The 55,206-nt window shown below is 67.3% G+C and carries 55 protein-coding genes (1 of these 55 only partly in view); 38 read left to right on the top strand and 17 right to left on the bottom strand.

What is annotated here, in order from left to right; genetic code table 11:
- A protein-coding gene (locus tag Q8S38_RS24160) for a hypothetical protein (RefSeq protein ID WP_305682866.1) crosses the window boundary here: on the bottom strand, positions 1-388 show its 5' portion. The gene continues 266 nt to the left of window position 1, outside the view; 388 of the gene's 654 nt are visible here — the first part of the coding sequence; its start codon is at positions 386-388; its stop codon lies beyond the left edge, outside the window.
- Positions 389-525: 137 nt separating this feature from the next.
- Here Q8S38_RS24160 and Q8S38_RS24155 point away from each other — a divergent pair, with 137 nt between their 5' ends.
- The gene (locus tag Q8S38_RS24155) at positions 526-663 is read left to right on the top strand and encodes a hypothetical protein (protein ID WP_305682865.1); all 138 of its coding nucleotides are present in this window, start codon (positions 526-528) and stop codon (positions 661-663) included.
- An 89-nt stretch (positions 664-752) separates the two neighbouring features.
- On the opposite strand, the gene Q8S38_RS24150 is transcribed toward Q8S38_RS24155, so the two are convergent.
- Positions 753-1,379, bottom strand: coding sequence for a biotin transporter BioY (locus tag Q8S38_RS24150; protein WP_305682864.1), 627 nt, complete (start codon positions 1,377-1,379; stop codon positions 753-755).
- Between the two features lie 140 nt (positions 1,380-1,519).
- Here Q8S38_RS24150 and Q8S38_RS24145 point away from each other — a divergent pair, with 140 nt between their 5' ends.
- Complete coding sequence (locus Q8S38_RS24145; RefSeq protein WP_305682863.1) at positions 1,520-2,434, top strand: MBL fold metallo-hydrolase; 915 nt, start codon at positions 1,520-1,522, stop codon at positions 2,432-2,434.
- Positions 2,435-2,437: 3 nt separating this feature from the next.
- On the opposite strand, the gene Q8S38_RS24140 is transcribed toward Q8S38_RS24145, so the two are convergent.
- On the bottom strand, positions 2,438-3,214 hold the full coding sequence (locus Q8S38_RS24140; protein ID WP_305682862.1) for a DUF1499 domain-containing protein: 777 nt from the start codon (positions 3,212-3,214) through the stop codon (positions 2,438-2,440).
- A 187-nt stretch (positions 3,215-3,401) separates the two neighbouring features.
- Between Q8S38_RS24140 and Q8S38_RS24135 the strand changes: the two genes are divergently transcribed.
- Complete coding sequence (locus Q8S38_RS24135) at positions 3,402-3,803, top strand: MarR family winged helix-turn-helix transcriptional regulator (protein ID WP_305682871.1); 402 nt, start codon at positions 3,402-3,404, stop codon at positions 3,801-3,803.
- A gap of 27 nt (positions 3,804-3,830) precedes the next feature.
- On the opposite strand, the gene Q8S38_RS24130 is transcribed toward Q8S38_RS24135, so the two are convergent.
- Positions 3,831-4,352 (bottom strand): YkgJ family cysteine cluster protein, encoded by a 522-nt coding sequence (locus Q8S38_RS24130; protein ID WP_305682861.1) that lies wholly within the window; start codon positions 4,350-4,352, stop codon positions 3,831-3,833.
- A gap of 222 nt (positions 4,353-4,574) precedes the next feature.
- On the opposite strand from Q8S38_RS24130, the gene Q8S38_RS24125 reads away from it, so the two are divergent.
- Both Q8S38_RS24125 and Q8S38_RS24120 read left to right on the top strand, forming a co-directional pair.
- Positions 4,575-5,954, top strand: a complete 1,380-nt coding sequence (locus Q8S38_RS24125; RefSeq protein ID WP_305682860.1) for an aspartate aminotransferase family protein — start codon at positions 4,575-4,577, stop codon at positions 5,952-5,954.
- Between the two features lie 467 nt (positions 5,955-6,421).
- A complete protein-coding gene (locus tag Q8S38_RS24120) occupies positions 6,422-7,315 on the top strand; it encodes a metallophosphoesterase (RefSeq protein WP_305682859.1) in 894 nt (297 codons plus the stop codon).
- Positions 7,316-7,339: 24 nt separating this feature from the next.
- Here Q8S38_RS24120 and Q8S38_RS24115 read toward each other — a convergent pair whose 3' ends face one another.
- The gene (locus Q8S38_RS24115) at positions 7,340-7,936 is read right to left on the bottom strand and encodes a L,D-transpeptidase (RefSeq protein ID WP_305682858.1); all 597 of its coding nucleotides are present in this window, start codon (positions 7,934-7,936) and stop codon (positions 7,340-7,342) included.
- 225 nt (positions 7,937-8,161) lie between these two features.
- On the opposite strand from Q8S38_RS24115, the gene Q8S38_RS24110 reads away from it, so the two are divergent.
- A complete protein-coding gene (locus Q8S38_RS24110; RefSeq protein WP_305682857.1) occupies positions 8,162-9,091 on the top strand; it encodes a histone deacetylase family protein in 930 nt (309 codons plus the stop codon).
- A 255-nt stretch (positions 9,092-9,346) separates the two neighbouring features.
- Positions 9,347-13,360: a Pls/PosA family non-ribosomal peptide synthetase gene (locus Q8S38_RS24105; protein ID WP_305682856.1), complete on the top strand. Its 4,014-nt coding sequence runs from the start codon at positions 9,347-9,349 to the stop codon at positions 13,358-13,360.
- A gap of 24 nt (positions 13,361-13,384) precedes the next feature.
- Here Q8S38_RS24105 and Q8S38_RS24100 read toward each other — a convergent pair whose 3' ends face one another.
- Both Q8S38_RS24100 and Q8S38_RS24095 read right to left on the bottom strand, forming a co-directional pair.
- Positions 13,385-13,813 (bottom strand): type II toxin-antitoxin system VapC family toxin, encoded by a 429-nt coding sequence (locus tag Q8S38_RS24100; protein ID WP_305682855.1) that lies wholly within the window; start codon positions 13,811-13,813, stop codon positions 13,385-13,387.
- Positions 13,810-14,052, bottom strand: a complete 243-nt coding sequence (locus Q8S38_RS24095; protein WP_305682854.1) for a type II toxin-antitoxin system Phd/YefM family antitoxin — start codon at positions 14,050-14,052, stop codon at positions 13,810-13,812. Before Q8S38_RS24095 ends, Q8S38_RS24100 begins: the two co-directional genes overlap by 4 nt.
- A 139-nt stretch (positions 14,053-14,191) precedes the next feature.
- Here Q8S38_RS24095 and aroC point away from each other — a divergent pair, with 139 nt between their 5' ends.
- The gene (gene aroC, locus Q8S38_RS24090) at positions 14,192-15,310 is read left to right on the top strand and encodes a chorismate synthase (protein ID WP_305682853.1); all 1,119 of its coding nucleotides are present in this window, start codon (positions 14,192-14,194) and stop codon (positions 15,308-15,310) included.
- A gap of 194 nt (positions 15,311-15,504) precedes the next feature.
- Positions 15,505-16,782, top strand: a complete 1,278-nt coding sequence (ribB, locus tag Q8S38_RS24085) for a 3,4-dihydroxy-2-butanone-4-phosphate synthase (RefSeq protein ID WP_305682852.1) — start codon at positions 15,505-15,507, stop codon at positions 16,780-16,782.
- Between the two features lie 55 nt (positions 16,783-16,837).
- On the opposite strand, the gene Q8S38_RS24080 is transcribed toward ribB, so the two are convergent.
- The gene (locus tag Q8S38_RS24080; protein WP_305682851.1) at positions 16,838-17,434 is read right to left on the bottom strand and encodes a histidine phosphatase family protein; all 597 of its coding nucleotides are present in this window, start codon (positions 17,432-17,434) and stop codon (positions 16,838-16,840) included.
- A gap of 153 nt (positions 17,435-17,587) precedes the next feature.
- Between Q8S38_RS24080 and folP the strand changes: the two genes are divergently transcribed.
- The 3 genes from folP to folK are packed head-to-tail and all read left to right on the top strand — an operon-like array spanning position 17,588 to position 19,318.
- Entirely contained in the window at positions 17,588-18,433 is an 846-nt protein-coding gene (gene folP / locus Q8S38_RS24075; RefSeq protein ID WP_305682850.1) for a dihydropteroate synthase, read from the top strand.
- Positions 18,430-18,804: a dihydroneopterin aldolase gene (gene folB, locus Q8S38_RS24070; RefSeq protein ID WP_305682849.1), complete on the top strand. Its 375-nt coding sequence runs from the start codon at positions 18,430-18,432 to the stop codon at positions 18,802-18,804. Before folP ends, folB begins: the two co-directional genes overlap by 4 nt.
- On the top strand, positions 18,794-19,318 hold the full coding sequence (gene folK / locus Q8S38_RS24065; protein ID WP_305682848.1) for a 2-amino-4-hydroxy-6-hydroxymethyldihydropteridine diphosphokinase: 525 nt from the start codon (positions 18,794-18,796) through the stop codon (positions 19,316-19,318). The genes folB and folK overlap by 11 nt, the downstream gene beginning before the upstream one ends.
- A 292-nt stretch (positions 19,319-19,610) precedes the next feature.
- On the opposite strand, the gene fabI is transcribed toward folK, so the two are convergent.
- The 3 genes from fabI to Q8S38_RS24050 form a co-directional block, all read right to left on the bottom strand.
- Positions 19,611-20,453 carry an enoyl-ACP reductase FabI gene (gene fabI, locus Q8S38_RS24060; RefSeq protein ID WP_305682847.1) on the bottom strand — a complete coding sequence of 281 codons (843 nt, stop codon included), beginning with the start codon at positions 20,451-20,453 and terminating at the stop codon, positions 19,611-19,613.
- Between the two features lie 117 nt (positions 20,454-20,570).
- Positions 20,571-21,497, bottom strand: coding sequence for a DnaJ C-terminal domain-containing protein (locus Q8S38_RS24055; RefSeq protein WP_305682846.1), 927 nt, complete (start codon positions 21,495-21,497; stop codon positions 20,571-20,573).
- A gap of 134 nt (positions 21,498-21,631) precedes the next feature.
- Positions 21,632-22,093: an RT0821/Lpp0805 family surface protein gene (locus tag Q8S38_RS24050; RefSeq protein ID WP_305682845.1), complete on the bottom strand. Its 462-nt coding sequence runs from the start codon at positions 22,091-22,093 to the stop codon at positions 21,632-21,634.
- A gap of 128 nt (positions 22,094-22,221) precedes the next feature.
- Here Q8S38_RS24050 and pdxH point away from each other — a divergent pair, with 128 nt between their 5' ends.
- The 8 genes from pdxH (at position 22,222) to Q8S38_RS24010 (ending at position 26,976) form a co-directional block, all read left to right on the top strand.
- Positions 22,222-22,836 (top strand): pyridoxamine 5'-phosphate oxidase, encoded by a 615-nt coding sequence (pdxH, locus tag Q8S38_RS24045; protein WP_305682844.1) that lies wholly within the window; start codon positions 22,222-22,224, stop codon positions 22,834-22,836.
- A gap of 14 nt (positions 22,837-22,850) precedes the next feature.
- Positions 22,851-23,627, top strand: a complete 777-nt coding sequence (locus tag Q8S38_RS24040; protein WP_371125961.1) for an SDR family NAD(P)-dependent oxidoreductase — start codon at positions 22,851-22,853, stop codon at positions 23,625-23,627.
- Between the two features lie 15 nt (positions 23,628-23,642).
- A complete protein-coding gene (locus Q8S38_RS24035) occupies positions 23,643-24,125 on the top strand; it encodes an NUDIX hydrolase (protein WP_305682843.1) in 483 nt (160 codons plus the stop codon).
- Positions 24,122-24,550, top strand: coding sequence for a TIGR02301 family protein (locus Q8S38_RS24030; protein WP_305682842.1), 429 nt, complete (start codon positions 24,122-24,124; stop codon positions 24,548-24,550). Before Q8S38_RS24035 ends, Q8S38_RS24030 begins: the two co-directional genes overlap by 4 nt.
- A 214-nt stretch (positions 24,551-24,764) precedes the next feature.
- Positions 24,765-25,034: a hypothetical protein gene (locus Q8S38_RS24025; protein ID WP_305682841.1), complete on the top strand. Its 270-nt coding sequence runs from the start codon at positions 24,765-24,767 to the stop codon at positions 25,032-25,034.
- A gap of 215 nt (positions 25,035-25,249) precedes the next feature.
- Positions 25,250-25,543 carry a GNAT family N-acetyltransferase gene (locus Q8S38_RS24020; RefSeq protein ID WP_305682840.1) on the top strand — a complete coding sequence of 98 codons (294 nt, stop codon included), beginning with the start codon at positions 25,250-25,252 and terminating at the stop codon, positions 25,541-25,543.
- Positions 25,544-25,586: 43 nt separating this feature from the next.
- A complete protein-coding gene (locus Q8S38_RS24015) occupies positions 25,587-25,907 on the top strand; it encodes a hypothetical protein (RefSeq protein ID WP_305682839.1) in 321 nt (106 codons plus the stop codon).
- 202 nt (positions 25,908-26,109) lie between these two features.
- Entirely contained in the window at positions 26,110-26,976 is an 867-nt protein-coding gene (locus Q8S38_RS24010) for a hypothetical protein (RefSeq protein WP_305682838.1), read from the top strand.
- A gap of 71 nt (positions 26,977-27,047) precedes the next feature.
- On the opposite strand, the gene Q8S38_RS24005 is transcribed toward Q8S38_RS24010, so the two are convergent.
- Both Q8S38_RS24005 and Q8S38_RS24000 read right to left on the bottom strand, forming a co-directional pair.
- Positions 27,048-27,863, bottom strand: a complete 816-nt coding sequence (locus Q8S38_RS24005) for a DUF1365 domain-containing protein (RefSeq protein ID WP_305682837.1) — start codon at positions 27,861-27,863, stop codon at positions 27,048-27,050.
- A complete protein-coding gene (locus tag Q8S38_RS24000) occupies positions 27,860-29,212 on the bottom strand; it encodes an NAD(P)/FAD-dependent oxidoreductase (RefSeq protein ID WP_305682836.1) in 1,353 nt (450 codons plus the stop codon). Before Q8S38_RS24000 ends, Q8S38_RS24005 begins: the two co-directional genes overlap by 4 nt.
- A gap of 293 nt (positions 29,213-29,505) precedes the next feature.
- Between Q8S38_RS24000 and Q8S38_RS23995 the strand changes: the two genes are divergently transcribed.
- The 4 genes from Q8S38_RS23995 to Q8S38_RS23980 are packed head-to-tail and all read left to right on the top strand — an operon-like array spanning position 29,506 to position 32,510.
- Positions 29,506-30,045, top strand: a complete 540-nt coding sequence (locus Q8S38_RS23995; protein ID WP_305682835.1) for a sigma-70 family RNA polymerase sigma factor — start codon at positions 29,506-29,508, stop codon at positions 30,043-30,045.
- Complete coding sequence (locus Q8S38_RS23990) at positions 30,042-30,671, top strand: ChrR family anti-sigma-E factor (protein ID WP_305682834.1); 630 nt, start codon at positions 30,042-30,044, stop codon at positions 30,669-30,671. The genes Q8S38_RS23995 and Q8S38_RS23990 overlap by 4 nt, the downstream gene beginning before the upstream one ends.
- Positions 30,668-31,480 carry a DUF1295 domain-containing protein gene (locus tag Q8S38_RS23985; protein ID WP_305682833.1) on the top strand — a complete coding sequence of 271 codons (813 nt, stop codon included), beginning with the start codon at positions 30,668-30,670 and terminating at the stop codon, positions 31,478-31,480. Before Q8S38_RS23990 ends, Q8S38_RS23985 begins: the two co-directional genes overlap by 4 nt.
- A 4-nt stretch (positions 31,481-31,484) precedes the next feature.
- Entirely contained in the window at positions 31,485-32,510 is a 1,026-nt protein-coding gene (locus Q8S38_RS23980) for an SAM-dependent methyltransferase (protein ID WP_305682832.1), read from the top strand.
- A gap of 10 nt (positions 32,511-32,520) precedes the next feature.
- On the opposite strand, the gene Q8S38_RS23975 is transcribed toward Q8S38_RS23980, so the two are convergent.
- Positions 32,521-32,934: a DUF2177 family protein gene (locus tag Q8S38_RS23975; protein ID WP_305682831.1), complete on the bottom strand. Its 414-nt coding sequence runs from the start codon at positions 32,932-32,934 to the stop codon at positions 32,521-32,523.
- Between the two features lie 226 nt (positions 32,935-33,160).
- Between Q8S38_RS23975 and Q8S38_RS23970 the strand changes: the two genes are divergently transcribed.
- On the top strand, positions 33,161-34,420 hold the full coding sequence (locus tag Q8S38_RS23970; protein WP_305682830.1) for an SAM-dependent methyltransferase: 1,260 nt from the start codon (positions 33,161-33,163) through the stop codon (positions 34,418-34,420).
- 52 nt (positions 34,421-34,472) lie between these two features.
- Here the strand turns inward: Q8S38_RS23970 and Q8S38_RS23965 are convergent, their stop codons facing one another.
- Positions 34,473-35,153 carry an N-acyl amino acid synthase FeeM domain-containing protein gene (locus tag Q8S38_RS23965; protein ID WP_305682829.1) on the bottom strand — a complete coding sequence of 227 codons (681 nt, stop codon included), beginning with the start codon at positions 35,151-35,153 and terminating at the stop codon, positions 34,473-34,475.
- A 202-nt stretch (positions 35,154-35,355) separates the two neighbouring features.
- Complete coding sequence (locus tag Q8S38_RS23960) at positions 35,356-37,695, bottom strand: putative bifunctional diguanylate cyclase/phosphodiesterase (protein ID WP_305682828.1); 2,340 nt, start codon at positions 37,693-37,695, stop codon at positions 35,356-35,358.
- A gap of 191 nt (positions 37,696-37,886) precedes the next feature.
- Here Q8S38_RS23960 and Q8S38_RS23955 point away from each other — a divergent pair, with 191 nt between their 5' ends.
- Positions 37,887-38,159, top strand: a complete 273-nt coding sequence (locus tag Q8S38_RS23955) for a hypothetical protein (protein WP_305682827.1) — start codon at positions 37,887-37,889, stop codon at positions 38,157-38,159.
- Here Q8S38_RS23955 and pepT read toward each other — a convergent pair.
- Positions 38,152-39,390, bottom strand: a complete 1,239-nt coding sequence (pepT, locus tag Q8S38_RS23950) for a peptidase T (RefSeq protein WP_305682826.1) — start codon at positions 39,388-39,390, stop codon at positions 38,152-38,154. The genes Q8S38_RS23955 and pepT overlap by 8 nt on opposite strands.
- A 331-nt stretch (positions 39,391-39,721) precedes the next feature.
- Between pepT and Q8S38_RS23945 the strand changes: the two genes are divergently transcribed.
- The 12 genes from Q8S38_RS23945 (at position 39,722) to Q8S38_RS23890 (ending at position 54,500) form a co-directional block, all read left to right on the top strand.
- The gene (locus Q8S38_RS23945; protein ID WP_305682825.1) at positions 39,722-40,495 is read left to right on the top strand and encodes a ferredoxin--NADP reductase; all 774 of its coding nucleotides are present in this window, start codon (positions 39,722-39,724) and stop codon (positions 40,493-40,495) included.
- Between the two features lie 121 nt (positions 40,496-40,616).
- A complete protein-coding gene (locus tag Q8S38_RS23940; RefSeq protein ID WP_305682824.1) occupies positions 40,617-42,116 on the top strand; it encodes a M81 family metallopeptidase in 1,500 nt (499 codons plus the stop codon).
- Positions 42,117-42,147: 31 nt separating this feature from the next.
- Positions 42,148-43,308 (top strand): M20 aminoacylase family protein, encoded by a 1,161-nt coding sequence (locus Q8S38_RS23935; protein WP_305682823.1) that lies wholly within the window; start codon positions 42,148-42,150, stop codon positions 43,306-43,308.
- Between the two features lie 11 nt (positions 43,309-43,319).
- On the top strand, positions 43,320-44,456 hold the full coding sequence (locus Q8S38_RS23930; RefSeq protein WP_305682822.1) for a M20/M25/M40 family metallo-hydrolase: 1,137 nt from the start codon (positions 43,320-43,322) through the stop codon (positions 44,454-44,456).
- A gap of 91 nt (positions 44,457-44,547) precedes the next feature.
- Positions 44,548-46,113: an ABC transporter substrate-binding protein gene (locus Q8S38_RS23925; protein ID WP_305682821.1), complete on the top strand. Its 1,566-nt coding sequence runs from the start codon at positions 44,548-44,550 to the stop codon at positions 46,111-46,113.
- Positions 46,114-46,306: 193 nt separating this feature from the next.
- Entirely contained in the window at positions 46,307-47,248 is a 942-nt protein-coding gene (locus Q8S38_RS23920) for an ABC transporter permease (protein WP_305682820.1), read from the top strand.
- Complete coding sequence (locus Q8S38_RS23915) at positions 47,245-48,171, top strand: ABC transporter permease (protein WP_371125960.1); 927 nt, start codon at positions 47,245-47,247, stop codon at positions 48,169-48,171. The genes Q8S38_RS23920 and Q8S38_RS23915 overlap by 4 nt, the downstream gene beginning before the upstream one ends.
- Positions 48,172-48,185: 14 nt before the next feature.
- Positions 48,186-49,823 carry an ABC transporter ATP-binding protein gene (locus tag Q8S38_RS23910; protein ID WP_305682819.1) on the top strand — a complete coding sequence of 546 codons (1,638 nt, stop codon included), beginning with the start codon at positions 48,186-48,188 and terminating at the stop codon, positions 49,821-49,823.
- Positions 49,824-49,865: 42 nt separating this feature from the next.
- A complete protein-coding gene (locus Q8S38_RS23905) occupies positions 49,866-50,648 on the top strand; it encodes an enoyl-CoA hydratase (RefSeq protein ID WP_305682818.1) in 783 nt (260 codons plus the stop codon).
- A gap of 184 nt (positions 50,649-50,832) precedes the next feature.
- Positions 50,833-51,090, top strand: coding sequence for a hypothetical protein (locus Q8S38_RS23900; protein ID WP_305682817.1), 258 nt, complete (start codon positions 50,833-50,835; stop codon positions 51,088-51,090).
- A gap of 533 nt (positions 51,091-51,623) precedes the next feature.
- The gene (locus Q8S38_RS23895) at positions 51,624-53,036 is read left to right on the top strand and encodes a mannose-1-phosphate guanylyltransferase/mannose-6-phosphate isomerase (protein ID WP_305682816.1); all 1,413 of its coding nucleotides are present in this window, start codon (positions 51,624-51,626) and stop codon (positions 53,034-53,036) included.
- Positions 53,037-53,153: 117 nt separating this feature from the next.
- Positions 53,154-54,500, top strand: coding sequence for a UDP-glucose dehydrogenase family protein (locus tag Q8S38_RS23890; protein ID WP_305682815.1), 1,347 nt, complete (start codon positions 53,154-53,156; stop codon positions 54,498-54,500).
- Positions 54,501-55,206: the final 706 nt, after the last annotated feature.

Below are 55,206 nucleotides of genomic sequence, written 5' to 3'. Positions count from 1 at the left end.
CGATCGAGAGCGTGTAGCGGCAGCGTTCGTTTCGCCGTGCGGCGTTCCTCATCAGATAGACTTGCGTCCGATAGGTTCCGGCCTGCGTTGTGCCTTGTCTGAATTCATGCCCCGCCGTTGAACCGATATGCACCGCCTCCTCGGCGCCCGGGGCGTAGACATTCATGTAGCAGGAGAGGTTCGAGGGGGAGAGCAGAAGCTGGAGCGTCTGCCCCGCGGCGGCCTCGACCGTGTAGTTGACGCCCCGGTCGCCGCGGATGGCGCCCTTGATCGTCGCCGCAGTCGCGCCAGGCTTGAAGCGGATCGGCACGGTCTTGTCCTGAGCGGCAACCTCGGTGACCGGTAGCACCATGAAGGCGGCAAGCCCGACGCGTATCAGCACGATCATAACGCAGCCTCCGTGGTCCTCTGATGCCGATACTGCTCGGCCTCTCGGCCCTGAGCAAGGTGGCGCCGGTGACGAGGATGTGGCCATCGGCGCGCCCAGCCTCTAGGATCGCCGGACACCCTCAGCAGGACCGATCCATGAAGCGCGTCATCCACCTCCTCGGCATTCTCAGCCTCGCGACCGTGCTCGCCGGCTGCGACAAATGCGGCAATTTCGGTCCGTTCTTCACCGGCCCGGAGCAGAAGACCTGCAGCAGTTCGACGCCCAGCGGCTGAGCTGCCGCTGTCCCCGGGCCGCGGAGGCCGATATGAAAAAGGCCGGGGCGTATGCCCCGGCCTTTCACGTTTTCGGGCGTCAGGGCGTTTCAGCCGCGGCGCTGCAGCAGCGACCAGCCGGCGCGGGCGAGGCAGGCGACCAGCGCGAGCTTCAGCAGATCGCCGAGGATGAAGGGCTGGACGCCGAAGGCGAAGGCCTTGGCGAAGCCGATACCGGTCGTGCCGGCGGCCATCTGCGCGCCCAGCGCCAGCCAGCCGAAACCGAGCGTCATCATCGCGATCTCGGCGGCGATCAGCCCGCCGACGAGGCGCGGCAGCGAAGCGTCGCGGGCGGCGGCCCAGCCGGCGATGGCGGCGGCCACGACGAAGCCGACGAGGAAGCCGCCGGTCGGGCCGACGAGATAGAGCGGGCCGGCAGCGACCGGCGGGGTGTTGGTGAAGACGGGGAAGCCGGCGAGACCATAGGCGATGTAGAGCGCGACCGTCGCGGCACCCAGACGCGAGCCGTAAGCCGCGCCGAGGCCGAGCACGACGAGGGTCTGCAGCGTCATCGGCACCGGCCAGAACGGCACCTTGATCTTGGCGGCGAGCACCAGCAGCAGGCTTCCGGCGACCGCGAGCGCGACATTGCGCAGCAGGGCGGCGCGGGGATCGGCGAGGGCGGGAAGGGCGGCGCCGGCCAGCGTCGGGGCCTGGAGGGGAAGCATCTGCGCCATGGGCATGTCGTCCTGTTCGGGAGGCCGCGCCGCGCGACCGTCTTTCCCGTCTATAGAAAATGCGGCAAAGCCGGACAAGCGGCGCCGTGCGCCCGAACAGGCCGAGCCGGGATGGGCAAAGCCGGACGGCAGGACAACCGATGAGCGACGAGATCGAATTCGACCGCAGCGCGACCGCCCCGCCCGGCGAACTCGCCCGGCTGTCGCCGCTGGTGCGCCGCCTCATCGCCGGCAATGGCGGGCCGATGACCTTCACCGGCACCTGCAGCTACATCGTCGGGCAGGGCAGGGTGGCGATCATCGATCCCGGCCCCGACGACGCCGTCCATGTCGAAAAGCTGCTGGCGGCCGTCTCGGGCGAGACCGTCAGCCATATCGTGGTGACGCACACCCATCGCGACCATTCGCCCGCCGTGTCGGCGCTGAAGGCGGCGACGGGGGCGATCGTGGTCGGCTGCGGGCCGCATCGCGCGTCCCGCGAACTCGCGCAGGGCGAGATCAACCGGCTGGATGCCGCCGCCGACCGCGACTACGCCCCCGACGAGGAGATGGCGCAGGGCGACACCATCACCGGGCCGGGCTGGAGCCTGGCGGCGGTCGCGACGCCCGGCCACACCGCCAACCACCTCGCCTTCACGCTGGCCGAGGAATCGACCCTGTTCTCCGGCGACCATGTTATGGCCTGGTCGACCTCGGTTGTCGCCCCGCCGGACGGCTCGATGGCGGCCTATATGGCGTCGATCGAGACGCTGCGCGGCATGGATCACGCCCTGTACCGGCCGGGCCATGGCGGCCCGGTGACAGAGCCGCAGCGCTTCCTGCGCGGGCTGGTGCAGCACCGCCGGCAGCGCGAGGCGGCGATCCTCGGGCGGCTGCGGGCGGGCGACGCGCGAATCGACGCGATGGTGCCGCCGATCTATCAGGGCCTGCCGCCGGCGCTGCACGGGGCCGCCGCGCTGTCGGTGCTGGCGCAGCTGGAGGATCTGGTGGCGCGTGGCGTGGTCGTCTGCGACGAGCCTCTGCCGGGGCTGGACAGCCGCTACCACCTCGCCTGAGGCTCAGCGGGCCTCGACCAGGAGATCGACCTCTTCGGTGAAGGCTGCGATTCGCGCGGCATTGCCGCCGAGATCATGCGGGCCGATGCGGGACGCCGAGCGGATGTCGATGCGGCTGCCATCGGCGCGCGGGCGGATGCGGATGGTGATGTCCTCCGCCGTTCGCAGCAGGCGCGACCGCGCCACGGCCTCGATCCGGCCCGCCCCGCTGCGGCCGCCGGGGCGCGTGGCTTCCAGCACCTGCCAGCCCCGCGCGAGCGCGGCGCGCCTGGCGATGTCGAAGGCCATGTCGGCGGTGACTTCCAGCACGATCGGCACCGCCCTTGGATAGGCCCTGCGCTGCAGGCTCCGCCGTTCCGGCGCGACATCGGGCGGGACGCGGCCGGCGCGGGCGTCGAGCGCGATGCGCGAGCGGCTGAAGGCCGGAGGATCGTCGATATCGGTGGAGATGTCGACCAGCGCCGGCAGGGTCGCGACCCTGAAGCCGATATAGGCGGCCGGCGCGAGCATCAGCAGGCAGAGCAGGAAGGCGCCCGAGGCCATGCCGATGCCGCGATGGCCCGACTGCCAGATCCGCGCGAAGGCCATGAGCGAGAGCAGGAGCGCCAGCAGTACGACGAGATAGGCGGCGGCGACCGGCGCCAGCCCCTCCCGGCTCGGCTCGCCGGTGCGGAAGACGAGGAGCGCGAGCAGCAGCACCGCCAGCGCGAACCAGGCCAGGCGCCGGCTCCACAGCGCGGCGCGCGAGACAGGCTCCTCGAAGACGAGACGGCGATGCATGAGGCCAGTCGTGCAACCGTCGCAGCGCGAAGGCAAGGCGCAAGCGAAAGGCGAGCACGCCACATCTCGCCTGTGCCAGCGAGATGGTTTAGGCCTGATCGATCTTGTTGGGGGGCAGGCCGTGCCGGATTCGAAGACGACGCCACGCGCAGACGTGACTGAACCGGACCGCGTCTGGTTCCGCTTCATGCGGCTGCACCAGCGCATGCTGGTCCAGATGACCGGCCGAATCCGGGCGCTCGGCCTGTCGATCCCGCAGTTCGACCTGCTGTCGACGCTGACCGAGCGCGAGGGCATCAGCCAGAACGAGCTCGCCGAGCGGCTCTATGTCACGAAGGGCAACGTCTCGGGCCTGGTCGACCGGCTGGTCCAGGCGGGGCTGGTCGAGCGGCGCGCCATCGCCGGGGACCGGCGTTCCTACGCCATGCATCTGACGCCGGAAGGACGCCGGCTGGCGGAAGCGGGCATCCGGGCGCAGCGCGATTTTGTCGCGCAGACGCTGGGCAAGCTGCCGGGGCAGGATCTCGCGGAACTCGACCGGCTCGTGCTCGCCTGGCGGGACTTGGCGCGCATGGCCGACGAGGGCTGAGGCCGAGCCCGGCCGACCGTTGCGGAGTCAGGCCACGATCCTGGTCTTTTCCACCACTTGCCGGCCGCCGGGGAGGTCGCGCAGCACGAGGCGCTCATCGGCGGCGATCTCGCCCAGCACCGTTTCGCCATGGGCGGTGAGCGCGGTGGCCGTCTTCCTGACGAACACGATGACCGGGCGGCTCCCGGCTGCGGCCCAGCGCTTGAGCTGGTCGTAATAGGGCTCCTTGCGCCAGGACTGTGCGGCCCCGGGATCGGCCTGGACGAAGAGCCAGCGCGTCATGGCGTCCATCGTCAGGACGAAACGCGCCTTTTCGGGCTTCCAGTCCGGACCGAGGAAGTCCTGCGTCATCCACAGGCACAGAAAGCTGCGACATTGCTGCGGGCGCGCCTCGTAGATCTTGCAGCCGCGCCCGGGCAGGCAGTTGGGGCACCAGTTGCCAGCCGTCGCACCGACGGCGGGCACGTCATAGACCTTGCAGCAGAGGGTGCAGGTGCCGCAGCTGCGGCCGGGCGCGATCGGGCTCGTCGCGGTCGCCGTTTCAATCATGTCCTGCCTTCGCTGGGGTTGTTGGCACGCTGACGATGACGAGGCCGCGGGCTGCTGGCAACCACCGCCGAAGCACCCCGGCCCATTGGCAACACCCGGTTCGTGCCAGGCGGCGCGGCCCTGCGGCAGAGTCTGCGCCGATGCGCGTTAAAATCGCTCAGCGCTTGCGTCTCGCGCGGTCTATGATCGCGCCAGACGCCACTCGTATCAGGGATCCACACGATGCTGTCCAACCTCGCCGTCCGCGACATCGAGACCCTCGTCCACCCCTACACGAATCTCGCTGCCCATCGCGAGGTCGGTCCGCTGGTGCTGGAGAGCGGCAAGGGCGTCTATGTCTACGATTCGACCGGCAAGGAATACATCGAGGGCATGGCCGGGCTGTGGTGCACCGCGCTCGGCTACTCCAACCAGGAGCTGATCGAGACCGCCTACGAGCAGATGAAGAAGCTGCCCTTCCAGCACATCTTCGGCGGCCGCAGCCACGATCCGGCGATCGAACTGGCCGAGAAGCTGAAGGAGATTTCGCCCGTCCCGATCTCGAAGGTGTTCTATGGCGCGTCCGGCTCGGACGCCAACGACACCCAGGTCAAGATCGTCTGGTACATGAACAATGCGCTCGGCCGGCCGCAGAAGAAGAAAATCATCTCGCGGCTGAAGGGCTATCACGGCGTCACGGTGGCCTCGGCCTCGCTGACCGGCCTGCCCAACAACCACATCGATTTCGACCTGCCGCTGCCCGGCATCCTGCACACCTCCTGCCCGCATCACTACCGCTTCGCCGAACCCGGCGAGAGCGAGCAGGATTTCTCGTCGCGGCTGGCCGCCGAGCTCGAGGAGATGATCCTGCGCGAGGGGCCCGACACCGTCGCCGCCTTCATCGCCGAACCGGTGCTGGGCGCGGGCGGCGCCATCACCCCGCCGGCGGGCTATTTCGAGAAGATCAACCCGATCCTGGCCAAATACGACATCCTGTTCATCGCCGACGAGGTGATCACCGGCTTCGGGCGCACCGGCAACATGTTCGGCACGACGACCTATGGGCTGGCCGCCGACACGCTCTCCTGCGCCAAGCAGATCACCTCGGCCTATTTCCCCCTCAGCGCCGTGCTGATGAACGAAAAGGTCTATGAGGTTCTCGTCGACCAGAGCCGCAAGATCGGCACCTTCGGCCATGGCAACACCTATGCCGGACACCCGGTCGGCTGCGCGATCGCGGTCAAGACGCTGGAGATCTACCAGCGCGACAAGATCGTCGAGCACGTCCGCAGCGTTTCGCCGACCTTCCTGCGCCGCCTCAACAAGCTCGAGGAGCATCCGCTCGTCGGCGAGGCGCGCGGCGTCGGCCTGATCGGCGGCGTCGAACTGGTCAAGGACAAGGCGACCAAGGCCTCCTTCGAGATCAAGAAGGGCGTCGGCCCCAAATCGGTGCTGTTTGCCCAGCAGGAAGGCCTGATCCTGCGCGCCATGGGCGACCGCGTCGCGTTCTGCCCGCCGCTGGTGATGAAGGAGGCCGAGATCGAGGAGATGTTCAACCGCTACGAGCGCGCCCTCGACAAGACGCTGAACTGGGCCAAGACGGAAGGCCTGCTCGCGGCCTGAGAACCCGGTGGCCCCCGTAACGGCAGCAGGGCGTGGCAGGGCAGCCACGGCCCGGCGCCGTCGGAGCGGGGGGCGCTCGTTTACGATTGTGGCGCGCGCGTGAAAAGCGACACAATCCGCCTTGAACGCATCACGATCATGCCGCAGCGCCGTCCCGATCGCGGGGCAGTTTGACATGCGGCGGGGGCCCAGGAGCCTTCGCCGAATGTGCAGCCAACGCAGTCGGAGCCCATGACCCCGTCTCACCCCCGTCGCCAGACGAATGCCCATGCAAGTTTTCACGACCACTGTGCCAGGGAAGCCTATGCCTCCTGGTTCCGTCCCATCGCTTTTCCCGCATTGGCTGCTGGAACAAGACGCGCTCCATCCGCGTTGGATCTCCGTACGAAGGATGCACCATCCCGGCTCGCCGGTGTCCTTCGCAACGGTTTCCACGACTGACCTTCGACATTTCTTCGAGACCCCTCATGATTGACCGGCGCAGAGTTCTCAAAACTCTCGCCGGTCTTTTTTTGGCCTTTGCGGGAACGGGGGCCTATGCCGCCGTCTGGGAACCCAGCCGGTTTGGCGTCACCCGCTACCGATTTTCGCCGAGCGGCTGGCCGCAAGGGCGCCGGCTCCGTCTGGCGGTGATTTCGGACCTGCATATCGGCTCGCTCCATGTGCCCCTGTCGCGGGTTGCCGAGATCGTCGATGCGACGAATGCGCTCAACCCCGATCTGACGCTGCTGCTGGGGGATTTCGTCGCCAGCCGCAATCGCATCGCCTCCGACCCGCCGCTGGGCGACTGGGTGACGGAACTGGCGCGGCTCCAGGCCCGCGACGGCGTCTTCGCGGTTCTGGGCAACCATGACTGGTGGCATGATGCGCCGACGCAGAGCGCGCGCTCGGGTCCGACGCAGGTCGGGCTCGCCTTGGAACGGGGCGGCATTCCGGTTCTCGAGAACCGGGCGCTGCGGCTGGAGACTGCGGCCGGGCCGGTCTGGCTTGCCGGGCTCGGCGACCAGATCGCCTTCCTGCCGCGATTGCGCGGCCGCCCGAACGGCGTCGACGACCTGCCCGGCACGCTGGCGCAGATCCGCGACGACGGCGCGCCCGTCATCATGATGGCGCATGAACCCGACGTCTTCGCGCGCATGCCCGAGCGGGTGGCCCTGACCCTGTCAGGGCACACCCATGGCGGGCAGGTCAGGCTGCTGGGCTGGGCGCCGATCGTGCCGTCGCGCTATGGCAACCGCTACGCCTACGGCCATGTCCGGGAGCAGGGGCGCGATCTCGTCGTCTCGGCCGGAATCGGCACCAGCCAGTTGCCGATCCGCTTCGGCATCCCGCCGGAGATCGTCCTGATCGAACTGGGCTGAGGGCCGCGTTCCCCAGCCGTCCGTTCAGGTGACGATGACCTTGGTGCCGTTGGGCACGCGGTTGAACAGGTCGATCACGTCGATATTGCGCATCCGGATGCAGCCGGAGGAGGCGGAGCGGCCGATCGTCTCGGGCTCGTTCGTGCCATGGATGCGGTAGAGGGTGTCGCGGCCGTTCTGGTACAGATAGAGCGCGCGGGCGCCGAGCGGGTTGTCGGGGCCGCCCTCCATGCCGCCGGCGCGCGGCGCCAGATGCGGCCAGCGGGCGATCATTTCGGCCGGCGGTGTCCAGCGCGGCCATTCCGCCTTGCGCTGGACGATGGCTTCGCCCGTCCAGCCGAACGCTTCGTCACCGGTGGCCACGCCGTAGCGGATCGCCTTCTTGTTCGGCAGGACGTAATAGAGATACTTCTCTTTCGTATCGATGATGATCGTGCCGGGAGGCTGGCCCGTCGGATCGCTGATTTCATAAGGCAGATGCGTGAGGTGATGCTCGAATTTCGGCACCAGCGCGATGTACTCGGCATCACGCGCCGACAGGGCCGGGGCGTTGACGCTCTTGTACTGGCACGCCCCGAGAAGGGTCGATACCGCCAGAGCAAGGATCACGGTCTGTTTCATCACGTCCACCAAGCGGCCCGAAGGCAATCTTTATGCTGAATTCAGGGTTAACGCTTCGTATTCGTCGATCCAAGCAGGACCAACCCGACCCGATGCGTGTCTAGGCCTGAAACCGGGCCGGTGCAATTTGGGTTCCTGCAAGGTTTGCGGAATTGAGCTTTTCGCACTGCACCGTGGCCATCCAGTCACGCTTCTGTTGTCCAAACCATCGAAAAAGGCCGCGCGGTGACGACACTTCTGATCACACACCCCTCCAGCCTGCGGCATGAGACGCCGCCGGGGCATCCCGAACGCCCCGATCGCCTGCGGGCCGTCGAAGCAGCGCTCGAAAGCGAGCGGTTCGCCCCCCTGATCCGCGAGAGCGCCCTGCCGGCAACGCTGGAGCAGATCGCGCTGTGCCATCCCCGCGATTTCGCCGAGCGGATTCTCGCCGCCTCGCCTCTGAGCGGGCTGGTCGAGGTCGACGCCGACACGGTGATGTCGCCGGGAACGATCGAGGCCGTTCTGCATGGTGTCGGCGGCGCGGTGCAGGCGGTCGACGAGGTGATGACGGGCCGGGTGGCGAACGCCTTCAGCGCCATGCGGCCGCCAGGCCACCATGCCGAAAGCGTCAAGGCAATGGGGTTTTGCTTCTTCAACAGCGCGGCCATCGCTGCGAGGCACGCGCAGCGGCGCCATGGCGCCGAGCGCGTCGCGATCATCGACTGGGACGTGCATCACGGCAACGGCACGCAGGAGATCTTCTGGAACGATCCGAGCGTGCTGTATGCATCGAGCCACGAGATGCCGCTCTATCCGGGAACGGGGGAGGCCTCCGAGCGTGGCGAGCATGGTACCGTCGTCAATGCGCCCCTGCGCGCCGGCGACGGGTCCGACGCCTTCCGCGAGGCGATGGAGTCAGTGCTTTTACCGCGGATCGCCGATTTCAGGCCGGATTTGATCATCATTTCGGCTGGTTTCGATGCGCATTGGCGCGATCCGCTGGCCAACCTCAACCTGAAGGAGCCTGATTTCGCCTGGGCGACGCAGCAACTGATGGAGATTGCCGACCGGTCCTGCCGGGGGCGAATCGTCTCCGTGCTCGAGGGCGGCTACGACCTCGAGGGCTTGTCCCGCTCTGCGGCTGCCCATGTCATGGCGCTGATGCGCGGCTGACCGCCGGCTTCGCCGCAGGCGGGGAACAGGTGGCGTTCATCAGGGGTTCACGGGTTTCCGCGCAGGAGAAGCGCGGCAGGGTTGGGTTGCGGTGCGGTAAGTCTCTCGGCCAGGGGAAACGACCAGTCGGACGCATCGAAAGATGCGCAGTCGGCGGCAAACGAGGTGTGGGGCAGCTTCGGTCAGATCTCAGGGCGCCAAACGCGCCGCTTTGCGATGTGACGAGCCTGATCGCAGCGGGATACGATGAACGACATGAGCATGCTGCCGGCCACGGCAGATCCGGCGGGCACGACCATTCTCGCGATGATGGCGGGCGAGAAGCGTCCCGACCTCCTCCGCGACGAGGTGCTGGGCGAGATCCTCGCGGCGAGCGTCGCGGCGCGCGGCGGCCACGCTGCGATGGTCGATGCATCGCGGCAGCTGAGCTATGACGAGGTCTGGGCGGAGGCGGGCCGGCAGGCCCGCGGGCTTGCGCTGCAAGGCGTCGGCCCGGGCGATCTCGTCGGTCTGTGGATGCCGCGCGGCATCGACCTGCTGATCGCGCAGATCGCGATCACGCGGGCGGGCGCGGCCTGGGTGCCGTTCGATGCGGAGGCCCCGGTCGATCGCATCGCCATCTGCCTCGCCGACGCCGAGGCGAAGGGCATCGTCACCGCGGCAGCCTGGCAGGGACGGGCGGCGGCAACCGAACGGGTCGTCTGGACGCCGGAGGCCCTTGCGGCCGGCGATGACGGAGCTGCGATGCCGGCCCGGGCTGTCGGGCTGACCCCCGACCAGCCCGCCTATCTGATCTACACCTCGGGCTCGACCGGCACGCCCAAGGCGATCGTCATCAGCCATCGCAACATCTGCCACTTCCTGCGCGCGGGCAACGCGCTCTACGGCATCGGGCCCGACGACATCGTCTTCCAGGGGGCTTCGGTCGCCTTCGACCTGTCGATGGAGGAGATCTGGACGCCCTATCTCGTCGGTGCGACGCTCTATGTCGCGAGCCCCGAGACGATGGGCGACGCCGAGAAGCTGCCGGCGCTCCTGACGGCAGCCGGCGTCACCGTGATCGATACCGTGCCGACCCTGCTCGGCATCCTGCCCACCGACATACCGTCGCTGAAGCTGATCCTGCTCGGTGGCGAGGCGCTGCCGCCCGCGACCGTGCAGAAATGGTCGAAGCCCGGCCGCCGCATCCTCAACACCTATGGGCCGACGGAGGCGACGGTGGTGGCGACCGCCGCCGTGATCATGCCCGGCGAGACCGTCACCATCGGCCGGCCGATCGCCAATTACACCGCCTACATCGTCAACGAGGCGATGCAGCTGGTTGGGCGGGGCGAGCAGGGCGAATTGCTGATCGGCGGCCCGGGCGTGGCGCGCGGCTATCATGGCCGGCCGGAACTGACGGCGGAGAAGTTCATCGCCAACCCGTTCGGCGCTGTCCTGGGCGAGGACGACCCGGTGCTCTACCGCTCGGGCGATGCCGTCAGCCTCGACGAGGCCGGCAACATCGTCTTCCACGGCCGCATCGACGACCAGATCAAGATTCGCGGCTTCCGCGTCGAGCTGGGCGAGATCGAATCGAAACTGGCCGACGAACCCGGGGTCAACCAGGCCGCGGTGGTGATGCGCGTCGACGACGAGATCGAGCGTCTCGTCGCCTTCGTCGTCGCCGAGCCCGGCATCGCCGTCGATGGCGCGGTGCTGCGCGCCGCGCTGCGAGACAAGCTACCGCCCTATATGGTGCCGGCGCATTTCGAGGCCGTCGGCTCGCTGCCGCGCATGGTGTCGGGCAAGATCGACCGCCGCATGCTCAAGGCTGCGCCGCTGACCGCGCCGAGTGCGGCGGGCGAACAGGAGCCGCCGCGCAACGCCACCGAGGCGGCGCTGCTGGAGGCCGCAAAGCGCGTGCTCGGTGCGTCGAGCCTGCCCCTGGAGGCGGATTTTTTCGTCGATCTCGGCGGTCACTCGCTGCTAGCGGCGCGGTTCATTTCGCTCGTGCGCGAAACGCCCGCCTATGCCGGAATCACGCTGCAGGACGTCTATGGCGCCCGCAGCCTTCGCGGCATGGCGGCCTTGCTGGACGAGCGCGGCGTCGGCGAGACGCTCGACCTGTCGTTCACGCCGCCGCCTTTCCTGCGGCGCTTTCTCTGCGGCTGCGCCCAGGCCGCCGTCCTGCCGGTCATCATCGGCCTGTCGACGGCGCAGTGGCTCGGCATCTTCGTCACCTACATGCTGATTTCGGGCGAGGAACTGGCGCTGCCGGCGCAGGTCGCGGCGCTGCTGGGTGTCTATGTCGCCATCACCATCGTCACAGGATTCATCGCGATCGGGCTGAAATGGATCGTCCTCGGGCGGACACGGCCAGGCGTCTATCCGCTCTGGGGCGTCTATTATTTCCGCTGGTGGTTCGCATCGCGCATCGCCGGCCTCGTCCACATCAAATGGCTGCAGTCCAGCCCGGTGATGCGGTTCTACTGGCGGCTGCTCGGGGCCAAGGTCGGCCGCGACGTGATCATCTCCGATTACGAGGCGGGTGCGATCGACCTGATCAGCATCGGAGACGGCGCCTCGCTGGGCGCCAAGACGACCTTCGCCAATGCCGAGGCGATCGGCGACAAGCTGGTCATCGGCCGGATCACCATCGGCAAGGATGTCTATGCCGGGTCATCCGTCGTGTTCGGTCATGACTGTGTCGTCTCCGACCATGCCGAATTGCTCGACCTGACGACCGTGCCGGTCGGCGGGCATGTCGGCGAGGCCGAAATCTGGGACGGTTCGCCCGGGCGCAAGATCGGCATGGTCGATCTGGCGGCCCTGCCGCCGCAGGCCGAAGCGAGCCCGCGCCGGCGCGCGGCGATGACGGCCTTCTACATCCTGATGCTGATCGTTCTGCCCCCGGTCAGCCTGCTGCCGATCTTCCCCGCCTTCATGCTGTTCGACAAGATCGACGACTGGATCTCGACCTGGTCGGAGATCAGCTATCTCTGGTACCTGCCGCTCCTGACCTGGCCGACCGCGATCGGCCTGATCACGCTGACGGTGTTCCTGATCGCGGGCCTGCGCTGGGCGATCCTGCCGCGCGTTTCGTCAGGGTCCTATTCGATCCACTCCGCGTTCTTCGCCCGCAAATGGACGGTCGGCCTGGCGACGGAGGTGACGCTCGAGACGCTCTCCTCGCTGTTTGCGACGATCTACATGCGGGCCTGGTACCGGATGATGGGCGCCAAGATCGGCAAGGGCTCGGAAATCTCGACCAATCTGTCGGGACGCTACGACGTGACCGGGATCGGCGCCGGCAACTTCATCGCCGACGAGGTCGTCTTCGGCGACGAGGACATGCGGCGCGGCTATATGCGCCTCGACATGACCCGCACCGGCGACCAGGTCTTCGTCGGCAACGACGCCGTCGTGCCGCCGGGCGCGCAGATTCCAGACCGCGTGCTGATCGGCATCAAGTCGAAGCCGCCGGCCAACGACCTGATGAAGCCCGGCGACACCTGGTTCGGCTCGCCGCCGATACAGCTGCCGAACCGGCAGAAGGTCGATCTCGGCGCGAACTGGACCTATCAGCCATCCTGGAAGAAGCAGACGCTGCGAGGCGTGTTCGAGGCGCTGCACACCTCCTTCCCGGCGATGCTGTTCATCACCTTCGGGACGATCGCGGTCGATCTCGTCTTGCAGGAGAGGATCAACCAGCGCGACTGGCTGGGGCTCGTGTTGTCCTTCATGGCGGTCGCGGTGGTCATCGCCGTGGCGCAGGCGCTGATCTGCGTCGCGATCAAATGGCTGATGATGGGCGTCTACAAGCCCCTGATGAAGCCGATGTGGTCGTGGTGGGCGATGCGGACGGAATCGATCGCGGTGCTCTATTCGGGGCTGGGTGGGAAGGTGCTGTTCGAGTATCTGCGCGGCACGCCGTTCCTGCCCTGGTTCCTGCGACTTTTCGGCGCCAAGTTCGGCCGGGGCGTCTGGATGGACATGACCGACATCACCGAGTTCGATTGCGTCACCGTCGGCGATTTCTGTCAGATCAACGCCCATTCGGCGCTGCAGACGCATCTCTACGAGGACCGCGTGATGAAGGTCGGCCGGGTGCATCTGGGCAAGGGCGTCTGCGTCGGGGCGGCGGCAACGGTGCTCTACGACACCCGCGTCGGGGATTTCGCGCAGATCGGCCTGCTCACGGTGATCATGAAGGGCGAAAACCTGCCGGCGCATACGCGCTGGGAAGGCGCGCCGGCCGTGCCGGCGAAGGCGGCGGCTGGGCATTGAGTTGAAAGAGCAAACTCAGCTGTTTCAGCCGATCAACTGCATAGAACACCCCAAATCGATGCCCGCCGCTGCAAGCTTGATGTCACGCGTGCAGAGCATCAGCGTGTTGGTTTTGGCTATGGCGAGGTGCAGCGCGTCGCCGGCCCGCAAGCCCTGAAGGCTTCGGCCGGCGAGACTGGCCGCGACGCGGAACTCCTCACGCGTGACCGGCAGGACATCGAACTCTCCGTCCAGGAGGCTGTCGAACTGGAACTGGGCCTCTTCCCGGAGAGCGGTCGAGATCTCGTGGAGCGCACGCTTGCGAGACAGAGCGGCCGCGAATTCGGCCACGACCCAGTCGCTGATGGCGAAGCGTACACCGCTGCGACTTGCCAGCCAGTCATGGACCGCGTCCGATGCCTCCTCGTGGACGAGCGCGGAGACGACGAGCGATGTATCGAGGTAGGGCCTCAATAGCGTGCGTCGTCGCGCAGCCTTCGCATGAAGGTGCCGGCGTCCTCGTTCTGCATCGGCTGTGATCTGGTGAACGCCCTAAGCTTCTCGATATCGAGGGGCTTTTGCGGTTTCTCGATCGCGGTCAAATGCGCGACGGGTTTGCCATGCCGCGTGATGCAGACGCTTTCGCCCGCTTCGACCGCGTCGATCAGAGCGCTCAACTGGGCTTTCGCCTCCGCCAGGGCAACAGACCTCACATCAGCCTCCTGACCAAAATATTAGTCATAATTTACCATCCGGGCAAGGGTTTGCCAAGGGCCCCTCGCGGCTTCCCGCCTTTCACGTTGCTGGATTCCGGCTTATGAGCCTGCCAGTTCATTCCGTCAGGCTCAGCCCATGTCCCACAACAGCTTCGGCCATCTCTTCCGCGTCACCACCTTCGGCGAGAGCCATGGGCCGGCCATCGGCTGCGTCGTCGATGGCTGCCCGCCGCTGCTGCCGCTGAGCGAGGCCGACATCCAGGGCGATCTCGACCGCCGGCGGCCGGGCCAGTCCCGTTTCACCACACAGCGTCAGGAGCCCGACCAGGTCCGGATCGTCTCGGGCGTGTTTCCGCGCGAGAGCGACGGCGTGCAGGTGACGACGGGCACCTCGATCGGGCTGATGATCGACAATGTCGACCAGCGCTCGAAGGACTACTCGGACATCAAGGACAAGTACCGGCCGGGACACGCCGATTTCACCTATGACGTGAAATACGGCATCCGCGACTATCGCGGCGGCGGGCGCTCCTCGGCGCGCGAGACCGCGATGCGGGTCGCCGCCGGCGCCATCGCCCGCAAGGTCGTGCCCGGCATGATCGTGCGCGGGGCGCTGGTGCAGATGGGCCCGCACAAGATCGACCGTGGCAATTGGGACTGGGACGAGGTCGGCCGCAACCCGTTCTTCTGCCCCGATGCGAAGGCGGCTGCCTTCTTCGAGGGCTATCTCGACGGCGTGCGCAAATCGGGCTCCTCGATCGGCGCGGTGCTTGAGATCGTGGCCGAGGGCGTGCCAGCCGGTCTGGGCGCGCCGATCTACGCCAAGCTCGACGCCGAGATCGCGGCTGCGCTGATGAGCATCAATGCGGTCAAGGGTGTCGAGATCGGCGACGGGTTCGACGCCGCCGCGCTCTCGGGCGAGGAGAATGCCGACGAGATGCGGGTGGGCAATGGCGGTGCGCCGCTGTTCATGTCCAACCATGCCGGCGGCGTGCTGGGCGGCATCTCGACGGGGCAGCCGATCGTGGCGCGGTTCGCGGTGAAGCCGACCTCCTCTATCCTGGCGACGCGGGCGACCGTGACGCGGACCGGCGGTGAGGCGGAGATGTTCACCAAGGGGCGTCACGACCCCTGCGTCGGCATCCGCGCCGTCCCGGTTGGCGAGGCCATGGTCGCCTGCGTGCTGGCCGACCAGTATCTGCGGCATCGCGCGCAGGTCGGCGTGGTCGAGGCAAGGTGGCCGTTTCAGGAGTGATTGGAGCCGTCATTCTCGGGCGGAGCGCAGCGCAGACCCGAGAATCTCTCAGCGGGCGAGGCTCCGCAGCGTCATCTCGCCCGAGATGCTCGGGTCAAGCGCGGGCATGACGCGTGGAAATGTGCGTTTCAGCAATACTGAAATTTTTTCCGGCATTCATTGCGAATGAATAGCGCGTGTACTAGCTTCCGTCCATGAAGCTCGACGCCTGGCTCACGCAGAACAAGATCGGCCGCAGCGCCTTTGCGCGGCAGATCGGCCTGTCGCCGGCCAGCGTCACCGCGCTCTGCAACGACCATACCGCGTGGATCTCGCGCGAAAGCGCCGAGCGCATCGCCGCCGCCACGGGCGGCTCCGTCACTCCCAATGATTTCCTCGGCCTCGTCGGGCCGCGCGAGGCCAGCATGCCCAACACCGTCACCGCCACCATCGAAGCCTTCGCCCGCGGCGAGATCGTCATCGTCACCGATGACGACGACCGCGAGAACGAGGGCGATCTGATCGTCGCCGCTTCGCTCTGCACGCCGGAGAAGATGGCCTTCATCATCCGCAACACCTGCGGCATCGTCTGCGCGCCGCTGACCAGTGCCGAGGCGCGTCGCCTGCGGCTCGACCCGATGGTGTCGTCCAACGACGCGCCGCTGGGCACCGCCTTCACCATCACGGTCGACGTCAAGCACGGGCTCACCACCGGCATCTCGGCCGAGCAGCGCTGCAACACGGTGCGCGCGCTCGCCAACGGCAATATGGGGGCGGCCGATTTCGTGCGCCCCGGCCATGTCTTTCCGCTGATCGCCAAAGATGGCGGCGTGCTGATGCGCTCGGGGCACACCGAGGCCGCCGTCGATCTCTGCAAGCTCGCCGACCTGCCGCAGGTCGGCGTGATCTGCGAACTCGCCAATGACGACGGCACGGTGATGAAGGGTGCGCAGATCACCGCCTTCGCCAAGAAGCATGGTCTCAAGCAGATCACGGTCGCCGACCTCATTGCCCATCGCCAGTCGCGCGAGAAGCTGGTCGAGCGGGTGCATTCCTTCCCGGTCAAGACCGCCTTCGGCGAGATGACCGGCCATGTCTACGTCACGCCCTTCGACGACACGCAGCACTTCGCCTTCGTCGCGGGCAAGATCGGCGACGGGGAAAAGATCCCCGCGCGGCTGCACCGGGCCGATGTCGTGGCCGACGTGCTCGGCGGCGCCACCGCGATCCAGTCCGTGCTCAAGCGATTCCAGGGGGATGGGCGCGGCGTTCTGATCTATCTGCGCGACGGTTCGGCCGGCGTGCCGATCAAGAGCGTCGAGGAGGGGTCGGACGCGCAACGCTCGCAGCAATGGCGCGAGGTCGGGCTCGGCGCCCAGATTCTGCGCGATCTCGGGGTCCGCTCGATCGTCAATCTCGCCTCGTCGCCGCGCTCCTTCGTGGGCCTGAGCGGATTCGGGATCGAGATCGCGGACACCCAGCCGCTGGTGTGAGAGAGGCTCGCAATGACGGGTCGGTCCGTCGCGATTGCTGCCGAACGGCGATGGTTCAGACCCAGTCTGCCTGGCTGCCGGTGATGGTCAGGATCTTCCCCTGCCAGATCTCGACCATCGAGGCCTTCTGCGGCGAGACCGCGCCGACCAGCGCCAGCACGGCGCGCGCGACCCCGCCATGGCTGACGATGACGGTTTCGCGGGTCAGCTCTTCCAGCACGGGCCGGATGCGCTGGGCGAGCATGGCGTAGCTTTCACCGCCGGGCGGCACGAAGCTCCACTTGTCGCGCTCGCGCAGCTGCGCCTGCTCGCGCTCGGCCTTGCGGATGTCGCGCCAGGTGAAGCCTTCCCAGCAGCCGAAGGTCAGCTCCTTGAGCCGGTCGTCGAGGCGATAGGCGCCGGGCTCGAGCGAGAGCGTCGCGCGCAGGATGTCCATGGTCTCGCGGGCGCGCTGCATCGGCGAGCCGATATACTCGAGCGTGGCGAAGCCGGGCGCCAGGGTCCGCAACCGTCCGGCGGCCTCGGCGGCCTGGGTGCGGCCGAGTTCGTTGAGGGGGATGTCCTGCCCGCCCTGCAGGCGCCCTTCGCGATTCCAGTCGGTCTCGCCATGACGGATGAGGATGAGCCGGTGAGGAAGCGTGATGGGGACCATGGTTCGGCTTCTGCACGTTGACGGACGCGACGTCAAAGCGCCGCGTCGGATCGGGGCCATGCGTCGCAGCCATGGCCGCGCGCCGTCGTTTCCATTGGCCTGCCGCGGAGCGGCGGTCTATAGGCCGCACTCCGCCTCTCCGGATGATGGTTCATGCCGCCGGCTCTGACCTTGCCCGATGGTCGCAGGCTCGCCCTCGACGCTTCGCCCCTGCTGATGGGGATCGTCAACATCACGCCCGATTCCTTCTCGGACGGCGGCCTGCTGGCCGACGCCGAACAGGCGATCGCGCATGGCGTGCGGCTGGTGGCTGACGGGGCCGACATCGTCGATATCGGCGGTGAATCGACGAGGCCGGGTCATGCCCCGCTGACGGCCGCCGTCGAACTCGGGCGCGTCCTGCCGGTGATCAAGGGCTTGCGCCAGCGGACAAGGACCCCCCTGTCGATCGACACCTGGAAGGCTGAGGTGGCGGAGGCGGCGCTGTTGGCTGGCGTCTCCATCATCAACGATGTCTGGGGCGCGCAGCGAGACCCCGCCATCGCCGACGTCGCCGCACGGCATGGCGCGCCGATCATCCTGATGCACAACCGCGAGACGACAGATCCCGGGCTCGACATCCTGTCCGACGTTCTGCGCTTTCTCGAGCGTTCCATCGGGATCGCCCTGGCCGCCGGTGTTCCGCGCGAGCAGATCGTCGTGGATCCCGGCATCGGGCTGTTCGGCAAGACGCCGGAGCAGTCCCTGCTGCTGATCCGGCGATTGGCTAAGCTCCAGGAACTCGGCTGCCCGATCCTGCTCGGCGCCTCCCGCAAATCGGTAATCGGCGTCGTCACCGGCCAGAGCGTCCCGGCCGACCGCGTCGCCGGCAGCGTCGCGGCCCATCTCTACGGGGCGACGCAGGGGGCGGCCATCATTCGCGCCCATGACGTCGCCGCGCATGCGCAGGCGTTCAAGGTCTGGGTCGCCCTGTCACAGCCTTCGGAGCCCCGCGCGTGAGCGAAACCGGCATCATCCTGATCGAGAAGCTCGATATCTACGCCTATCACGGCTTCTTTTCGGAAGAGGAGCGGCTGGGGCAGCGCTTCGTCCTCGACCTGACGCTTGAGGTCGATCTGCGGGCTTCGGCCGTCAGCGACGCGCTGGCCGACACGGTCAATTACGGCAAGGTCGTCGCCGTCGTCACCGAGGTTTTCACGACCAGCCGCTTCAACCTGCTGGAGGCGGCTGCGCGCGCCGTTGCGCTTGCCGTGCTCGACGGCTTTCCGCCGGTGACCCGCATCGAAGTGACCTTGCGCAAGCCCGCCCCGCCGATCCACGCGACGCTGGCCAGCGTCGGCATCACGCTGAGCTACCGGCGTGAGGGTTGAGGCGGCGCTGGGGCTCGGCGGCAATCTGGGCGATCCCGTCGCGGCGTTCGCGCATGCGCTTTCGCGACTGGCGCGGCATCCCGCGATCTCTGCTGTCCGCCCGTCGAGCGTCTATCGCACGGCGCCCTGGGGCAAGCTCGACCAGCCGGAATTCCTCAACATGGCGGTGCTGCTCGAGACGGAGCTGCCGGCGCGGGCGCTGCTCGATCTGTGCCTGGATCTCGAACGCGAGGGCGGGCGCGAACGGCGCGAGCGCTGGGGGCCTCGCACGCTCGACATCGACATCCTGACCTATGGCCGCGAGGTAATCGAAGATCCCGGCCTGCAGGTGCCGCATCCGCGGATCGCGGAACGCGCCTTCGTGCTGGCGCCGCTGGCGGAGATCGCGCCGGGGTTAATGATCGGGCTATCCGACGCCGCCACGCTGGAAGGCGCGCTTGAGGCGACGGATGTCCAACGCGACGCGTCCGAAAGCGATCGTTTGCAGGCGCTGCTGCTGATCGAAGCCAGATAGCCTCCGCAAGAACCGGATCATCATCCCGGACAAGCCGCGAAGCGGCGCCGATCCGGGATCCATCGGAGGGCTCGGAACTCTAAGATGGATCCCGGGTCTGCGCTTCGCTTGCCCGGGATGACGGCGCCTTTTCCGATTGCTGATCAGGCGCGTTCCACACGAGGTCATGATCACCGTCATTGGCGAATGCAGGCCATACCAATGCGTCGTCTCCGGCAGCGGCGAGACGCTTGGAATCTTCGCGCCAGCCTTGGCGTGGAGATAGCGTATCAGCATCAGCCATCGCGCGACCTCACTCGCCCTTGTCGAGCGAAATGTCCGGCGCGGTCGGCACCTTCATGCCGACGACATGGTAGCCGGCGTCGACATGCAGGATTTCGCCGGTGATGCCGCGCGACATGTCGGAGACGAGGAACACGGCGGTCTCGCCGACCTCCTCGATCGTGACAGTGCGGCGCAGCGGCGAGTTGTACTCGTTCCAGCGCAGGATGTAGCGGAAATCGCCGATGCCGGAGGCCGCGAGCGTCTTGATCGGCCCGGCCGAGATCGCGTTGACGCGGATCTTCGAGGGGCCGAGATCGGCGGCGAGATACTGCACGCTCGACTCCAGCGCGGCCTTGGCCACGCCCATGACGTTGTAATGCGGCATCCACTTCTCGGCGCCGTAATAGGTCAGCGTCAGCATGGAGCCGCCATCGGTCATCAGTTTCTCGGCGCGCTGGGTGACGGCGGTGAAGGAGTAGCAGGAGATCAGCAGTGACTTGGTGAAATTGGCTTCGGTCGTCTCGACATAGCGCCCGGTCAGCTCGTCCTTGTCGGAGAAGGCGATGCAGTGGACGACGAAGTCGAGCTTGCCCCAGAGCTTCTCGACCTCGGCGAAGACGGCGTCGATCGTGGCCGAATCGGTGACGTCGCAATGGCCGACGACATGGCCGCCCAGCTCCTTGGCGAGCGGCTCGACGCGCTTCTTCAGCGCATCGCCCTGATAGGTGAAGGCGAGCTCGGCGCCGGCGTCGGCCGCGGCCTTGGCGATGCCCCAGGCGATCGAGCGGTTGTTCGCGACGCCCATCACGAGGCCCCGCTTGCCCTTGAGAAGATTGGCGGTCGGCCGGGCGGCGGCAGTGGAATCAGGCATCTTTGACCCGCTAACTGGATGAGTTTGAGGGCGTCTCTTAGAACATGGCGGCGCAAGTGGAAACCGGATTTGCCCGGCGCCCCCCAGCGGGGGGCTGCGAAGGCGACAGCGGGCCGGCTATTCGGCCCGTGCCTTCATCAAGGCGGTGAGTTCGGCGTCGCTGGCCGGCATCTCGATGTCGATCGCCACGAAGAGATCGCCCGCCTTGCCGCCTTCGCCCTTGAGCCCCTTGCCGCGCAGGCGGAAGGACTTGGTCGTGCCGGTCAGCGGCGGAATGTTCATCTCGACAGTGCCGGTCAGGGTCGGGACATGGACAGGGCCGCCCAGAACCGCGCGGGCGAGAGGCACCGGCACGCGGGTGCGGAGATCATCGCCCTCGGTGGTGAAGCGCGAATCCGGCTTGACCTTGATCGTCATCAGCACGTCGCCGGCCTGTCCGGAGAACGGATCCTGCTGGCCGAGCCCGCGCAGGCGCATGACCTTGCCGTCGGCGACGCCCTCGGGGATCGTCACCTCGACCTCGCGTCCGCCCGGCAGGCGGACGCGTCGCGTCGCACCCGCCACCGCCTGGGCCAGCGTGACCTCCAGCGTGAAGGTCTGCTCGGGCGGTTTCTGGGCCTCGGCGCGGGCCTGGCCCTGGCGCCGCGCTGCGTCGCCGAACAGCGAGCCGAAGATATCGGCGGGGTCAAAACCAGCGCCCGCGCCCGCCCCGGCCCCCGCGCCGAAGGGATGGCCGCGCCCCCCCTGGCCGAAATTGAACTCGAAGCCGCCGGCCCGGCCACCGCGCCCGGCGCCCATGCCCTCGAAGCCCTGGAACTTGGGCTTGCCCTCGGCGTCGATCTGCCCGGCGTCGAACTGCTTGCGCTTGGCCTCGTCGCCGACGATCTCATAGGCGCCGTTCAGCTCCGAGAAGCGGTCCTGCGCCTTGGGATCGTCACGGTTGCGGTCAGGATGCAGATCCTTGGCGCGGCGGCGATAGGCCTTCTTGATCTCGGCCTCGCTCGCCGAGCGGGCGACACCCAAAATTTCGTACGGGTCGCGCATGGATGAACCCCAATGGACGTGACGACGGACCGGCCGGGTGCGGGCCGCGGCCGATCCCTATTTCAAGAGCTCTATCTGGGAATGGTGTGGCCGCAACGCAACAGCGATGATCGCATCATCTTGCGGTACCACCGTCAGGTCGTGCCCTTCCAGGGCTCCATGTCCTTGACCAGCCAATCCCCGCCCGAAGGCCGGCAGGCCGTGCCCTGCAGCTTGAGGGGCTTTGACTGCGTCTGCACCTGGGCGATGAAGGCGCGGCAGATTTCATCCGAGCGCAGGAACGGGCCGCCGACCGGGATGAAGGAGCCCTTCAGCCCGCTTTGCGGGTTGTCCCAGGAGACGGCGGCGCCGTTGCCCTGCGGATCGAGCGCCACGGCCATCGCGCCTTCCGCACGGCGCTGGTCTTCGGGGCCGAGCTCCGACGACAACGCGGTGAGGGGGCCGGGCTTGCTGGTGCCGCGCGCCGGGAGGACCGAGGAGGTCGTGGCGACGTCGTCTTCGGCCTTGCTCGACAGGCCCAGGATCGGGAACGACACCGAGCAGCCGGCGGCCAGGAGCGCCAGACAGCTCGCGCCGACGGCCGCGAGCCGACGCATGGCGGCGACGCGCCGCGGAAGGCTTTGGGACGGCCCGGTCCCTGTCCTATATAGTCGTGCTGTTATGTCCAAGATCACCGCTCGCGCTCGCCCAAACGCAACACCCCAAAGCCTTGAGGATTAGACACGTGGAACGGTTAACGAGCGGTGACTTCACGCAGGAACAGGACCCTTTCGCGCTGTTTGCGGCCTGGTTCGAAGAGGCCAAGAAGAGCGAGCCGAACGACCCCAATGGCATGGCGCTCTCGACGGTCGATGCCGATGGCATGCCCAACAGCCGCATGGTGCTGTTGAACGGGCGCGACGGCGAGGATTTCGTCTTCTACACCAACACGCAGAGCCAGAAGGGCGAGGAGCTGCTCGGCCAGCCGAAGGCGGCCGCGCTGTTCCACTGGAAGAGCCTGCGCCGCCAGGTCCGGATTCGCGGCCATGTCTCTGTCGTGAGCGACGAGATGGCCGATGCGTATTTCCAGTCGCGGCCGCGCGACAGCCGGATCGGCGCCTGGGCCTCGCAGCAGTCCCGCCCCCTGGAGAGCCGCTTCGCGCTCGAGAAGGCGGTCGCGTTCCAGGCGGCGAAGTTCGGCGTCGGCACGATCCCGCGGCCGCCGCACTGGACAGGCTTCCGGATCAGCCCGGTCTATCTCGAGTTCTGGCGGGACGGCGCCTTTCGCCTGCATGACCGCGTCGTCTTCAGCCGCGCCCAGATCGGCGAACCCTGGGCGCGCGCCCGTCTCTATCCGTGAGGACGATAAGCCCGATGGCGATGCCGAAATTCGACTTTCCGAAAACCGAGGCGGGCAAGCGGCCGGTCATGCTGTTGACCGGCGCGAGCCGTGGCATCGGCCACGCCACCGTGATGCAGTTCGCGATGGCGGGCTGGCGCATCCTGTCCTGCTCGCGACAGGCCTTCTCGGACAAGTGTCCCTGGCCATCAGGAGCCGACGACCACATCCAGATCGATCTCGGTGATCCCGAGGACACCATGCGCGGCATCGCCGAGATCAAGCGCCGGCTCGCGGCCGAGGGCGGCAAGCTCAACGCGCTGGTCAACAATGCCGGCATTTCCCCAAAGGGGCCCAAGGGCGCCCGTCTCGGCGCGGCGACCACCTCCTTCAACGACTGGCACAAGGTCTTCCAGGTCAATTTCTTCGCGCCGATCATGCTGGCGCGCGGGCTGCTCGACGAGCTGACGGCGGCAAAGGGCACCATTGTCAACGTCACCTCGATCGCCGGCTCGCGCGTCCACCCCTTCGCAGGGGCGGCCTATGCGACCTCGAAGGCGGCGCTGGCCAGCCTGACCCGGGAGATGGCCTCGGATTTCGGCCCGCTCGGCATTCGCGTGAATTCGATTTCACCCGGCGAGATCGATACCGCCATCCTATCGCCCGGCACCGAGAAGATCGTCGCCACGCTGCCGCTCGGACGACTCGGCCGGACGGAAGAGGTCGCGCGCGCGATCCATTTCCTCTGCACCGATGCCTCGAGCTACGTCACCGGCGCTGAGCTGCATATCAATGGCGGCCAGCACGTATGAGGCGGGCGGGTTGAGATGAGCGGCGACGGCGCGCAGGTCATCCGCTTTCCAGCGACGGGCAAGGCGCCGCCCCGGCCGGTGCTGGCGGCCTCCGTCGCGGTGTTCCGCGAGGGCCAGGTGCTGCTCGCAACGCGCACGAAGCCGCCGGCCGACCGGCTCTGGTCGCTTCCCGGCGGCAAGGTCGAGGTGGGCGAGACGCTGGAAGCGGCGGCGCTGCGCGAATTGGAGGAGGAGGTCGGCGTGCGTGCGCGCATCATCGGCTTCAACCGCCATGTCGAGATCTTCGGCCGCGATGCGCTGGGCGTCGTCAGCCACCATTTCGTGGTTGCGTCCTTCGTCGGCGAATGGGTCTCCGGCGAACCGCAGCCGGGGCCCGAGGCCGGGGCCGTGATGTGGGCCGATCCGCTCAAGCTCGGCGGCCTGCCGACGACGCGCGAACTCGCCGATGTGCTGCGCCGGGCGCGCCAGATCCTGCTTCGGGCCGGGGAGGGCGCATGAGGCGAATGGCGCTTGCCCTGCTGGTCGTGCTGGTCGCCGCAGCGCCGGGCGGGGCTCCGGCGCAACAGCGCCCGCCCGCTGCGACCAGACCGGCGGAGCCGGCTCCCGCGCCCGAGCCGCCGCCGCCGCCCTATGAACCGCAGCTGCTCAAACTGGCCGAGATCATGGGGTCTCTGGCCTATCTGCGCACGCTCTGCGGCGGCAAGGAGGCGCAGGGCTGGCGTGACCGCATGGCCGGGCTGGTCGAGGCCGAAGGGCGCACGCCGGCGCGGCGCGAGCGGCTCACCAGCGCCTATAATCGCGGCTTTCGGGCTTATTCCCTGACCCATCGCGCCTGCACCGATGGCAGCCAGGAGGCCTCGACCCGGCTGGCGCTCGAGGGGGAGCGTCTGGCGCGCGGGCTGGCAGGCCGCTATGGCGGATAGGCGACAGGCGAACGGCAAATCCGGCTTTCAACGGATTTAGCCCGCCGCGTTAACCTTTCCTAAAGGGGGTGGTAGCGTCCCGCTCTGGCACGGCTTATGGTTCAACAGAAGTCGATCGTCACGGAGCGGGCCGAAACTGGCTTGATTCGCGGCAGACGAGCCACCTTCGCGCCATAACAAGCCGATCAAAGCAAGCCGCAGAGTCCTCGCCTTCATGTCCATCATTTCCGACGATCTGCCGCTCGATCTGGTTTCGGCCGAGGACTGCCACGACGCTCGCCGCGTCGCCTATGGCTATGTCGAGGACGCGTTCACCGAGGCGCAGCAGGACGGGCTCGACAGCGATGCCCTGGCGCATGCAGCGCTGTTTGCGGCCTTCCGCACCTTGGTCGAGACCTATGGCGAGGAAGCGACCGCCGTTTTCGCCGAGGGGCTCGCCGACAAGGTCCGCACCGGGGCGTTCAGCAGCGGTACCCGCCACTGAGGCGACCGCCGTCGCAAGGCGGCGGCTTGTCGTCGATGAGGGGCCGGCCAGCCGCCTCTCTCGTCTTCCGTTACCTTTCAGCGCTCCGTCCGAGCGACCGCGCCAACTCCCTGCGTCACGTGCCTGCGCGTCGTCGGCGTATGTGGGCGTTGCTGGCGCCGCGTCGACACCGACCCCATATGATCGGGACAGGATCGATGGGCCAAAGGCGTGCAATGAGTGTTTCGCGGGAAAAGATCGGTGCGGTGGTCGAGAATGTCGCCGGCAGCCGGTTCGAAATGGCTTTTGCCGGCGGGCTGGCCTTCGCCAGCTTTCGCCGCGATGGCGACAGGCTGATCGTGACCCATACGGAAGTCCCTGCAGCCTTCAATGGCCAGGGTCTGGGCTCCCAACTGGTCCGGGGAGTGTTCGAGACGGCGCGGGCAAGCGACCGGCGGATCGTGGCGGGCTGCTCCTTCGTCGCGGATTGGGCACGCCGCCACCCTGAATTCGCCGACGTCCTCGCGTAACGGTCCCTTCGCTGGCTGCCTTCCGCCGGCGCGAGATTTCAGCATGTCGCCATCCCAGCAGAACCGTCCCCAGCAGGAACTTCGCGCGGCGTTCAAGCGGCTGGAGCGCCTGTTGCCGACGCGGGTCGGATCGACCTTGCGCTGGCTGCGCCACCCCGCGTCGCTGTGGGCGAGACTGCCTGTCGGCCTGCTTCTGATCGTCGGCGGGATTTTTTCGTTCCTGCCGGTTCTGGGTGTCTGGATGCTGCCGCTGGGGTTGATGCTGATCGCCGCCGACGTGCCGATCCTGCGTCGGCCGATGGCGCGCCTGACGATGTGGATCATCGACCGCATCGAGCGCTGGCAGGCGAAGCGCCCCTCCTGAGGCGGAATCCACCCTTCACCTCAGCCGCTTCCTCACCCGGGAATGCGGAACATCCGGCCGCCCTTGCGGTTGAGCCCCCACACGCGCTTGGGCGCAGTTCTCAATGGGGGTTCAGTCATGAGCAGCATCATCTATCTCGTCGGTCTCGTCGTGGTCGTTCTGGCGATCCTGTCGTTCCTCGGTCTCCGGTAAGGGTATCGCCATGTCGCTCGGCACATCCGACGTCCTCGTCACCCAGCCCGGTTCCCAAACCACGGGTTCCTATCTCGAATGGAGCCCGATCCTCGGGGGCGCCGTTCTCTCTGCCGCGATCTCGACGATCATGGCGGCCTTCGGTTCGGCCATCGGCCTTTCGCTCGTCTCCGCCGACACGGCGCGTTCGACCAGCATGACGGCGCTGGCCGTCGTTGGCGCGCTCTGGGCGCTCTGGATCACGGTGTCGGCCTGCGGCGCGGGCGGCTATCTCGCTGGCCGGATGCGCAAGCCTCTGTCGGCTTCGTCATCGCATGAGCGCGGTGTTCGCGACGGCGCGCATGGTCTCGTGGTCTGGGCGGTGGGCGCCTTGCTGGTGGCCTTCATCACCTCGTCGTCGCTGATGGGCGCGGCGCGGACGGCCACGAGCGGCGTTGCGGCGGTCGCGAGCGGTGCAAGCTCGCTGATCAGCCAGCAGGCCGATCCGCTGGCCTCGGCGCTCGACGGCGTCATGCGGTCGAATGGCGCGACGCCTCCGACGCAGGGCGAGCGCGAGGAGGCTTCGCGCATCCTCGTCCGCAGCCTGAGCAATGGCAGCCTGGAGCCTTCGGACCGCGAATACATCGCGTCCCGCATGGCGACGCGGATGAACATCCCGCAGGTCGAGGCCGAAAAGCGCATCGATGACGCCTACGCCCGCCTGAACCAGGCCAAGGAGACGGCCCGGCAGGCGGCCGAGACGGCGCGCAAGACCGCCGTCCTGATCGCCTTCCTCACGGCGGCCGTCCTGCTCGTCGGCGCTGCCGCGGCTTACCTGGCCGCCATGCTGGGTGGCCAGCATCGCGACGAGGAGATCGATCTCTTCACGCGTCGCTGAGGCGGTCGTCTGTCCACCCTAACGGAAAGGCGCCTTCGGGCGCCTTTTTTCGTTTGTTGGGCCAGGCCTCGTTAGCTCCGGTGCGCGGGGATGGCCGGCTTGCTCGACCTGCCAGCCTCGCGCCCCAGCGTGACGTTGGGCGAGAGCGGGGCCGGGTGAGGGACGAAGGGCACGCGCTTCAGCAGCAGGCGGATGGCATGCCAATGGATCGCGAGCGTCACTTTCAGGGTCAGAAGCGGATGGCTGGCGAGCAAACCCAGTAGGGCCCCATCCGACAGATCGCGGCGGGCGCCGCTCATCGTCGCTGCGATCAGGCGGCCCTGCGCGTCGGACCCGTCGATCGAGACCGACATGGTCTGCGCGGGCGGCATCACATCGAAGCGGTAGTTCATGTCGAGCTCCATGAAGGGCGAGACATGAAACTGCTTCACCGCCTCCTGGGCGACCATTCCGCCCGGGCCTGCCGGCGCGACATAGCTGTGGGTCTCGCCGAAGGTGTTGTGGACCTCGTAGACGATCGCCATCAGCGTGCCGTCGCGGCGGTGGCAGAACCAGGTGCTGAGCGGGTTGAAGGCGTAGCCGAGAATGCGCGGCATGGTCAGCAGGCGCAGCGGCCCGCCATCGGGCGCCAGACCGGCGTCCCTCAACAGCGCCTCGATCTGCGGACGCAGCGGGCTGCCCGTCCTGTCGCCGTAATCGGCGTCGCGGAAGGCGTAGAGGTTGAAGCGGTTGCGCGAAAACCAGCGCAGCCTGCCGGCGAGCGCGTCGATCTCGTCGAGGTCGAGCAGCATCCAGAAGACGCGATAGGACAGCTTGTGCGCGCGCGGCCGCGTCCGCAGATGCCTGACGCGGCCGACATACAGCGCCGAGGCGGATTGCGGGTTCATGCGGCAGCGTCCAGCGCCGGTTGCAACGGCCTGCGCGGGATCCGGCCGGATTCGTCGGCGACGTTCCAGGGCCGGCGCACGCCGCCGAGATCCTCGGCGACGGCCAGCCCCGACTGCAGCCCGTCCTCGTGGAAGCCCGCGCCAAAATGGGCGCCGCAGAACCAGGTCCCGCGCTGCCCCTGCAGCGACCACAGCCGCGTCTGGGCCGCGAGCGCCGGGCCGTCGAAGATCGGATGCTCGTACATCTCCTCGCGCAGCACCGTGCCCGCCCGCGGCTCGCGCGGCGGGTTGAGCGTCACGAAGAGCGGCTTGTCGGAGGTCAGGCCCTGCAGCAGGTTCATCCAGTAGGTCACGGCGCAGGGCGCGTCCGGGGCGGTGCGGTCGCCGAGATGGTTCCAGCTCGCCCAGGCGCCCCTGCGCTTGGGCATCAGCGTGTCGTCGGTGTGCAGGATCGCGCGGTTGCGGCTGTAGCGGAAGGCGCCGAGCAGGGCCTGCTCGTCCACAGAGGGATCCGCCAGCAGGGCCAGCGCCTGATCGGCGTGGGTCGCGAGCACGACGTCGTCGAAGCGCCGTACCGTACCGCCGACATCCTCGACCATGACGCCATCGGCCGTCCTGTGAACGCGGCGCACGCCGCGGCCGACGGCTATCTCACCGGCGAAGGCCTGTTTCAGACGATCGACATAGCAATGGCTGCCGCCGACGATGGTGCGCCAGACCGGCCGGTTGGTCAGCTTGAGCAGGCCATGATTGTGGTGGAAGCGGATGAAAGCGGTTGCCGGGTAGGACAGGATCTCGTTGCACGGCGCCGACCAGATCGCCGCCGCCATCGGCAGCAGATGGTCGTCGCGGAAGGCTGCGCCATAGCGGCCGGCGTCGAGATAATCACCCAGCGACTGGCCGGTCTCCGCCAGCGTCTCGGCGTCGCGCGAGGCCTGTGCATAGAAGCGGCGCAGATCGTTCAGCATCGACCAGAAGCGCGGCTTGAGCAGATTGCCGCGCTGGGCGAACAGGCCCGACAGGCTGGTGCCGGCATATTCGAGCCGGCCTTCGTCGAGGGAGACGGCAAACGACATCTCGGTCGCCTTCGTCGCCACGTCGAGATGGGCCATCAGCGCCGTGAAATTCGGATAGGTCGCCTCGTTGTAGACGATGAAGCCCGTGTCGACCGCGACATCGGGACCGGCCGCCTGCGGCGCGAAGGCGGTGTTGGCATGCCCGCCCAGCCGGGGCGCACTCTCATAAAGCGTGACCTCATGGGCCTGCGAGAGCAGCCAGGCGCTGGACAGCCCGGAAATGCCGGAGCCGACGACCGCGATCTTGAGAGGTGGATGAAACGAGCCGTGCATGAACCGCCCTTCGCCGCGGGGATGTGCCTGTGTTACGTCTGGCCTGCGTGATCGGTTCAGGCAAATGCGGATCGCGCTCGCCAGCGCACGGCACCTCCATCATGGTGTGCAGGCTTCCGCTGAACCTTGCGGCTTGCGATCGTGCCGCCATCTGATGCATGGCACTCCGACCGCCGGCTGATCCAGATGCGAACCGCTTGCGTAAAGCTGGCATGTTCGCAACGTCCGAAACGGCATTCAAGATACGACCCCTGGTTCCCGCCAGGGTGCGAAGAGGTTCGATTACCGTTCCCATGGATGCAGACGCCCTCGTCCAGGCCATCGCGTCTTCCGCCGACCGGCAGGCCTTCGCGCGGTTGTTCGACCATTTCGCACCCCGCGTGAAGGGCCTGCTGATGCGCGGCGGTACCCCGCCCGACCTGGCCGAGGAACTGGCGCAGGAAACGCTGATGACGGTCTGGCGCAAGGCCGCCTTGTTCGACCCGACCAAGGCCGGCGCCAGCACCTGGATCGCGACGATCGCGCGTAATCTCAGGATCGACCACGCCCGCCGCGAAAAGCGCTCGCGCCTGTCGCAGGTGTTCGAAATCCTCGAGGAGGAGGGGCCGGAGCAGCCCGACCAGGTGATCTCCGGCTCGGAACGCGACGCCCGCGTGCGCCAGGCACTGACGGGTTTGTCGAAGGAGCAGTACCGGGTCGTCGAACTCGCCTTTCTCGAGGGATTCAGCCACCAGGACGTCGCCAACAGGCTGTCGATCCCGCTCGGGACAGTGAAGTCGCGACTGCGGCTCGCAATGGCGCATCTGCGCCGGCATCTGGAGGATCTGCGATGAACGCCCGGCATTTGGCGTCGGACGAGACTTTGGCCGGCTTTGCCGCAGGCCGGCTGGACGAGGGCATGTCGCTTGTCGTGGCCGCCCATGTCGAAATGAACCCGGCCTCGGCCGATGCGCTGCGCGAGATCGACGCGATCGGCGGCGCGGTGCTGGCGCGCGGCGAGGCCGTGCCGATGCTGTCCTCGGCCGAGGACGCGCTGGCGCGCCTCGGGGGCGGTCGCGAGTTGGGCCGCAGCCCCGCACCGCGTCGCGAGGCCGGCGTGCCGCGCGTGCTGCAGCCTTATGAATTGGGGCGCTGGCACATGATCGGGCGAGGGGTGTCGCTGCGGCGCGTGCATGTGCCCGGCGCGGAGGCCCGCGTCTTCATGCTGCGGGCCGCGCCTGGAACGCGTCTTCCCGAGCATCGCCACACCGGCAACGAATGGACCACGATCCTCGCCGGAGCCTATGAGCACGAATATGGCCGCTTCGCTCGCGGCGATTTCGACGAAGCGAACGAGGACCACGAGCACCACCCGCATGTCGATCCCGTCGAGGGCTGCACCTGCATCGTCGCGTTGACAGGCGAGGTCCGCTTCAAGGGCTGGCTCGGCCGCATGCTGCAACCGCTGGTGCGGCTGTGAGCGTCGCCTCCTTCGGTCTGGCGCTCGCAACCGTCGCGGCGCTGATGGCGGTCGCGATGAGCACGGCGTGGCTGATCGAGCGCCGCACCGGCAATTCGGGCTGGATTGACGCGGTCTGGACCTTCGGGCTCGGCGCCACCGGCATCATCGGCGCGCTTCTGCCGTTCGGCGAGGGGCCGCTGTCGCGGCGCCTGCTGGTGGCGGCTCTGGCGGCGGCCTGGGCGCTGCGGCTGGGGCTGCACGTCGCCTCGCGCACCCGCGGCATTTCGGACGATCCGCGCTATGCCAAGCTCAAGCGCGACTGGGGGGCCGACAAGGACCGCCAGATGTTCAAGTTCATGATGATGCAGGCTCTGGCAAGCGCGCCGCTCGCCATCGCGATCGTGCTGGCGGCACACAACCCGGCGCCCAGCCTCGGCCTGCAGGATCTGGTCGGCGTGCTGGTCTTCGCGCTCGGCGTCGGCGGCGGTGCGGTCGCAGACCGGCAGTTGCGGGCCTTTGCGCAGAACCCGGCCAACAAGGGCAAGATCTGCGACAGCGGGCTCTGGGCCTGGTCGCGGCATCCGAACTACTTTTTCGAATGCGTGCTGTGGGCGTCCTACCCCGCCATCGCGATCGCAGCCTCGGGCTACGCCTTCGGCTTCGTCGCCGTACTGGCGCCGCTGGCGATGACGCTGCTGCTCACCAAGATCTCCGGCATCCCGCCGCTGGAAGAGCATATGGTCGCCAAGCATGGCGAGGCCTACCGGGCCTATCAGCGCCGCACCAGTGCGCTGCTGCCCTGGCCGCCGGCCGCCCGGAGCGCCTGAACCCATGACCTTGATCGAGAAGCTCGGAGCCTGGGGCGAGCGCATCCCCTTGCCGGACTTCGTCAGCCGGGCGGGCATTGCGACGCTCGTCGGCCGGACGGACCGCACGCTTCGGCAGGACGGTGTCCAGCCCGACGCCGAGTTCGTGCGCGCCATGGCAGCCTATCCGGTCGCTAGGCATACAGATGCCGCCAACCAGCAGCATTACGAGGTGCCGGCGGCCTTCTTCCAGACGGTTCTCGGGGCGCGGCGCAAATACTCGTCCTGCTATTACGAGACGGCCGCAACGACGCTCGATCAGGCCGAAATCCGCGCGCTCGAACTGACTGTCGAGCATGCCGGCCTCGCGGACGGCCAGCGCATTCTAGAGCTCGGCTGTGGCTGGGGGTCGCTGTCGCTGTTCATGGCGGAGCGCCTGCCACGGGCCGAGATCGTCGCGGTCTCGAACTCCGCTTCGCAGCGGGCCTTCATCGAAGGCGAGATTGCCGCGCGGGGGCTGAGCAATCTGCGCATCGTCACCGCCGACATGAACGCCTTCCAGTGCGACGGCGGGTTCGACCGCATCGTCTCTGTCGAGATGTTCGAGCATATGGCGAACTGGGCGGAGCTTCTGGCGCGCGCGCGCGGCTGGTTGCAGCCCGACGGGCGGCTGTTCCTGCACGTCTTCACGCATCGCGCAGCCTGCTATCGCTTCGACGTCAACGACAAATCCGACTGGATCGCCCAGCATTTCTTCACCGGCGGTTTGATGCCGAGCCGGCGGCTGATCCATTGCTTTCCGGAGCTGTTCCAGGTCGAGCAGGAATGGCACTGGAGCGGCGAGCATTACCGCCGCACCGCCGAGGACTGGCTGGTCAATTTCGACAGCAACCTGCCGGTGATCGATCCGATCCTCGCGGATGTCTACGGCGCCGATGCCGCGCTGTGGCGGCGGCGCTGGCGGCTGTTCTTCCTGGCGACCAGCGGCCTGTTCGGTCACGCTTCGGGGGAATCATGGGGCGTCGGGCACTATCGGCTGCGACCGCGCTGACCCGCCGCTCTCAGAGCCAGCCCCAGCCCCGCATTGCGACCACCGCGCTGAACGCGGCTAGCGTCGAAACGCCGGCCACGATGGCTCCATAGAACAGGTCCGCCACCGTGATCTTCAGCGTCCAGGGACGCAAGGTCGCGTAATTGGTCAGATCATAGGTGCCATAGGCGAGAAGGCCGAGCAGCGCCCCGTTCGTGAACGCCGCGGTCGCGGAGGCTTCCTGCAAGGCGGGCATCAAGGCGAAATGGATCAGCAAGGCCGGGAACGCGAAGTAAAACAGCAGCGCAGGGGCCCACCTGATCTTGTCCAGAAGAAGCGCGCCGAGCGCGGGGCGATAGAGCGCACCGGCCATGATCGAGAGCCAGATCACGTCGATCACGCCGAAAACGAGAAGAAAGACGAGATAAGCTGCGATAAACGTCATGTGTCTCTCCAACCCGTTACTGGGCAATACGGCGGCGCGCGCTCGACGGATTGGTCGGCCATGGCGGGACAACACCGCGAACCGCCGGGTCTGCAAATCTGTTTGCGTCGACGCAGCGTATCAGTTTCCAATGCTCCGCTCCGTGGAGCGCCTGCGGCGACCTTCCGACGTCCTCAACCAACGTCGAGACCGTGGCTGCGTTCCAGCCTGAATCGGTAAGGTGGCCATGACGACCAGACAGACGCAGCAGGAGCCCATCGATCGCCCGGCCAGACCGGCCGTGGATTGGAGCCTGGGGCTGTCGCGGTCGTTTCTGGCGAGGCTGATGGCGAGGCTGGCGCGCGGCCGGCTCACCGTCGTAACGCCGGAAGGCGAGGTGCTCGTGCAGCAGGCCCCGGAGCCGGGGCCGGATGCCACCATCGTGCTGAAGCGCTGGCGTGCGATCCGGCGGCTGGTTCTGCAGAGCGATATCGGCTTCGCGCGCGCCTATTGCGACGGCGATTTCACCAGCCCCGACATGACGGCGGTGATCGAACTCGCCGCGGTCAACGATCATACGGTCCGGGCGCTGATTTCGGGCTCCTGGCCGGCCCGGCTGATCACCCGGGCGCTGCATCTGGGCCGGGCGAACACAAAGCGCGGCAGTGCGCGCAACATCACGGCGCATTACGACCTGGGCAACGCCTTCTACGCGCAATGGCTCGACGAGAGCATGACCTATTCCTCGGCGCTCTACACGCAGCCGGGACAGACGCTGGAGGAGGCGCAGGCCGCCAAGCTCGACCTGATCGTCGAGCGACTGCAGCTGAAGGGTGGCGAGCGCGTGCTCGAGATCGGCTGCGGCTGGGGCGCGCTGGCGGAGCGGCTGGCCCGCGAGGGCTGCCATGTCACGGGGATCACGCTCTCGCCCTCGCAACTCGCCTATGCGCAGCAGCGGGTCGCGGCGGCCGGCTTGTCAGACCGGGTCGATCTGCGGCTGCAGGATTACCGCGACACGACGGGGCAGTTCGACCGCATCGTCTCGATCGAGATGATCGAGGCCGTCGGGCGCGAATTCTGGCCGAGCTATTTTGCAACCCTGCGCAACTGCCTGAAGCCGGACGGGCGGATCGTGCTGCAGGCGATCACGATCGAGGACAGCCGCTTCGCCTCCTATGCGAGCGGGGCCGATTTCATCCAGCACTACATCTTTCCCGGCGGGCTGCTGCCGTCGCCGACCGCGATGCGCGAGCAGATCGCCGCCGCGGGTCTGAGCTTGGCGGAGCGCTTCAGCTTCGGCGACAGCTACGCGCTGACGCTGCAGGAATGGCGCCGGCGCTTCCTGGTGCAGTGGCAGTCGATCGGGCCGCTGGGCTTCGACGAGCCGTTCCGCCGGATGTGGGAATTCTATCTCTGCTATTGCGAGGGCGGCTTCCGCAGCGCGGCGACCGATGTCGGGTTGTTTGCCATTACGGTGAACCGGAACGCGGAGTCGGGACCGCGCTGAGGGGCAACTGGACCGCCCCCAGTCGACCGGTCCGCAGCCAGGGCCGCTGCGATCAGACCGGTCTTGCTCGCGGAGCCTGTCGTCCGGCAACGGAGGGCCACGCGATGACCCCTGCGCCGAAGATGGTCTCGCGCTCATCCTCGCGGGCCCTGAAGAACGGATAGAGCGCGTGGACGCGCGGTGCGGCCTTGCCGTAGTCGAGCTGCGACAGCAGAACGGGTTTGGCGAGGCCGGGATAGAGACGCGGCGCGCTGACGACCGTGTTGCCCCAGAGCCGGCGGTAGAACGGGTAATGCTCGGGCCGCACCGCCGCCAGCATGATGTCGGCGCCGAAATGCTCCATCGCCAGCCAGGGCAGCCGCAGCGTCAGATAGGGAAGCTCCGGCAGTTCGCGCGACCAGGCCGCGTCGGCGACGAATCGCGTCGGATCGACCAGCACGAGGCCGGCCTCGATCTGGGGGAGGATATCGTCGGGAAAGACGCTGGCGGTCGGAACCTGCGGCAGCCCCGGCACGGTGAGGCTGATGCGGATGGCTCCGGCCAGATCGCCATCCGCGTAGACGCCGAAGATCAGGCAGTTCGGCTGGTCGTCGACGGGATCGGTGAAGCGCTCGTCATCGCTGGGCGCGATCGCACCCTCGCGCAGATAGGCGCGATAGCGCAGGTTGAAGATGCGATCGCGTGCCTCCGCATCGACGGCGAGGCGGTACTCGACCCGGTCGAGCGCACGCATGACGCGGTCGTTCAAGGACAGCGTTTGGTGTGCGACGGCGAGGACCATGATGCGACCGACTATGGTTAAGAGATCTTAACCATCGGCGCGGCGAAACAGAGTCGTCAAGGCGGAGTCTGCACAAGAATGCGCCAGACCCACCGTCGTTCAGGGTGGTCGTCCGCGGATCTGCGACAGAGATGCGACGGGTATCAACCCGCCGTCACGTCCGGCGGGCCAGACGGCGCACATTCGGGCGCTCGACCGTCGCGGTCAGGGACCGCGCCGCGAAGGTGCCGATCAGCTGGCGAACCAGCGGGGTCGCCTGGGGGCGGGCGAGCAGATAGCCCTGAACCTCGTCGATCGCGCCCATCTTCACGAGGCCGTCGAGCTGCTCGGCCGTCTCGACGCCTTCCGCGACGACCGTCAGGCCGAGCTCCTTGCACAGGCGGGCGATGCCGACCAGCAGGGTCTGGTCCTTCCGTGTCTCGCGGCCGCCGGAGACGAAGGACCGGTCGATCTTGATCTTGTGGAAGGGGAAGGACTGGAGATAGCTCAGGCTCGAATAGCCCGTTCCGAAATCGTCCAGCGAGATCCCGACGCCGAGATCGCGCAGTCGCGTGAGGGTCGACAGGGCCAGGGCATCGTCCTGCATCAGGGCCGATTCCGTGAGCTCGATCACGAGCCTCGTGGCCTTCAGTCCCGAGCGGGTGAGCGCGTCGCTCACGTCCTTGACGATGACATCGCCGCGAAAGTGGATGGCCGAGATGTTGACTGCAACCGAGACGCTCTCGGGCCACAGCGTCGCCTCCCGGCACGCCTTGTCGAGCACGACGCGGCCGATCTGCGTGATCAGCCCGACCTCCTCGGCGATTCCGATGAAATCGCCGGGCGCCACGATCCCCTTCTCGGGATGGCGCCAGCGCAGCAAGGCCTCGCAGCTCGTGATCCGGCCGGTGCCGATCGCGACGATCGGCTGGTAGAAGATCTCGAATTCGTCGCGAGCCAATGCCTCCCGCAGGTCGATCTCGACGAGGCGGCGCGCGCGCGCGGCGTCGATCATGCCGGCGTCGTAGAAGCGGGCGCAGCCTCGGCCGGCGGACTTGGCTGCATAGAGCGCGAGGTCGGCATTGCGGATGACGATGTCGGCGTCGCGCCCGTCGTCCGGGCTGATCGCGATGCCGATGCTCGCGCTGGTGACGATGGCGTTGCCCTCGATCTCGTAAGGCTGGAACAGGCTGGCGCCGACGCGGGCTGTGATCTGTTCCAGCGCGCAGCGATCGACCATGCCGGGCATGACCACCACGAATTCGTCGCCGCCGAGCCGCGCAATCAGGGATGCGGAATCCAGCAGCGCCGCCAGCCGGCGCGCCACCTCGATCAGAAGGGCATCGCCATAGGGATGGCCCAGCGTATCGTTGACCTTCTTGAAGTGATCGAGATCGATGAACAGGATTGCGAAGCCGTTATCCGCGCTGGCCATCCGTGTCTGCAGATGGGTCTTCAACAGACTGCGGTTCGGGAGGCCGGTGAGCGGGTCGTAATGCGCGAGCTGGCGGATCGTGTCCTCCTGCAGGCGCTGCTCGGTGATGTCCTCGATCACCACGACCGTTCCTTCGACGCCCGAGATCCGGAAGGTGAGTTCGAGGATGTGGCCGTTGGCGAGACTGGCGGTCAGCCGCGCCTCGCTCTGATCCCGCAGGGCGAGGCGCGCGGCAAGGACGAGACTGCGCAACTGGGTGCGGCCGATCAGGCCCGCGCGCTGGCAGCAGATGAGAAAGCGGCCGATGCTGCGGCCGGGCACGGCCAGACCGGCGGGCAGGCCCATGATGGCGGGAAGGCGGCGATTGACCAGCGACAGCCTGCCTTCGCCATCGAACATGCACAGGCCATGCGCCATGTTGTCGAGGGCAGCCTCGAGACGGGACGCGAGCAGGCGCTCGCGCTTGGCCGAGACGATGGCTGTCGTCAGCGTCGCGCGGAGCTTGTCGGCGATCGCCTTGAAGCTGAGCAGGAAGGGGCCGAGAACGCAGGCGACGATCGCGTAATGGCCGTTGCCGCCCAGGACGAGGCCCGCCAGCAGGGGCACGCCGGCGCAACTCAGCTGGGCCAGCACCAGCATGCGGCTGCCATAGTTGCGGCCGGCGACGCCGATCATGTTCGCCAGGGTCATCGAGAAGGCGAGGAGCTGGACGGGGGCGCTGGCGTCCAGGGCAAAACTGAGAAATGACCAGGTGCCCAGCACCAAGATATAGGCCGACGAGAAGACGGTGTAGCGCCGCTCCCAGCGCGCGGCGTCGCCGGGGTTGCCGATCTGCCGGTCGGCCGCCTTGAACTGCGCGACATCGGCGGTGCGGATCAGCGTCAGGGCGAGCAGGACGACGGCGCAAACATAGAACGCCGGATGCTGCGTCATTGCCGCACTGACGAACGCAGCCAGCACCGTCCCGCTCGACCCGATCAGCAGGGTTCGCGGATCGGCATAGAGCGAGCGCACCAGCGAAATGTAGACCTCGTCGCGCAATCCCTGATCGTTGACGCGAGGAGAGGTTGGGGGGTGCATAGGGTGTCCTTGCGGGCCGGATGCCAGCACGATCCGCGGCTGCGGTTAACATCAAGTTGTGGTCCCAGCCATCCAATCCGGCAGTGCTCATTACGTTCCGTCAATATGTGGGGTTTGGTTAAGACGGTGGTCAGCTTTGACATGGCAATGCTTGGCGTCATCGCTCTGCCCGCCTGTTGGACACCTTGATCATGACCGTGTTCCCCGCCGTCGACGCGCGGCCGGCCAGCGTCGCCACCGCGCTGCCCTGCAACGCGTGTCTGTTCGATCAGGGCGACGCTTCAGGCATGGCCGGCGCCCAGGCATGCCCCTGGAAGCTCGCCTTCCTGAAGCGGGTCGCCGATGCGCGGCGGCTTGCGGTGGGCGCGAGGACCCGCTGCGACGCCTTTTCGCCCGGCTTTGCCTGCGGCGAACCCGATCCGGATGGCGCCGCCGCGACGGGGCTCATCCGACGCCTCAGCTGATGACGGGCGCCTGGGCCGGCGCTGTCACGATGGCATGCGCGAGCGCGAAGGAGGTCTCGAATGCGGGGACCGGCAGGAATTCGAAGCGCGAGTGGAAGTTGTAGGCGCCGGTGAAGAAGTTCGGGGTGGGCAGGCCCCGTGCCGACAGCGCCGCGCCATCCGTGCCGCCGCGCATCGGGATCAGCTTCGGCTCGATCTTCAGCTCTGCCATCCCCGCGAGCAGCCGATCGACGCTGCGGCGATCCTCGCCGAGGCTGTCGGCGATGTTGCCATAGGTGTCGGTGACGGTGCAGGAGACGCGCCCCGTCGGATAGCGCGATGCGGTCAGGTCAGCGACTTCGGCAACCTTGCGCTTGCGGCGCGCGAAGCTCTCCCGGTCGAAGTCGCGGATGGCGAGCTTGAGATGCGCCTGGCTGGCATGGGCCGTCAGCTCGATGAACCAGACATAGCCTTCGCGGCCCTCGGTGTGCTCGGGCGTCTCGGCGCGGTCGAAGGCCGCGATGAAATCATGGGCCATGAGGAGCGGGTTGACCATCACGCCCTTGGCCGACATCGGGTGGGCGCTGACGCCGGTGAAGACGATCTCGCCCCCTGCCGCGTTGAAGTTCTCGATCACGACCTCGCCAACCTCGCAGCAGTCGATCGTATAGGCGAAGTCGCAGGGGAAGCGCGCGAGATCGAGCGCCTTGGCGCCACGCAGCCCGATCTCCTCGTCGGGGACGAAGGCGACGGCGATGTCACCATGGCTGTCGTCGGGGCCCAGCGTCGCCAGAAGGGTCATGATGATGGCGATGGCTGCCTTGTTGTCGGCGCCGAGCACGCTGGTGCCGTCGCTGAAGATGACGTCCTCCCCCGCCCAACGCGTGATCTCGGGATGGTCTGCGACGCGCAACCAGATGTCGTGCTGTTCATTCAGGCGGAGGTCCTGGCCCTCGAAGCGCAGGATCTGCGGGCGGATGACCGGCGAGAGGCCGGAATCGACCGTGTCGACATGGGCGATGAAGCCGATCCCGGGGGCGGCCGCAACCGTCCCGCGCTTCAGCGCGGTGACGGTGGCGTGGTCATCCACGACGACGTTCTCGAGCCCGAGCCCGCGCAGCTCATCCGCCAGCAGATCGGCGAGACGCTGCTGGCCCGGTGTGCTCGGCAGGGTCGCGGCGTTCGCGTCGCTCTGGCTCTCGATCGCGACATAGCGGAAAAAGCGCTCGATCAACTGCTCGCGGATGGTCATGCTCGCTCCGATGGCGGGTGTGCGGACGCCGACAGGTCCGGCGTGCGGCGGTGGCTTCCCGCTTAGCGAGGCCGGTTGCGAAAATCGAGGTGACGATGCGACGCCTGGGTGCCTGGCCTCAACCTGTCATTGGGGGCGCCTGCTGCGGTCAGGCCTGCTACGCAGTTCGAGATTCGCGCGTTATGGCGCGAAACGGGGCACGGGGCCGCTTGCGTTCGGCCTTCGCTTCGCAGAGGAGTGGCCGGCATCATCGAGACGGGCCTGCCTCACGGCCCGGATCTGCCCTGATCAGCACCGCAGAACGAAACGGGTCGGACTGGAAGAAGCGAGCATGAGCAATCAATATGTCGAGAAGGTCCTGTCGGTTCATCACTGGAACGACACGCTGTTCAGCTTCCGCACCACCCGCAATCCCGCATTCCGCTTCGAGGCCGGCCAGTTCGCGATGATCGGCCTGATGGTCGAGGGGCGCCCGCTGCTGCGCGCCTACAGCATGGCCTGTGCGCCCTACGATGACGAACTCGAGTTCCTCAGCATCAAGGTGCCCAACGGGCCGCTGACCTCGCGGTTGCAGAACATCGTGCCCGGCGACGAGATCCTGATCGGCCGCAAGGCCACCGGAACGCTGCTGCACGACAATCTGCTGCCCGGCCGCAACCTGTATTTCCTCTCGACCGGGACGGGGCTGGCGCCCTTCATGAGCCTGATCCGCGATCCCACGACCTATGAGCGCTTCGAGAAGATCGTCCTGATCCATGGCGTGCGACTGGTCTCGGAGCTGGCCTATGAGAGCTTCATCCGCAAGGACCTGCCGGCCGACGAGCTGATCGGCGAGATGGTCTCGGCGCAGCTGATCTATCACCCGACCGTCACCCGCGAAGACTATCCCAATCGCGGGCGCGTGACGGAGCTCTTCGCCTCGGAGGACTGGTTCAGCTCGCTGGGTCTGCCGATGGCCGATGCCGCGCATGACCGCGTCATGCTCTGCGGCAGCCCGGCGATGCTCGCGGACATGAAGGTCCAGCTCGAGGGGCGCGGCTTCGTCGAGGGCTCGAGCTCGACGCCGGCGACCTATGTGGTGGAGCGCGCCTTCGTCGAAAAATGAGGCGGGTTGGCGCAACGGCACTGCCCGTCGTGTAGGCAGACAGCGCGATTTCGCGCTTGAAGCGGTCCGGCGGGCGTGATGACCTGCACCGGTCTTGCCGTTCGCCCGGAGCCGCCGCCTCATGTCGCCTCGCATCGCCTTCGGCGGGTTCCTGCACGAGACCAATACCTTCGCGCCGAGCAAGGCGGGTCTCGACGCCTTCGTCCAAGGGGGCGGCTGGCCGTCGCTGGCGCGAGGCGAGGACGTGTTCGAGGCGGTGCGCAACGTCAATGTCGGCGCATCGGGCTTCGTCGAGACCGCGCGCGGGCTCGGCTGGGAGATGGTGCCGACCTTGTGGTGCGCCGCCAGCCCCTCCGCCCATGTCACGGCGGAGGCCTTCGAGACGCTGCTGAGCGAGCTGGTCGAGGCCATCACGGCAGCGCTGCCGCTCGACGGGGTCTATCTCGATCTGCACGGCGCCATGGTGGCGGAGGGCTTTCCCGACGGGGAGGGCGAGACGCTGCGGCGGGTGCGCGCCGCCATCGGCCCGAATGTGCCGCTCGTCGCCAGCCTCGACCTGCACGGCAATGTCACGCAGCTGATGGTCGACAGCGCCGATGCGCTCGTCGCCTACCGGACCTACCCCCATGTCGACATGGCCCTGACGGGGAGCCGCGCGACAACCTATCTCGCGCGGCTGATCGGCACGGCGAAGCGTGACGCGAAGGCCTTCCGGCAGATCCCCTATCTGATCCCGATCGCCTGGCAGGCCACCGCGATGGAGCCGTGCGCGACGATCTATGCCGAACTCGCCGCGCTCGAGGACGAGAGCGTGCCGACGCTGTCCTTCCTGCCGGGCTTTCCGGCGGCCGATTTCGCCGATTGCGGGCCGACGGTCGTCGCCTATGGCGCGACGCAAGGCGACGCCGACCGGGCGGCCGACGCCGTGACGGCGCGCGTGCTGGCGAGCGAGGCGGCCTTCAACGGCAAGGTCTTCGCACCGGACGAGGGCGTGCTGGCTGCGATGGCGCTGGCGCAAGGAGCGACAAAGCCGATCGTCATCTCCGACACGCAGGACAATCCGGGGGCGGGCGGCGATTCCGACACGATGGGCATGGCGCGCGCGCTCGTCCGCAACGGCGCACAGCGGGCGGCGATCGGGCTGATCGTCGATCCCGAGGTGGCGCGCCAGGCGCATGAGGCGGGCGTCGGAGCGACGATCAAGGCTGCGCTCGGCGCCAAGTCCGGCATTCCCGGCGATGTCCCGCTCGAAGGCGAGTTCGTCGTCGAGCAGTTGTCGGACGGGCGCTTCGTGGCGCCCGGCCCGTTCTTCGGGGGATCGCGGATGAATCTCGGGGCCTGCGCGGCGCTGCGGATCGGCGGGGTCCGCATCGTCGTCGCCTCGCGCAAGGCGCAGATGGCCGACCAGGCGATGTACCGGCAGGTCGGCATCGAGCCGACCGAGCAGGCGATCCTCGTCAACAAGAGTTCGGTGCATTTCCGCGCCGATTTCGAGCCGATCGCGCATTCGATTCTGGTCTGCGCCGCGCCCGGCCCGATGCCGGTCGATCCTTCCGTTCTGCCCTGGAAGCATCTGCGCCCGGGCCTGCGCACCGCGCCGCTCGGCCCCGTCTTCGGCTGATCGCCCCCCAACCCTCCCGGAGTTGCTTGCCATGCCTGCCCTGACCGCGATCGAGGCCTTCACGGACGAGCTCGTCGCCATCCGCCGCGATCTCCACGCCCATCCCGAGATCGGCTTCGAGGAGGTCCGGACGTCGGGCATTGTCGCCGAGAAGCTGGCGGCCTGGGGCATCGAGGTGCATCGCGGCATCGGCGGCACCGGCGTGGTCGGTATCCTCGAAGGCACGGGCGGGCCGGGCCGGCGCATCGGCCTGCGCGCCGACATGGACGCGCTGCCGATGGACGAGATCACCAACCTGCCCTGGCGCTCGACCATTCCGGGCCGGATGCATGCCTGCGGCCATGACGGCCACACCACGATGCTGCTGGGGGCGGCGCGCTATCTCGCCGAGAATCGTGGATTTGCGGGCACCGCCATCTTCGTGTTCCAGCCGGCGGAGGAGGGGCTCGGCGGGGCCCGGGCCATGCTCGCCGACAACCTGTTCGAGCGCTTTCCCTGCGACGAGATCTACGGCATCCACAATGCGCCTAACCTCGACCCCGGCCAGATCGCGGTCTTCCCCGGTCCGGCGATGGCGGGCGCGGATTTCTTCGACATCAAGATCACCGGCAAGGGCAGCCATGGCGCCATGCCCCATGTCGGGCGCGACCCGGTCATCGTCGCGATCTCGCTGGCGGCGGCGCTGCAGACGATCGTCAGCCGCAACGCCGATCCGCGCGAGGCGGCGGTGCTGTCGATCACGCAGATCCATGCCGGCTCGGCCTATAACGTGATCCCGGAGGAGGCGGTGCTGGCCGGCACGGTGCGAACCTTCTCGCCCGAGATCGCCAAGCTGATCCGCGAGCGCATGCGCGAGATCTGCGCCGGCATGGCGCTGACCTTCGGCGTGCAGATCGACATCGACATCCGCGGCATCTTCGACGTGCTGGTGAACCATCCCGAGCAAGCGATCGCGACGGCGGCTGTCGCCACCGAGATCGTTGGGGCGGGCAACGTCCTGACCGAGCCGAAGCCGGTGATGGGCAGCGAGGATTTCGCCGACATGCTGCGCGTGGTGCCGGGCGCCTATGCCTGGGTGGGACACGCCGGCAGCGTGCCGGTCCACAACCCGGCCTTCGTGCTCGATGACGGCATCCTGCCGATCGGGGCGAGCCTGCTGGCGCGCCTCGTCGAAACGCGCAGCAAAGCCTGAGAGCGCCCCGCATGAACCCCGCCGATCTGCCCCTCGATCTCGACAGCCTGCTCGCGGGCCTGCGGCCCTGGATCGAATGCGAGAGCCCGACCTTCGACGTCGCGGCCGTGAACCGGATGATGGATTTCGCGGCGAGCGAACTCGTCGCGGCGGGGGCGAGCGTCACGCGCTTTCCCGGCCCGCCCGGGCTCGGCGACTGCGTGCGCGGCGACTTCCCGCATCCGCTGCAGGGCGAGCCGGGCATCCTGATGATGTCGCATCTCGACACGGTGCATCCGGTCGGCACGCTGAAGACGCTGCCCTTCCGGCGCGACGGCTGGCGCTGCTACGGGCCGGGCATCCTCGACATGAAGGGTGGCGCCTATGCCGGGTTGCAGGCGATCATCGCGTTGGCCAAGGCGGGCATCGAGACGCCGCTGCCGGTCAGCGTGCTCTTCACCAGCGACGAGGAGATCGGCAGCCCCGGCACGCGCGAGTTGATCCTCGAGCAGGCGCGCCGGCACCGCTTCATCCTGGTTCCCGAGCCGGGGCGGCCTGGCAACGGCGTCGTCACCGGGCGCTATGCGATCGCACGCTTCAACCTGCTCGCCGAGGGGCGGCCGAGCCATGCCGGATCGCAGCTCAAGAACGGCCGCTCCGCGATCAGCATGATGGCGCAGCAACTGCTCGCGATCGAGGCGATGACGGATGACGACTGCACCTTCAGCGTCGGCGTGATCCAGGGCGGGCAATGGGTCAACTGCGTGCCGACGACCTGCTGCGCCGAGGCGCTGAGCATGGCCAAACGGCAGGAGGATCTCGACCGCGGCGTTGAGCGCATGCTGGCGCTGAGCCTGCAGAATGACGACGGCACGCGCTTCACCGTCAGCCGCGGCGTCACCCGCCCGGTCTGGGAGCCCAATGCGGCGACGCTGGCGCTGTTTGGGCTGGCGCGCGAGGTCGCCGCCGAGCTCGGCTGGGCGCTGGAGCATGGCTCGGCCGGAGGCGGCTCGGATGCGAATTTTACCGGCGCCGAGGGCATCGCCTCGCTCGACGGGCTCGGGCTGCTCGGAGCCGGCTATCATACGCTGGGGGAGCATATCGAGGTCGACAGCCTGGCGCAGCGGACGCGGCTGATGGCCGGTCTCCTGGTGCGGTTGACCGCGTGAGGACGCCGGGCGAGCATGGCCCGCCCGTGGCACAGTGCCTGCATAGAACAAGGCGCGTCGATCGAGCCGGAAACGTTGAGGGGAGAGCACCATGACATTGCGTTTGAAGACACTGGCGGCCGCTTGCGCGATCGTCGCCGGAGCCTCGCTCGCGCAGGCGCAGACCTTGAAGATCGTCATGCATTCCGACGTGAAGATCGTCGATCCGATCTGGACGACGGCCTATATCGTCCGCAACCACGGCTACATGATCTACGACACGCTGTTCTCGATGGACGAGGCCGGCAACATCAAGCCGCAGATGGTCGATAGCTTCACGGAATCGCCGGACAAGCTGACGTACAAGTTCACGCTGCGCGACGGCCTCACCTGGCATGACGGCAAGCCGGTCACCACTGCCGACTGCATCGCCTCGATCACGCGCTGGTCGGCCAAGGACCCCGTCGGCCAGAAGCTGATGACCTTCGTCGACACGATCACCGCCGACGACGCCAAGACCTTCACGGTGAAGCTGAAGTCCCCGACGGGCCTGTTGATTTTCGGCCTCGGCAAGCCGTCGTCGAACGTGCCGTTCATGATGCCCGAGCGCGTGGCGAAGACCGACCCCAACACCCAGATCTCGGAATTCGTCGGCTCGGGACCCTTCGTGCTGAAGCTCGATGAGTGGAAGCCGGGCGACAAGATCGTCTACACCAAGTTCAAGGACTACAAGCCGCGCGCTGAACCCGCTTCGGGCCTGGCCGGCGGCAAGGTCGCCAAGGTCGATCGCATCGAGTGGCTCGCAATGTCCGACCAGCAGCAGGCGGTCAACGCCCTGCTCGCCGGCGAGATCGACATGGTCGAGCAGCCGGCCTTCGACCTGATCCCGCTCCTGGCCGGCGATAAGAACATCAAGCTGTGGAACTACAACCCGCTCGGCCTGCAATACACGATGCGGTTCAACCACACGCAGCCGCCCTTCGACAATCCGAAGATCCGGCAGGCCGTGACCTATGCGCTCAACCAGAAGGACTTCCTCGAGGCGACCGTCGGCAACCCGGAATACTACAACGTCTGCAAGGCGATGTTCGTCTGCGGCACGCAGCTCGCCTCCGAGAAGGGCATGGAGGGGCTGCTCGAATCGAACTTCAAGAAGTCGCAGGAACTGCTCAAGGAGGCCGGCTATGACGGCAAGCCGATCGTGCTGCTGCACTCGACCGACCTGCAGTCGCTGACCAATCTCGGGCCCGTCGCCAAGCAGCTGCTCGAGAAGGGCGGCTTCAAGGTCGATATGCAGTCCTCCGACTGGCAGACCGTGGTGTCGCGCCGCGTCCGCAAGGACCCGGTCGACAAGGGCGGCTGGAACCTGATGCAGACCTCCTGGGTCTCGGCCGACATTCTCAATCCGGTGATGGCCGGCTTCTTCAATGCGAGCTGCGACAAGGCCGCCTTCGGCTGGCCCTGCGACGCGCAGATGGAGAAGCTGCGCGACGACTTCGCCCGCGAGCCCGATCCGGCCAAGCAGAAGGCGATCGCAGAGGCCGTGCAGATGCGCTGGCGCGAGATCGTCACCCATGTCCATCTCGGCCAGTACAATGTCCCGATCGCGGCGCGCACCCGCCTGACCGGCATCCTGACGGCGCCGGCGCCGGTGTTCTGGAACGTCGAGAAGAAGTGAGCGGTATGAACCCGTCTACCGCTTGGGCTGATGGTCCCTCAGCCCTGATCCTGAGGAGCCATTCCGTCAGGAATGGCGTCTCGAAGGATGGTCGCGGAGGCTCCCGAGCGATCCGGAGCGTCCTTCCAGACGGCCCTGCGGGCCCCCTCTTGATGAGGGCTTGCCTGAGCCCAAGCCTGCGGACCAGCCGCTGATGGCCAGCTATATCCTGCGGCGCCTGCTGGCGACGATTCCCGTGCTGGTGATCGTTGCCGTCCTGGTCTTCCTGATGCTGCGACTGACGCCGGGCGATCCGGCGGCGGTCATCGCCGGCGACAACGCCACCACCGAGCAGATTGCGCTGATCCGCAACCGGCTCGGTCTCGACCAGCCGATCCTGACGCAGTTCCTGATCTGGGCCGGCAATCTCCTGCAGGGCAATCTCGGCGAGAGCTTCTTCTTCAAGAAGCCGATCGGCGAGCTCATCGTCGGGCGGATCGAGCCGACGCTGTCGCTGGCGTTTGCGACGATGCTGATCGCGATCAGCGTGGCGATCCCGCTCGGCGTGCTGGCCGCCTACAAGCACGGCTCCTGGATCGACCGCGTCGTGATGGGCTTCTCGGTGCTCGGTTTTTCCGTGCCCGTCTTCGTCATCGGCTATGCCTTGATCTATGTCTTCGCGATCACGCTGGGCTGGTTTCCCGTGCAGGGCTACCAGCCGCTGTCGGGCGGGTTGGGCGGCTTTCTGCACAGGCTCGTGCTGCCCGCGGTGACGCTGTCGGTGATCTACATCGCGCTGATCGCGCGGATGACGCGCGCCAGCGTGCTCGAGGTTCTGAACGAGGACTATATCCGCACGGCCCGCGCCAAGGGGCAGGTCGAGCGCAAGATCCTGTTCCGCCATGCGCTGAAGAATGCGGCGGTGCCGATCGTCACCGTCGTCGGCATCGGGATCGCACTCCTGATCGGCGGGGTGGTGGTGACGGAAAGCGTGTTCTCGATCCCCGGCCTCGGGCGGCTCACCGTCGATGCCGTGCTCGCCCGCGATTATCCCACCATCCAGGCCGTGATCCTGCTGTTCTCGGGCGTGTATGTCGGCATCAACCTGCTGATCGACCTCGCCTACAGCCTGTTCGATCCGAGGATCCGCTATTGAGCGCCGAGCCAACCCTTCTCGCTCCCGTCGCGGCCGAGCCGGCGCCGCCGACGCGGACCGTGCTGAAGCGCCTCGCCCGCAATCCGGTCGTCGCGATCGGCAGCACGGTGCTGATGCTGATGACGCTGCTGGGGCTGTTCGCGCCCTGGCTCGGCACGATCGACCCGACCGCGATCAACCCGAGCACGCGCAACCGCCTGCCGGGTTTCGAGCGCACGATTCGCGCCGATGACGGCTCGACCACGGTGTTCAAGCACAGGATGGGAACGGATTCGCTCGGCCGCGACGTCTATAGCCGCGTCGTCTATGGCGCGCGGGTGTCGCTCCTGATCGCGGTCTCGGTCGCGTCGGTGGCTATCGCGATCGGGCTCGTGATCGGGCTGATCGCCGGTTATGTCCGCCCGCTCGACGGTGTCATCATGCGCTTCATGGACGGGTTGATGGCGATACCGGGCATCCTGCTGGCCATTGCCGTGGTCTCGCTGTTTCGCAGCGGGCTGACCTCGGTGATCATCGCGATCATCGTGCCGGAGATCCCGCGCGTGGTGCGGGTGGTGCGCTCGATCGTGCTGTCGGTGCGCGAGGAGCCCTATGTCGAGGCCGCGATCATGGCGGGCACGCGCCTGCCCAAGCTGATGGTGCGCCATATCCTGCCCAACACGATCGCGCCCCTGATCGTGCAGGGCACCTTCATCGCCGCGTCGGCGATCCTGGTCGAGGCGATCCTGTCCTTCCTCGGCATCGGCATCCCCCCGGAAATCCCGACCTGGGGCAACATCATGGCCGAGGGGCGCAACCTGTTCCGCGTCTTCCCGCACAACATCCTCTATCCGGGCATTTTCCTGGGCATCACCGTGCTGGCGGTGAACATGCTCGGCGACGGCCTGCGCGACACGCTCGATCCCAAAATGGCGGGACGGTGAACGATGGCTGGCCGATGAACAACGCGCCCACACCCGTCCTCGAAATCGCGGGCTTGAGCATCGCGCTGCCGGGCGGCGGCGACCGGGCGAGGGCGGTCGACGACGTCTCGATCAGCGTTGCGGCCGGCGAGATCGTCTGCGTCGTCGGCGAATCCGGCTCCGGCAAGTCCGTCACCGCCTTTTCCGTCATGGGCCTGCTCGCCAAGGCCCTCAAGCCGGTCGCGGGTGCGATCAGGCTGGAGGGGGAGGATCTGCTGACGGCGTCGCCCCAGCGGCTGCGGGCGCTGCGCGGCGACCGCATGGCGATGATCTTCCAGGAGCCGATGACGGCGCTGAACCCGGTGCTGACGATCGGCGACCAGATCGAGGAGGTGCTGCGCATCCACACCGATCTCGGGCCCACCGAGCGGCGCGCGCAGGTGCTCGCGATGCTGGAATCGATGCGCCTGCCCGAGCCGGAGCGGATGCACGCCTCCTACCCGCACCAGATCTCGGGCGGGCAGCGCCAGCGCGTGATGATCGCCGCCGCGCTGATCCTCGATCCGGCGCTGCTGATCGCCGACGAGCCGCCGACGGCGCTCGACGTCACCCCGCAGGCGCAGATCCGGCGGCTGATCAAGGACATGCAGAGCCGGCGCGGCACCGGCGTGTTGTTCATCACCCATGATTTCGGCGTCGTTGCCGAGATCGCCGATCGCGTCGTGGTGATGGAGAAGGGGCGTGTGGTCGAGCAGGGACCGGCCGCCGATATCCTGACCCGGCCGCAGCACCCCTATACGCAGATGCTGATCGCCGCGGTGCCGAGCCTCAAGCCCGCCATCCGCAAGCCTGTCGCCGGCCCGCTGGCGCTGGAGACGGTCGGGCTCGGCAAGACCTACAGCTCCAAGGCGCTGTTCCGGAAGGAGCGCCTCGTGCATGCCGCCAAGGATGTCGCGATCAAGGTCCGGCGTGGCGAGACCGTCGGCATCGTCGGCGAATCCGGTTCCGGCAAGACGACGGTGGCGCGCTGCGTCGCGCGGCTGATGCCGCCGAGCGTCGGGTCCATCCTGGTGCCCGACATCGACATTGCGCAACTGCCCGAGCGGCGGCTGCGGCCCTATCGCCGCAAGATCCAGGTCGTGTTCCAGGACCCGTTCCGCTCGCTCAATCCGCGGCGCACCGTCGGCGCTTCGATCGTGGAAGGGCCGATGAATTTCGGGTTGAGCGCGAGTGACGCGTTGCAGCGGGCGCAGGACCTGATGGCGCTGGTGGGCCTGCAGCCGAACGCGCTCGAACGCTACCCGCATCAGTTCTCCGGTGGTCAGCGCCAGCGCATCGCGATCGCGCGGGCGCTCGCGATGGAGCCCGACATCCTGATCGCCGACGAGGCGGTTTCCGCGCTCGATGTGTCCGTGCAGAAGCAGGTGCTGGCGCTGCTGGCCGATGTGCAGGAGCGCTTCAACCTGGCGATCCTGTTCATCACCCACGATCTGCGCGTGGCGGCGCAGATCTGCGACCGGATCGTGGTCATGGAGAAGGGCGTCATCGTCGAGCAGGGTGCGACCGCGCAAGTGTTCTCCGCGCCGGCCCATCCCTATACCCGGGCTCTGATCGAGGCGGCGCCGGGACGAGAGTTTTCGACAAGCGTCGCCGTTGACGCTGTCCCGGGCTGACCGGATAGTCCGGCTCCTTTCCGGGGCGAAGGCGGCGGGCGCATGGACGACGAGATCCTCTACGCGGTGGAGGGCGGGATCGGCACGATCACGCTGAACCGGCCCCAGGCGCGCAACGCCCTGACCTTCGCGATGTATGAGCGGCTGGCCGCGATCTGCGCCGATCCGTCCGCGCATGGCGCCCCCAAGGTGCTCATCGTCACGGGGGCAGGCGAGCAGGCCTTTGCGGCCGGCACCGACATCGCGCAGTTCCGGGCCTTCGCGACGCCCGAAGACGCGCTGGCCTATGAGGACAAGATCGAGGCCGTCATCACCGCGATCGAGTCCTGCCCGATCCCGACCATCGCGGCGATCTCCGGGGCTGCGACGGGCGGCGGCGGCAGCATCGCCTGCGCCTGCGATCTCCGGATCGCCACCGGATCGGCGCGCTTCGGCTATCCGATCGCGCGGACGCTCGGCAATTGCCTGTCGATGGCGAACTACGCCCGGCTGGCGGCGCTGCTGGGGCCGGCTCGGGTCAAGGACATCGTCTTCACGGCGCGGCTGATCGAGGCGCAGGAAGGCCATCGCATCGGGCTCTACAGCGAGGTTCTTCCCGATCACGCTGCGCTGATGGCGCGGGCGCGGGATTTGGCGACGACGATCGCGGGGCATGCGCCGTTGACGATGCGCGCGACGAAGGAGGCGCTGCGCCGCCTCGCCAGCGCCGCGGCGCCGGCCGATGGCGGGGATGACCTCGTGGTGATGTGCTACACCAGCGCCGATTTCCGGGAAGGCATGGAAGCCTTCCTGGCCAAGCGGGCCCCGCGCTGGCAGGGCCGCTGACCGGTCGCGCCAGCCCTCCGCGGCAGCGCGCGCGGGCTCCCGGGGCACGGCGGCGCCCCGCTGGCGCGTCCGTCGCGGACCGGCGCAACGGCCGCGCCCGTATTGCACCGATTTGGGTCAGTTGAGGTTGGCCTCGATCTTGCTCGCGCAGCGTTCGGTAACGGAACGGCAGTGGGAGCGTCACATGACCCGGATCCCCGGCAAGGCCCAGTTCGCGGCCTGCGAGTGCGGCTCCCCTTCGATCGCGATTCCGGCGACCATCGTCGATGAGGCGCTCGTGTCCTGCGGCGGCTGCAGCCGCGTCATCGGTTCGTGGCTGGGCTATAAATCCTTCGTCAGCCGTTCGATCGGACTGGAAGCAGGTGGCTTGCCGAGCGCTCCCTTCATCTGCGTCGATCCGATCCTGACGCTATCGCGGGAAGAGCCGTGGGCGGCCCATTGAGGCCGTCACCGGACGATCACCGCACAATATCCCCGGGGAGAGCGCGGCCATCGCACAGTCTTCTGTTCCCGCCGTGATGCTGCGACATGTGCGCTTTCTGCGCATGAAGAGAGAGGCGCGCCTCCGTCGCAACGCCTGTGGTCGTGGAGCCAGAAACTGACCATCGCGCGCTGTCGGTCGCGCTCGACGCAACGGCGGGCCATGCTGGCATGGTCCGTGCTTGATTTTGTTTGCGGCGAGCCTTGTATCGATGTTCCTCGGTGCAGAACAGCTGTCACAGTACTGAACTACCATGAATTTAACTGGCGGGCTGAATTTGAGGAGGCGTTACGGCAGATGTCGAGCCCGCCGTGAACCGAAGCCCGGGAAGAGCGGGCTTCGTGCGATTAACCCCACCACCATTTCGTTGCCCGAATGGGTTTGATTTGAGACGAGAGCGGATCGACGAGGACCCGGTTGGGTTGGTAAGTCCGTCGATTGTATTGTCATTTTGGGTCTGCTAGCGGCCCACATACGTTGCGGAAGCGATAGGCATGACATTGATTGTTCCTGTGATTCTCGCTGGTGGTGCTGGTACGCGACTCTGGCCGTTGTCCCGCGACACGATGCCCAAGCAGTTCATCGCGCTTTTGGGCGAAGGGCTCTCGACCTTTCAGGCGACATTGCTGCGGGTCGCCGGCGCGCCATTTGCCCGCCCGATCATCATCACCAACCATGAATTCCGTTTCATCGTCGCCGAGCAGATGCAGGCGGTCGGTGTCGAAGGCGAGATCGTGCTCGAGCCGGAGCGGCGGGATTCCGCCGCCGCCATCGCCGTGGGTGCGCTGCTGGCGCGCCGGGCCTCGCCCGATGCCGTCGCGGTGGCTCTGGCGGCCGACCATGTCGTTCAGGACGCCGCGGCGTTCCGGGGCGATTGTCTGGCTGCGGCCGAGCTGGCGAGCAGCGGTCTGATCGTGACGCTCGGCATCGTGCCAAGCGCGCCGTCGGTCGCTTATGGCTATCTCGAGCCGGGCGAGGGCCTCGGCAATCCGCGGATGAAGCGGCTCAAGCGTTTCGTCGAGAAGCCCGACGCGGTGACCGCGCAGAGCTATCTGGACGCAGGCTTCCTGTGGAACAGCGGCAATTTCGTTTTCTCGACCGCCACCATGATCGAGGAGCTCAACGAGTTCGCGCCGGATGTCCTGGCGGCGGCGCGCGACGCCATTGCCGCCGCGGCATCCGATCTCGATTTCCTGCGGCTCGATGCGAAGGCCTTCGCGCAGGCGACGCGCATCTCCATCGACTATGCCGTGATGGAAAAGACCCGGCACGCTGCGGTGATCGCGGCGACCTTCGACTGGTCCGATATCGGGGCCTGGGATTCGATCTACGATGTGATGGACAAGGACGCGGCCGGCAACGTGCTCCGCGGACCGGTCTTCACGGTCGATACGACGAATTCACTGCTGCGCAGCGACGACATGCTGCTGACCACGATCGGGCTCAAGGATGTCGTCGTCGTCGCGACCCGCGATGCCGTTCTGGTCTCGTCGAAGGCGGCCGCTGGCCAGGTGAAGCAGCTCGTCGAGCAATTGAAGAAGGCGGGACGCCCCGAAGCGACGGAGCATCTGCGGATCTACAGACCCTGGGGCTGGTATCAGCGCATCGACATCGGCTCGCGTTTCCAGGTGAAGCGCATCAACGTCAAGCCGGATGGCAAGCTCAGCCTGCAGAAGCATTTCCATCGTTCCGAGCACTGGGTCGTGGTGCGCGGCACGGCCGAGGTCACGCTGGACGGCAAGGTCAGCCATGTCCACGAAAACGAGTCGATCTATCTGCCGATCGGTTGCACGCATCGGCTTTACAACCCCGGCAAGATCGAACTCGAATTGATCGAGGTCCAGGTCGGAAGCTATACAGGCGAAGACGACATCATCCGCATCGAGGATATCTACGCCAGAGCCTAGTTCGGGAGGGTGATCGCGCGATGGCGGGCGATGCTCGCTGTTGCGGTCGCGAGAGGCCTTCCCTCCCATTTCGTATCAACCGTTTCCGCTCTTGCCGGGCGCTGCTGGAGAACGCCGATGAAAATCGTCATGGTCGGGTCAGGATATGTCGGGCTCGTGTCCGGCGCCTGCTTTGCGGATTTCGGCCATGAGGTCGTCTGCGTCGACAAGATGGAAAGCAAGATCACGGCGCTGAAGCAGGGCGAGATCCCGATCTTCGAGCCGGGGCTGGCCGATCTGGTGCGCAGCAATGCCGAGGCGGGGCGTCTCTCCTTCACGACCGATCTCGCCGGGCCTGTCGCCCAGGCCGATGCGGTGTTCATCGCGGTCGGCACGCCGTCGCGTCGCGGAGATGGCTTCGCCGACCTGTCCTATGTCTATGCCGCGGCGCGCGAGATCGCGCATGCGCTCAACGGCTATACCGTCATCGTCACCAAATCGACCGTACCGGTCGGAACCGGCGACGAGGTCGAGCGCATCATCCGCGATCTGCGTCCCGACGCCGATTTCGCCGTGGTGTCGAACCCGGAGTTCCTGCGCGAGGGCGCCGCGATCGAGGACTTCAAGCGCCCCGACCGAATCGTCATCGGCACGGACGATCTGCGCGCGCAGGCGGTGATGGCCGATGTCTACCGGCCCCTCTATCTCAACAGCGCGCCGATCCTGAACATCAGCCGCCGGACGGCCGAGCTCACCAAATATGCCGCCAACGCGTTCCTCGCGACCAAGATCACCTTCATCAACGAGATGGCGGATCTGTGCGAGCAGGTCGGCGCCAACGTCCAGGACGTCGCGCGCGGCATGGGCCTCGACAACCGCATCGGCGGCAAGTTCCTGCATGCCGGGCCCGGCTATGGCGGTTCCTGCTTTCCCAAGGACACGCTCGCGCTGATCAAGACGGCGCAGGATTACGGCACGCCGTCGCGGATCGTCGAGACGGTCGCGTCGGTGAACGACCAGCGCAAGCGGGCGATGGCCAAGAAGGTCGTCGCCGCCTGCGGCGGCTCGGTGCGCGGCAAGACGATCGCGGTGCTGGGGCTGACCTTCAAGCCCAACACCGACGACATGCGCGATGCGCCGTCGCTGGCGATCGTGACCGCGCTGCAGGATGGCGGGGCGAGCATCCGGGCCTTCGATCCCGAGGGCATGGAGCAGGCAAAGACAATGCTGCCGCCGGGCGTGGTCTATTGCAAGGACGCCTATGAATGCGTCGAGGGGGCCGATGCGGCGGTCATCGTCACCGAGTGGAACATCTTCCGGGCGCTGGATTTCGACCGCATCAAGGCTGCGATGGTCACGCCCATCCTGGCCGATCTGCGCAACGTCTACCGGGCCGAGCAGATCCGCGGCAAAGGCTTCACCTATGTCGATATCGGCCGGGGCGTGATGACCCCCGAGGCGAAGTCAAACGAAAACGCGGCCTGACGCGCCGGGTCTCGCCGTAGACTGTCGGCCTCGCTCCCGTCCGCGCGTCTGACGGGCAGCGAGTCTGAGACTTGCCTGACGGGGATCTCCCGGGGTCGGCCGGTGTCCGCCGGGCGAGCCCGGGTCGATCGCCGATCATACCAGCCCTGGAGACAGCGTGTCTCGGGCATGGTCCGGCCGGCGGGGATGTGCCGGCCTTGCGCCATCGCCGCAACGTCATAGCGCTCGGTTCCGGGCCAGCCCCCGCACACCCAGACATTGCAGCAGCACGCAGTAGCGCGTCCTGAACGGTCAAGCTTGAGCGCTATGGCTCCATCCGGTTGCGAGATCCGGGATGGTGGCGCGTGCGTTGGCCCCAGCGCCGCTCGCCGTCAGGAGTTCAATGCCGATATTTACCATTACCCGGAGAGTTTCGGGGTCGGAAAGCAATCTGCGTTGACCGAGAGGAGAGTTAAAAATAGATTAACGGCTGGAGTTTAATTGGAGACACTGATGCGCGCGCCGCTTTCACTGCCGCAGGTCGATGATTTCGTTGCCTTGGCGCAGTCGGGTCGCACATTGGCAATCGTGTCAACGGCGGTCGGATTCCAGGCCATCGGGGCGGAGTAAAAGCAGGCCAGTGGCGGCGCCGGAGGACGATATGCAAAGGGCCCCGATCGGGGCCCTTTGCATATCGTCGCGTTCGTTTCTGATCAGCCTCCGGTTA

The organism is Allobosea sp. (assembly GCF_030695125.1).
GTDB lineage: Bacteria > Pseudomonadota > Alphaproteobacteria > Rhizobiales > Beijerinckiaceae > Allobosea.
This window is presented reverse-complemented; position numbering and strand designations above follow the sequence as displayed.

Coding starts and splice junctions, on each gene's coding strand:
- Q8S38_RS24155 (WP_305682865.1), top strand. CDS start 526: ATGAAGCGCGTCATCCACCTCCTCGGCATTCTCAGCCTCGCGACCGTG.
- Q8S38_RS24150 (WP_305682864.1), bottom strand. CDS start 1,379: ATGGCGCAGATGCTTCCCCTCCAGGCCCCGACGCTGGCCGGCGCCGCC.
- Q8S38_RS24145 (WP_305682863.1), top strand. CDS start 1,520: ATGAGCGACGAGATCGAATTCGACCGCAGCGCGACCGCCCCGCCCGGC.
- Q8S38_RS24140 (WP_305682862.1), bottom strand. CDS start 3,214: ATGCATCGCCGTCTCGTCTTCGAGGAGCCTGTCTCGCGCGCCGCGCTG.
- Q8S38_RS24135 (WP_305682871.1), top strand. CDS start 3,402: ATGCGGCTGCACCAGCGCATGCTGGTCCAGATGACCGGCCGAATCCGG.
- Q8S38_RS24130 (WP_305682861.1), bottom strand. CDS start 4,352: ATGATTGAAACGGCGACCGCGACGAGCCCGATCGCGCCCGGCCGCAGC.
- Q8S38_RS24125 (WP_305682860.1), top strand. CDS start 4,575: ATGCTGTCCAACCTCGCCGTCCGCGACATCGAGACCCTCGTCCACCCC.
- Q8S38_RS24120 (WP_305682859.1), top strand. CDS start 6,422: ATGATTGACCGGCGCAGAGTTCTCAAAACTCTCGCCGGTCTTTTTTTG.
- Q8S38_RS24115 (WP_305682858.1), bottom strand. CDS start 7,936: ATGAAACAGACCGTGATCCTTGCTCTGGCGGTATCGACCCTTCTCGGG.
- Q8S38_RS24105 (WP_305682856.1), top strand. CDS start 9,347: ATGAGCATGCTGCCGGCCACGGCAGATCCGGCGGGCACGACCATTCTC.
- aroC (WP_305682853.1), top strand. CDS start 14,192: ATGTCCCACAACAGCTTCGGCCATCTCTTCCGCGTCACCACCTTCGGC.
- ribB (WP_305682852.1), top strand. CDS start 15,505: ATGAAGCTCGACGCCTGGCTCACGCAGAACAAGATCGGCCGCAGCGCC.
- Q8S38_RS24080 (WP_305682851.1), bottom strand. CDS start 17,434: ATGGTCCCCATCACGCTTCCTCACCGGCTCATCCTCATCCGTCATGGC.
- folP (WP_305682850.1), top strand. CDS start 17,588: ATGCCGCCGGCTCTGACCTTGCCCGATGGTCGCAGGCTCGCCCTCGAC.
- fabI (WP_305682847.1), bottom strand. CDS start 20,453: ATGCCTGATTCCACTGCCGCCGCCCGGCCGACCGCCAATCTTCTCAAG.
- Q8S38_RS24055 (WP_305682846.1), bottom strand. CDS start 21,497: ATGCGCGACCCGTACGAAATTTTGGGTGTCGCCCGCTCGGCGAGCGAG.
- Q8S38_RS24050 (WP_305682845.1), bottom strand. CDS start 22,093: ATGCGTCGGCTCGCGGCCGTCGGCGCGAGCTGTCTGGCGCTCCTGGCC.
- Q8S38_RS24040 (WP_371125961.1), top strand. CDS start 22,851: ATGGCGATGCCGAAATTCGACTTTCCGAAAACCGAGGCGGGCAAGCGG.
- Q8S38_RS24035 (WP_305682843.1), top strand. CDS start 23,643: ATGAGCGGCGACGGCGCGCAGGTCATCCGCTTTCCAGCGACGGGCAAG.
- Q8S38_RS24030 (WP_305682842.1), top strand. CDS start 24,122: ATGAGGCGAATGGCGCTTGCCCTGCTGGTCGTGCTGGTCGCCGCAGCG.
- Q8S38_RS24025 (WP_305682841.1), top strand. CDS start 24,765: ATGTCCATCATTTCCGACGATCTGCCGCTCGATCTGGTTTCGGCCGAG.
- Q8S38_RS24020 (WP_305682840.1), top strand. CDS start 25,250: ATGAGTGTTTCGCGGGAAAAGATCGGTGCGGTGGTCGAGAATGTCGCC.
- Q8S38_RS24015 (WP_305682839.1), top strand. CDS start 25,587: ATGTCGCCATCCCAGCAGAACCGTCCCCAGCAGGAACTTCGCGCGGCG.
- Q8S38_RS24010 (WP_305682838.1), top strand. CDS start 26,110: ATGTCGCTCGGCACATCCGACGTCCTCGTCACCCAGCCCGGTTCCCAA.
- Q8S38_RS24005 (WP_305682837.1), bottom strand. CDS start 27,863: ATGAACCCGCAATCCGCCTCGGCGCTGTATGTCGGCCGCGTCAGGCAT.
- Q8S38_RS24000 (WP_305682836.1), bottom strand. CDS start 29,212: ATGCACGGCTCGTTTCATCCACCTCTCAAGATCGCGGTCGTCGGCTCC.
- Q8S38_RS23995 (WP_305682835.1), top strand. CDS start 29,506: ATGGATGCAGACGCCCTCGTCCAGGCCATCGCGTCTTCCGCCGACCGG.
- Q8S38_RS23990 (WP_305682834.1), top strand. CDS start 30,042: ATGAACGCCCGGCATTTGGCGTCGGACGAGACTTTGGCCGGCTTTGCC.
- Q8S38_RS23980 (WP_305682832.1), top strand. CDS start 31,485: ATGACCTTGATCGAGAAGCTCGGAGCCTGGGGCGAGCGCATCCCCTTG.
- Q8S38_RS23975 (WP_305682831.1), bottom strand. CDS start 32,934: ATGACGTTTATCGCAGCTTATCTCGTCTTTCTTCTCGTTTTCGGCGTG.
- Q8S38_RS23970 (WP_305682830.1), top strand. CDS start 33,161: ATGACGACCAGACAGACGCAGCAGGAGCCCATCGATCGCCCGGCCAGA.
- Q8S38_RS23965 (WP_305682829.1), bottom strand. CDS start 35,153: ATGCGTGCGCTCGACCGGGTCGAGTACCGCCTCGCCGTCGATGCGGAG.
- Q8S38_RS23960 (WP_305682828.1), bottom strand. CDS start 37,695: ATGCACCCCCCAACCTCTCCTCGCGTCAACGATCAGGGATTGCGCGAC.
- Q8S38_RS23955 (WP_305682827.1), top strand. CDS start 37,887: ATGACCGTGTTCCCCGCCGTCGACGCGCGGCCGGCCAGCGTCGCCACC.
- pepT (WP_305682826.1), bottom strand. CDS start 39,390: ATGACCATCCGCGAGCAGTTGATCGAGCGCTTTTTCCGCTATGTCGCG.
- Q8S38_RS23945 (WP_305682825.1), top strand. CDS start 39,722: ATGAGCAATCAATATGTCGAGAAGGTCCTGTCGGTTCATCACTGGAAC.
- Q8S38_RS23940 (WP_305682824.1), top strand. CDS start 40,617: ATGTCGCCTCGCATCGCCTTCGGCGGGTTCCTGCACGAGACCAATACC.
- Q8S38_RS23935 (WP_305682823.1), top strand. CDS start 42,148: ATGCCTGCCCTGACCGCGATCGAGGCCTTCACGGACGAGCTCGTCGCC.
- Q8S38_RS23930 (WP_305682822.1), top strand. CDS start 43,320: ATGAACCCCGCCGATCTGCCCCTCGATCTCGACAGCCTGCTCGCGGGC.
- Q8S38_RS23925 (WP_305682821.1), top strand. CDS start 44,548: ATGACATTGCGTTTGAAGACACTGGCGGCCGCTTGCGCGATCGTCGCC.
- Q8S38_RS23920 (WP_305682820.1), top strand. CDS start 46,307: ATGGCCAGCTATATCCTGCGGCGCCTGCTGGCGACGATTCCCGTGCTG.
- Q8S38_RS23910 (WP_305682819.1), top strand. CDS start 48,186: ATGAACAACGCGCCCACACCCGTCCTCGAAATCGCGGGCTTGAGCATC.
- Q8S38_RS23905 (WP_305682818.1), top strand. CDS start 49,866: ATGGACGACGAGATCCTCTACGCGGTGGAGGGCGGGATCGGCACGATC.
- Q8S38_RS23900 (WP_305682817.1), top strand. CDS start 50,833: ATGACCCGGATCCCCGGCAAGGCCCAGTTCGCGGCCTGCGAGTGCGGC.
- Q8S38_RS23895 (WP_305682816.1), top strand. CDS start 51,624: ATGACATTGATTGTTCCTGTGATTCTCGCTGGTGGTGCTGGTACGCGA.
- Q8S38_RS23890 (WP_305682815.1), top strand. CDS start 53,154: ATGAAAATCGTCATGGTCGGGTCAGGATATGTCGGGCTCGTGTCCGGC.